This is a genomic window from Lachnospiraceae bacterium, assembly GCA_022794035.1.
GTDB lineage: Bacteria > Bacillota > Clostridia > Lachnospirales > Bianqueaceae > CALWPV01.
Genome location: JAAWDX010000013.1, coordinates 1 through 57,671, shown reverse-complemented (window position 1 = coordinate 57,671; position 57,671 = coordinate 1). Strand labels below are relative to the sequence as shown.

Genomic DNA, 57,671 nt, shown 5'->3' with positions numbered 1-57,671 from the left:
TTCTGCTAAGCTCAAGTGCCGTTTATCCGCAAAATGGCGTGCAGCCCTTTACAGAGGAAGCTCCGGTAGGCGAAAATCAATACTGGAAGGAATACGGCCTAGGGAAAATTGAAGCCGAGAAGGCGCTGCAGTTAAAGGATCCCCATGCTTATATTTTGCGTCCGCCGTATCTGTATGGTCCTTATAATAATCTGTACAGAGAAGCATTTGTTTTTGATTGCGCAATGGCAGATCGCCCATTCTTTTTACCCGCAGGCGGGAAAATGACGCTGCAATTCTTTTATATTGATGATTTATGCCGGTTTATGGATATCCTTATGGAAAGGAAGCCCTCGCAAAGAATTTTTAATGTTGGTAATCCGGAGGTAATCTCTGTGAAGGAATGGGTTGGGCAGTGCTATGAAGTGCTCGGTAAAACGGTGACATATCGTGAGGTGAGTACGAAAGAGGAACAAAGAAAGTATTTTAGTTTTTATGATTATGAGTATACGCTGGATGTCACTAAGCAGCTTGCATGGATGCCGGAGGTAAAGCCGCTTGCTGAGGGACTTCAGGAAGCATGGAGCTGGTATGCGGAGCACTCGGAGATGGTCAGGAAAAAAGAGTACTTAAAATATATTGATGAAAATTTGAGAGGAGAATGAAATGGCAGCTGAATTAGCAGGAGTAAAGAAAACGGCCTTGCCTAAGGCACGGTTTATTGGGATCTGTTATACGGAAAAGGATCGGGAAAACGGAACATTTGGCGCTAAATGGGGAGAGTGGTTTGCTACAAACCGTTTTCAAGCCTTAGAGGCACTGGGAGCGCTGGAGGAAAGCGAAGGAGCTTATGCAGCAGCGATGCGTATGACAGAGGGCGGCCGCGATATGGAATATTGGATCGGCATGCTGTTTCCGGCCGGCACAGAGGCGCCGGAGGGCTATGCTTATGTTGATATGGCGCCGCAGGAATATGCGCTCCTCTGGATCCGCGGCAATGAGCAGAGCGGTGAAATCTATGGAGAGACAGCATGGAACCTGTGCTTAGGGGCACTGCAAAAAAATGGGTGGACGATCAAAGAGGATGGATGGAGCTTTGAGATCTACAACTGCCCCAGATTTACAACGCCGGATCAGGATGGCAATGTCATCTTGGATTATTTGATACCGCTTAACTAATGGGTACCGTTTTTAAGGAGGCTGCCAAAGCAGAGATTTATCTGCTTGGCAGCCTTTTGTTTTATAATCCTTTATAATTTTAGCACAATGGGCTAATACTAAAAAAAGTACTGATCGATTAAAACGGGGGTTTTTATGACATTAAAAATCATACAGGGGATTCTAATTCCCTTTGTCGGCACATCGCTGGGCGCGGCCTGCGTGCTATGGATGAAAAACCAATGGAATCTTTTTCTGCAGCGGGCCCTCATCGGCTTCGCCGCAGGCGTGATGGTAGCCGCGTTGGTATGGAGTCTTTTGATTCCGGCCATTGAACAGGCAGATTTTATGGACGCTTGGTCTTTTTTTCCCGCAGTAGCGGGCTTTTGGATCGGGATTCTCTTTCTGCTGCTTTTAGACCGGCTCATTCCGCATCTGCATCACCACAGCAGCGAGCCGGAGGGGCCGAAAGCTTCGCTGAAAAAGACAACCATGCTGCTGCTTGCGGTTACGCTGCACAACATTCCCGAGGGAATGGCGATCGGCGTGGTATTTGCCGGGTGTCTGGACGGAACGATCGCGATCATGAGCGCACTGACGCTTTCGCTTGGCATTGCCATTCAGAATTTTCCGGAGGGCGCCATCATTTCTATGCCGCTTAGAGCGGCAGGAATGACCAAGGCTAAAGCTCTTGCATATGGCATTCTATCGGGGGTGGTGGAGCCAATAGCAGCGCTGGCTACCGTCCTGGCGGCCAGCATTGTGACGCCGGCCCTGCCGTATCTGCTCAGCTTTGCTGCCGGCGCTATGATCTATGTGGTCGTAGAGGAGCTCATACCAGAGATATCCGCCGGAGAGCATTCCAACTGGGGGACTCTCTTTTTTACGTTTGGCTTTACGGTGATGCTGACGCTGGATGTGGCGCTGGGATGAGGCATAACAAAATGGCTTCTGTATGGTTTTAACCTCATACAGAAGCCATTTTATTTTTTAAGTAAATCACTATTGACAAAACTGTTACTACTGTATATACTGTACATATACAGATGAAAAATCTGCAGATAGGAGGATGCATATGCATTTGTTTGTCGACAACAAAAGCGGTCAGCCCATTTATGAACAGATTTATTCTCAAATCAAAGGCTGCATTATCAGCGGCGAGCTGCAGGAGGACGCACCGCTTCCTTCCATTCGCGCGCTGGCCAAGGATCTGCGCATCAGCGTGATCACCACCAAGCGCGCCTATGACGAGCTAGAGCGCGAGGGCTTTATTTACACGGTAGCCGCCAAGGGCTGCTTTGTCGCTGCGCAAAGCGCCGAGCTGCTGCGCGAAGAGAACCTCAAAAAGATCGAGGATCATATGCGCAGTATTAGTGCCCTTGCAGCTGCCAGTCATCTCACGCAGGAAGAAATCCTCGAGATGTACCGGGTGATGATGCAATCAGAGAATTAGATAGTTTTTCAGCAAGGCCGCACAGCGGCAATGGAGGGAGAATATGAACGCTATAGAAGTGCAGAATGTCTGCAAGGAGTATAAAGGGTTTCGATTAGACAATGTGAGCCTGACGCTGCCGTCCGGATGTATTATGGGTCTCATCGGAGAGAATGGCGCTGGCAAGAGTACGCTGATTAAGGCAATCATGGGAGCTGTTTCCGCGGATAGCGGGCAGATTAAGGTGCTGGGGCAGGAGAATACAAAGAATTTCTCGCGGCTAAAAGAGGAAATCGGCATTGTACTTTCAGAGCCGGGCTTTCCTGAGGAGCTTTCTGCGCGGCAGATACAAAAGGTGATGCGGCACACCTACCGGAATTGGGATGATGACGCGTTTGAGCAGTATAGGGAGCAGCTGCGGCTGCCAAAGGATAAGATTTTTAAGACCTATTCGCGCGGGATGAAGATGAAGCTGGCGATTGCGGTAGCGCTTAGCCATCGGAGCCGGCTCCTCATCATCGACGAGGGGACGGCCGGGCTTGATCCGATTGTGAGGGATGAGATTCTGGATATTTTCTTTGATTTTACGCGGCAGGCTGATCATTCTATTTTAATCTCCTCGCATATTGTGAGCGATTTGGAGAAGCTGTGCGATTATATCTGTCTGATTCATCGCGGTCAGGTTTTATTTAGTATGGAAAAGGACCTGCTGAAGGAGCGTTACGGCATTTTTCATGGAACTGATGAAGAGCTGGCGGAGATGGATCAGCCTGCGGTAAAGGCAGCGCGGCGAAACAAGTACGGAGTAGAGGCGCTGGTTGATAAAAGCAAAGTACCAGAGGGAACGAGGCTGGAGGTGCCGACGCTGGAGGATGTGATTGTATATGCGGTCAAAGGAGGAGTTACGCTATGATCGGACTTTTGATTAAGGATTATTATTCGATTCGCAAATATGGTGTTTTTTTGCTGGCAATGGGCGTGTTGTATGCTGGCATCGGAAGTGTAAACAGTATGCACAGCCCAGTGCTTTTCTCTGTATTTTTATTCCTGTACATGGGCGTGCTTACAGGGTCGGTCATCAATCTGGAGGAAAAAAGTCATTGGGAAGAGTACGCGGTGATGCTGCCGTACAGCAGAAATAAGCTGGTAGCGGAAAAATATGTGCTGAGCCTGCTCAATATAGGAGTGGCCAGCCTGATTTATCTGGTACTGAATCTAATTCTTATGGCAATGGGAATGAACCGCATGATCTTAGAGGATGTCCTGTATATGATGCTTATTGGCGCAAGCGTTGGCCTGCTTCTTCCAGCTATCAGCCTGCCGTGGATGTTTTGGCTTGGCGGGGCGAAAGGACGTATCTGTATGATTGTGAGCGTTGGCATTATTGTCTGCGTTCTTGGCGGTTTTAGCATGATCGGGACAGAGAGTGGAGCACAAATGTGGATGAATCAGGGCTGGCAGTTTGGCATTGTTTTGGCAGCAGGTGCTTTGGCAGTACTAGGGCTTTCTATGCTCATATCGATGGCTGTTTATGCAAGACGTGAACTTTGAGCTTGCATTTTGAAGGGCTTCGTATTATAATCTGTATTTAAAGAAATGCGAAGTGGAGGCTGGTAGCAATGAGTAAAGAGATCGATTGGAGCAATTTAGGCTTTGGATACATTCCGACAGAATATCGATATGTGTCGCGCTATAAGGATGGAAAATGGGATGAGGGCCGTCTGGAGACGGAATCGACCATTACGCTGAGCGAATGCGCCTGTGTGTTTCAGTATGCGCAGACCTGCTTTGAAGGGCTGAAGGCTTATTATACAAAGGAAGGCGATATCGTTTGCTTTCGTCCGGACTTAAATGCAAAGAGAATGGCAGATACGGCTGCCCGGCTGGAGATGCCCCCTTTTCCGGAGGAGCGCTTTATTGAGGCTGTAAAGCAGGTAGTCGCTGCCAATAAGGACTATGTCCCGCCGTACGGCTCGGGAGCGACGCTGTATATCCGTCCGTTTATGATGGGGGTGGATAGTATCATCGGCGTAAAGCCGGCAAACGAATATGAATTTCGCATTTTTGTAACGCCGGTGGGGCCATATTTTAAGGGCGGCGCTAAGCCGATTGCCATCAAGGTCAGCGATTTTGACCGCGCTGCGCCGCATGGCACGGGCCACATCAAGGCCGGACTTAACTATGCGATGAGCTTGCATGCGATTGAGGTAGCGCATAGAGAGGGCTTTTCTGAAAACATGTATCTGGATTCTCAGACCAGAACCAAGGTAGAGGAGACCGGCGGTGCAAACTTCCTGTTTATCACGAAGGATGGCAAGTTTGTGACGCCAAAGTCGGATACCATCCTGCCGTCCATTACCAGACGCTCGCTCATGTATGTGGCAGAGCATTATCTGGGGATGGAGGTAGAGCACCGAGAGGTATATTTTGATGAGGTCAAGGATTTTGCAGAGTGCGGTCTTTGCGGCACAGCCGCCGTCATCTCGCCGGTAGGAAAAATCTATGACCATGGCGAAGAGATCTGCTTCCCCAGCGGTATGGAGGAGATGGGTCCATATACCAAAAAGCTGTATGAAACGCTGACGGGTATCCAGATGGGCCGTGTGGAAGCTCCCGAGGGCTGGATTGTAAAAATCAATTAAAAGCAAGGCCCCTGGCCGCATAACTACGGTGGTATGTTATGCAGCCAGGGGCCTTTTTAGTATGGGCGGGTTGTTTGCATGTTGGTGGGCGTAGAGCGTGGGCCTCACACCGACATGCAAACGAGGCAACTGCATGTTGGTGGGCATAGAGCATGGGCCTCACACCGACATGCAAACGAGGCATCTGCATGTTGGTGGGTATAGAGTATGAGCCTCACACCGACATGCAAACAACTAATCTGCATGTCCATTTATTTTTTCGCCTGAACCGGCAGCAGCAGATCTACCTGCTGCAGATAGCCAGCCGGGCTCTGATCTGATGAAAAGCCGAAAGCCTCCGGATCTGGCAAAAATCCAAATAAATTAAGATGTTCTTCCAACAGTCCATACATGGTTTCCCCGCTGGGGTTCATATTGTCCTTCCAAACAGGATGATCCTTAAGCCATCCGGTTAATAGGCGGTTCCATCCAATGCCATCGATTTCATCCATAAGGATTGCATAGGCCGCGTATAAGCCGCCCTTGATCTGCTTTTTGATTAAAGGAGCGGGCACTTCCAGATCCTCCGGAATGCTGACCTGAAATTCATAGCCGTAAAGGCCGTTTTCCAAAATGCCCGGATTCGGGTGGTTAAACCCAAAACAGCGGGCAGCGGGATAAATTTGGGCAAGCTTTGCTTTCTGTACAAAATCCTTGAGCATATTCCATGCATTGTTTTCAGGGTCCGGACCGATATAATGGGCAGTTGCCACCGTGCATGGCGGCAAATATATAATGCGCACATCCCGATCTGTCAATCGGTTGAGCTGCTTGACAGCAGATTGCAGGTCGGCAGCTTTCGGATCATTTAATTTTCGCTGCAGAGTTAGCGCATCCATTGCTTCAAGCAGGGCCGTATCATCTAGTAAATTTAACTTAATATCCTGATGGATATTTTCTTTAAGGCGCGTGATAAATGTGTCGATGATGCTGCGAATGGTGGAAAGAGCGGTAATTTCTTCATCTACCTCTGCAAGATTTTTCTGAAAGGTATCGATGATGGCGGCCGTATTTTCATTTTTCAAAATTAAGGCAATTTGTTTAAGAGGAATCCTTAACTTGCGCAGGATAAGGATTTGTTGCAGACGCAGAATCGTTTCCTCTTCATAGGTGCGATACGCATAATCCTCTTTTTTGATGCTTTGAATCAAGCCGATTTCTTCATAGTAACGAAGCGTTCTGGTAGAAATATTAAACTGTTTTGAAATTTCACTGATCGTGAGTAAATGCATGGCAATCCTCCTGAGTTAATAATCGTGAAGCTAGTATAAACCTTGACGCCGCGTTAAAGTCAAGAGTATATTGATCAATGGGTTAACGGATAGTTGATTGGGGTAAAATATGTATCCCTTGAATCTGACAGCAGAATTCGATATGATAATAGCTGTCAGATTTTTTTAATGCTTTGAAATGGAGATGCAAATGGAGAGTAAAATTGGCCATACAATAAAGAAATTAAGGCTGGATCGTGATGTGAGTCAGGAAACGCTGGCCAAAGCGCTTAGCGTGAGCACTCAGGCGATCAGCAAATGGGAAAATCAGAAGGCGCTTCCGGACATTATGCTTTTGCCTGCGCTGGCGGCGTTTTTTCATGTGAGTATAGACGCTTTATTCAGCGGTGTGACTTATGATGAAAACAAGTTAGAGGCCGGCGTGGATGAGCTGCTTCAGATCAATCAGCGCGGCTGGGACAATATTGCCAGAGGTGGCAGCTGGACCGGGACCAATCTGCCGCAGTGGGGCGTATGGATGCCCAATGAGGACGAGCTGCATATGCTGGATGTGGAAGGGAAAAAGGTGCTTGAGGTTGCCTGCGGGGCGGGTGTATCGCTGGCGTATGTCAGCCAGAGGGGCGCAAAAGAGCTGTGGGGGCTCGATCTTTCTAAGCGGCAGCTGGAAAAAGCGCAAAAGCTGCTGGATGAAAAGCAGCTCACGGCTCATTTATTCCATTCGTCAATGGAGCTAAACCCGGGGATCCCGGAGCATTATTTTGACTGCGTATATTCTGTTTACGGCATCGGATGGACACAGGATCTGGATAAAACCATATCGCTGATTGCCAGATATTTAAAAACTAACGGCGTTTTTGTTTTTTCGTGGGATAATCCGATGCTTCCTTGCATTGATACGATTAACGGGCAGTATGTGCTGAATGTTCCTTATCTGGATGAGCCTGTCAGATATAAAAAGAAGCGAGGAGAGGATGTTGTTTTAAGAAAATGGAAGCTGTCTTCTTATATCAATTCTTTGGCAAAGCATGGCTTCAAGATTGAGCAATTAGTAGAAAAATCGAGCAAAAACAGCGATTATGCAGTGTTTGATAATCAGTATTATTCGGAGCATAAAGCGCAGTATATGCATCACAGCTTTGTGCTGAAGGCAAGGAAAATGTGATCATATAGAGGAAAAGGAGTTTACGATACGATGGCTAAGTTAATTATTTTAAGAGGCAATTCAGGAAGCGGTAAAACAACGACAGCGAGAATGCTGCAGGAGAAATTCGGACCGAATACCATGCTCATTTCACATGATATGGTGCGGATGCAGATTTTGCATGTTTGGAGCACAGAGGGAGTCAGGCGATCAGGGCCGCTGATGATCGAGTTGCTAAAGTACGGAAAGCAAAATTCAGAAGTTACGATCATGGAAGGCATCCTGCCTACAGAAAATTATCAGTTTCTCTTTGAAACGGCCCTGAAAGAATTTGGGCAGGAGAATATAAGCGCTTATTATTATGAGCTGCCGTTTGAGGAGACGCTGGCTAGGCATAGCACCAAGCCAAACCGCGATGAATTTGGCGAGCCGGAGATGAGAAAATGGTGGAAAGAAAAAGATTATATCGGAATCATACCGGAGAAGCTGATTGATAAAAATGAAAGTCAGGAAGAGGTAGCTGAAAGGATTTATCAGGAAGTGATTCAACATAAAGGAAGATAATGCTTTGACCTAAACTTATATTTCTTGCAAACACGGCGCCTCTATGGTAAGCTGTAGAATAAATGCAGCAAAGAGAGGAGCGCATACGATGATCAGGCAAGATCAGTATCCGATATTGGAATTTGATGATGACAGGACGGCTAAGCTGAATCCTGCAGCCTTTGTAGACCGAAAATTTGAGACGGATAAGCTCATTATTACATTTTTTCCAGAGGTGATGGACCGTTTAATCGAGGAAGGGAAAATCCTGCCGGAGAGAACGATCGGCGGAGAAAATCCCGTTAAAATATATCGGTTTCTGGATACAGATATTCTGATTATGCTTGGCTCTATAGGATGTCCTGCCTGTGCAGGTAATCTGGATTTATTAAATGCCATGGGCGCTCAAAGGGTCATGTTCTGCGGAGGCGGAGGCGTTTTGGACAAAACGATTGAGGTGGGCCAGATCCTAGTAGTGGACGGCGCGATTAGGGACGAAGGCTTCTCCTATCATTATGTGGAGCCATCCCGGTACATTTATACGGATCCGGAGGTCACAGCCAAAATCGTGCAGCATCTGGAGGAGCATTCGGTTTCCTATATTCGCGGACTTACCTGGACGACGGACGCGCTGTTTAGAGAAACAAACGACCGGATCGCACGCAGAAAGGAAGAGGGCGCCCAAATTGTAGAGATGGAACAGGCAGGCTGCATTGCGGTGGCGCAGTGCCGGGGCTTTGCCTACGGAGCGCTGATCTATGGCGGAGACGATGTTTCTCAGGAAGAATGGGATCAGCGCAGCTGGCGCAGCAGAAAAGGCATTCGCTATGATCTGGTGATGCTTTGCAAAGATCTGGTGCAGGTCATCTGATGCAGGAGGATGGGACTAGTATGAAAAAGAAGGTCATTTTGAGCGCCGCTGCGCTCCTGAGTGTTTTGCTGATCCTTGTGATTGCCGGCGTTATCACAAATTATGCTGACAGCGCCAGAGTGGGGACGGGCCATGAGCCTAAGTACTGCATCAAGACGGTCAGTGACGACGGATCCAAGGTGACATACTGGGGGCTTGGCTATAAGGTGGTGCGCTATGTGGGCGTATCTCCGGATGAGCCCTATGCGAGCAATATTGGAGTGAAAATGGGCAGCTGGTTTATGGAATACGAGCTGCCGCAGCTGGAGAGTATTACGGTGGAGCTGGAGGGACGGACCTTAACGATTGATGCGTATGAGGATGTCAGCAGGCTGCAGCAGATTCTGAAGGATTCCCGCTATGATTCCGAGCTGTGCGATGGCATCATTACGCATACGATTACGGCTGGGGATGAGGTGTACTATCTTTTAGAAGGCTGCGCCGAGCTTCGCAAAGGGGATAAGCAGGCCAAGCTTTCACAGGAGGATCTGGCTACGATTTTGAGCATGCTTAGATAAAAGGAGAGCAGGTTATGATTGATTTGGAAAAGGAATTGCAGAACTATCACGCGGATTCTATCAGTATCGCGGTGATCAAGGACTATCAGGTGCAGGAGACGCTGACGGCAGGGCCGAACATTACGCCTCATACAAGGTTTCAGGCAGCGTCCATCAGCAAGATGGTATTTGCACTGGCTGTACTGCGTCTGGTATCAGAGGGCAAGCTGGCGCTGGAGGCGGATATCAACGATTATTTAGGGAATGAGCCGCTTACGCGGCAAGATGGAACGCCGGCTAAAGCAAGTGTGCAGCAAATTTTGGCGCATACGGCGGGGATCAATGTACATGGCTTTGAGGGGTATAAGGCAGGGGAAAGCCTGCCGACAACAGCGCAGATCATAGCGGGGGAGCCGCCGTGCAATTCGCCGAGGATATATCAGGAGCATATGCCGCAGGAGCACTGGATCTATTCGGGCGGCGGGTATACAGTGCTGCAACAATGCGTGGAAAAGGTTACACAAATGCCATTTGTGGATTTTATGGATGCCTGTATCCTGATGCCGCTGGAAATGCAGGAGAGCTCGTTTAGGCAGGATCTAACGGAAAACCTTGCCTATGGATGTGAAGAGGATGGCAGACCGATGAAAGGCGGACATAATCGAATGCCTGAGTATGCTGCGGCAGGACTCTGGACTACGCCCAGCGATATGGCCAGATTTGGAATGCATATCCAGAAGATTTTGCGCGGAGAAAAAGGCCTGATTTCACAGAGTCTGGCACAAAAAATGATTACGCCGCAGCACAGCGATGTACTGAATATGGAAGGAACGCAGTGCCATACAGGGCTTGGGTGCTATCTGAAGACGATTGGAAATGAGGCCTATTTTGGACATAGCGGCAGTAATGTGGGTTTTGAATCGCTGGTTAATTTTTCGGTTAACAGCGGAAACGGCTGCTGCACTTTTGTCAATGGAAACGGAGTCAGTCCGCTTATATGGAAGGTGCAGAGCATGCTATTAGAGAAGGGGAGCAGATATATTGACAGACTATAGCAGAAAGATATCGGAGCGTTTATGGAATATGCCCGATAAAGGAGAACTGGAAAGTCATCGGGAGGAAACCTTCATCGATGATATCATTCAAAAGAGTCATATTGAAAAAGAATTGCTGTCTCATTTGGAGGGAATCAAAACGGTATTTGACGGCGGAGCCGGCTGCGGCCGCTTTTCGATTCTTTTGGCCAAGCAGGGCTGCCAGGTCACGCATTTTGATATTTCGCAGCCGATGATCGATAAGGCCAAGGAGCTGGCGGCTAAGGAAGGCGTATGCGATAAAATTACGTTTGTAAAAGGGGCGCTGGAGGATCTGAAGGCGTTTGAAGATAAAGCCTTTGACATGGTTATTTCCTTTGATGCGCCGATTTCCTATACGTATCCCAAACAGGAGCAGGTAATCGGTGAGCTCATCCGCATTTGCCGCAAGCGGATTATGCTCAGTGTGTCGAGCCGGCTAGGATATCTTCCCTATCTGGCCAATCCAATCCAAAAAAATCAGTTTATACTGGATGAAACCTGCACTGACCCATTTGTTCAATGGTGTATCGAGAACAGGACCGCGGCCATCGACTCCTTTTGCTTCCGGAAAGAAGCCGTTATGAAGCTGCAGCAAGAAGGGCTTATGGGCGGAGAAGCAGAAATTGCGGAATATGAAGCCGGCGGTACGCCTTGGTGCATTACCTATACCTTTATGCCGGATGAGCTGGAGGGTATCTTAAAGAGGCACGGCGTTAGTCATATTAAGCTGGCAGGCCCCGGTGCGTATGCCAGAACAATGCCGAATGAGCTGCTGGTCAAGATCATGAAGGATCCGGCGCAGCGCCGTGATTTTCTGGAGTTTTGCCATCAGTATGATTCAAATCCATATGTATGCGGCATGGGCAAAGACAATCTGTTTGCCAGAGGAGAGCTGGAGGCATAAATTTTATTTAGCGCTCCAGAGCATGCCGATAGCCTCCAGCGCTGCGCTTTGTTCTGCCGGCAGTCTGCCTTTGGCATAGCTTACACGAAAGACATTGATCCATTTGCCCAGCCTCTGTCCATTTTCGGTATAGGACTGAGGAATTTGCAGGTGCCCGTGTTTTTGATAATAAGCAGTCAGGTAAGCCAGCTTGCGCTGGAACCTGGCTGCTTGATTGCTACTTGGCAAGCCGATCTGCGTGAGACATTTAATCCGGTCAGCAGAAAGCGTACCAGCGACCATTTGCTGCCGCATGCGCTGTGCCCATAGACCGAGCGGCTCATCGTCTTCTATGCCTTCATCGATCGGAACAATGCAGTGCCCGTTTTTTTCAGCAAAGCAGCGCAGCTTATCGCACATGGCGTTGAAATGGGCTTCTGTATAGTAGTCAAGGTTGATTCCGATTGCGCGAAGAAGAGCCAGCTTTTCTTGGGATAACCGCCCTTTGCGGCCGCGTTTGATCTGATCCTGAATCCAGTAGTAGCATCTGCGCTCCTCTTTAGAGCTGTCTTTGCGCAGATGAGCAGGGCCGTACGCCTGCAAATAGCTTCGCACCTCTTGATAGGCGCGTTTCCAGTCGTCTTCCTTGCAGTTCCATCGGATGCCCAGCGCTTCCAGCTTCTGTATACGTTCCTGAGGCAGCCTGCCGCGGCGATACAGCTTTCGCTGATCGCCGAGCCATTCGCCCAGATTATAGCCGTTTACCTGATAGCCATAGGGAACATTGCTATGGCCGTGCTGAGCACGAAAAGCTGCTACATCTGCGCATTTTTGATTCCAGATATCGTTTAAAATGCCTTCCGGTCTGCTGTCGGTGCATGCAGGACATCTGCGACCGGTGCTGGTAAAGTAAACCGGCGATACTAAATATTCTAAACCGCAGGTATTATGCCGCAGTCTGATGGGCGTAAAAGCCGTTTGATATTCATCCAGCACACTGTATTCATCTCCCACCAGTTCATATACCTGCCGTACAAACTCTTCCGGAGTCTTTTTGCGGCAAGGACTGATACAGATGTGCTGGCGCCCTTTTAAAATGCTATTAGCCGTGGTCCACCACAGCTGATTGCAGTGACGGCAGCGAAATGCGTTTGGCTTGCCAAATCCTTGAAACGGAAGTCCTGCATAGGGATAGCCTCTGCGCTCAAATTCGGGCAGCAGAGAGAAAAATTTCTCTTTACTCTGCTGCTGCCTGGAAATGCTTGGTTTTTTAGGTTTAGCGCGTTGCCGGCGGGCGCAGGCAGTGCATCCGCGCTTGAGCAGTTCATTTGAGGTTTTGTGAAAAACCTGTCCGCATAGCTTGTGCCGAATCTTTAGCGGCGTGCGGCAGTTGGAATAGAGACTGAGAATTTCGTATTCGTCTCCATATTTGTTTAAAAGCTTTTGCTGAAGAGCCTCCAGCTTTTGGCACCGGGGGCAGCGATCGTTTTCCGGCAGTGCACTTGTGAATGCTTGGCCGCAGGTTTTACATAATAAAGTAAAGCGAAGGTGAGCGGCCTTGGCGCGTTCCCTTTGCTCAGCCTGTTTTTGCTCTTTTGCTTTTTGCTGCGCTATGCGCAGCTGTTTTTGTTCCTCTCTGCGCAGCAGCTGCGGAGTTATGCCGTCATAAAGACCGTCTTTTTGTGCTTTGCGGAGCTTGGAGCACACAGTAGAGGGGTTCATATGGACGATTTCACCGATCTGTTTTTGGGTATAGCCCTGCTTGCTGAGCTGTATCATTTGCAGGATGACAGATTGATTGGCGCTTTGGCGCACTGCATGCCAATCGACTGTTTCGAGGGGATAAAGGCATAGCTTTTGAATAATTTCCCTGCGGATCCAATTGGGGTCGGAGCGGCGGCAGTCCAGCGCGATATACTGCAGCCCGAGTATTTGCACCGCGTAGCGTGCTTTTTCTGCATCGGTTTGCTGGATTTGCTCCAAGGTCTGACCGCCGAAGCGCTCAAAGGCGCCGGGCTCATAATGCTGCTGCCCATGGGTTTCGATGACTAGCCTATGCGCTGGGTCGTAAAAATCATATTTGTAATGGGTGCGGCGCTGATTTCTGGTAAATCTGACGGTGTATTGGTGCATGAAAGGGATCTGCAGCTGCTCGAAAAATGCGGTGACGTAGCGCTCCGGATAGCTGACTCCATTGGAACAATAGGGGCAAGGTACCTGCCGACGCTTGTAAACGTTGTTAATGCTTTTGCCGCGGACAATTTTGCCGCACTGCGGGCAGTAAAAATCTGCTTGATCGTGGCTTCCGTGCGGATGTGTGCGCGGAATCGTTTGATCGACGAACCAGGAGGCAAATGCAGGATCTGTTTCGATAATGACAGGGTGATTGCACTTTTTGCAGGTTTTGAGCCTGCCGGCTTTTAGGTAAGCTTCTTTAACTGTGTACTGATGTCCTTTTTTGCATTGGAGTGTATACTGCTTTCGGAATACGTGATTGGAATAGGTACGGCTTCTGTCTATGACGGTCATGGTGCCGTGCTGCGTTGCGAAGGTGTCGCCGATTTGGTATAGATAGGGGCGGTGCTTGGTGATGTCATTGTCTTGCATGGGGACCTCGGATGAAGTTGTTTTTGATCAGTATAACAGATGATAAGCGGAAAAGATAATGATTTATTCTGCTGCTTTAAAGTTATAGATTGGTTTCATATGGGCGATGATTTCTGCAGTGGGCTGAATGTTTGCGATGATCTCATCTATCTTTTTGTAAGCCATGGGAGACTCATCAAGAGTGGCCATATTGATGCAGGTAGAATAGATGCCTGCCATTTGCTTTGTATACTCTTCCATTGTGAGTTTCTCAAATGCGGCGGTGCGTGACATCAGGCGACCAGCGCCGTGAGGAGCTGAATAATTCCAGTCGGCATTCCCTTTGCCGATACATAAGAGGCTGCCATCACGCATATTGATGGGAATTAAAAGCTTTTGACCTGCATTTGCACACACAGAGCCCTTGCGGAGAATCATCTCATCGACATCAATATAATTGTGGATAGTGTGGAATGCTTCCAATGCCTCTATTCCGGTTTTTTGAAGTAATATTTCAGCCATTTTCTCGCGGCTGCGATTTGCAAACTGCTGGCAGATATTGATATCATGCAAGTAATCCTTCATAAACTCACCATAGAGATAGCAAAGCTCCGGAGGCATAGTGGGCTGTGTTTTCTTCCACTGCTTTGCCAGCTGCTTTAAGGCAGATTGGATTTCACTTTTATGGCCCTGCTCTTTATAGGTACGAATGATTTCATCGCGCATTCGGAAATACTCTTCTTTGCCAAGGTCCAGATCAATTGCAATGCCCTGATAAATAGAAGCAACCTGAGTGCCCAGATTGCGGCTGCCAGAATGGATGATTAAATATTTGTTTCCCTCTGGATCGATATCAATTTCGATAAAGTGATTGCCGCCGCCTAAGGTGCCAAGGCTTCGCTCTAGTCTTTTGCTATTTTTAAGGCTTCTATAGCATCTAAGCTGTGTTAAATCAAATCTCTCTTGCCTGCCTTCCCAAACATTTCTGCCGCAGGGGATAGAGTGGGCGGCCTTATCAAACTCGGCTAGATCTATATCGATCTTGCCTAAGCTAACGGTATACATCCCGCATCCGATATCCACGCCAACCATGTTGGGAACGACTTTGTCTACGATAGTCATGGTAGTGCCGATGGTACATCCTTTACCGGCATGGACATCGGGCATAATGCAAAGCTTAGAGTTTTTAAAAGCCTCTTCATTGCATATCAATTCTATCTGAGAGTAAGCCGCGGGCTCAATTTCGCTTGTATAGCATATGGCAGTATTAAACTTTCCTTTTATTTCTATCATAATAATCTCCATTTCAAGACGCTTTAACGCGGTATTTATGTAGTTCCCTTTAAAATGCCTGCAAGCTGTGCCAGCACATTTTCATTACCATTTAGATTAATGTTACCCACATTATCACAAATACGCTCAATGTATTCCAGCTCTTTAAGCTTATATAGGGTCTGATTTTCGTCCATCAGCTTGGCGGTATTCAGCAAAGATCTGGTGGAGGCAACTTCCTCGCGCCGCGTAATCACATTTGCTTGGGCGCGTTTCTCTGCGACAAGCACAGTATTCATGATCTCACGAATTTCACCGGGAAGAATAATATCCTTTACGCCGGCATCCGTAATCTCAACGAATAATTCTTTTTCTTTGACTTTCAATTTTTCAAAGACAAACGCTGACATTTGAGATTTGTTTTCCAAAATCTCATCAAGCTTATGCCTACCAACATACTCGCGGATTGCAAGCTGGGCGGCCACATGTATTTGCTCAGAAAAGTTATCGATTTCCGTCATGATTTTCACATAATCGGTTATGCGGTAATTGCAGATAAAGTTAATCCGCAAAGAAACCTTATCCTGCGTTAAGATCTCTTGCCCGGTGATATTCATCTGTGTGAGCCTCATATCCACAAAACCGACGTCAATCTTAATACCGTTTTTCCAAAAATAATAGGTGCCGGCATCCAGAATTTTGACAAGTCTCTGATTAAAATAGAGTCTTGCCTTCTGATATTCTAAAACTTCCACTTTGGTATAGTAAGCGGTAGGAATTTTGGAGAAGATATATTCTGGAATTTCTGCCGATACTTCTGGAGTAGAGATATCTACAATTTGATACTCATGCTGATCGAGCTGCGACCAAAATGCGTATTTGCCATGACGTAAAATAGAAGTAAACTTTCCATTTACGAAATGAAGAGCTAGCTCTTGGTCTGCTACTTCGAGGATGGATACAGCATTGGAAACATTGCTGTCATTTAAAAGGATATCTAATGTACAATAGTTTGAAGCAATGGGCTCATCTAAATTTAAGATTTCGATCTCTTTTCCGCCATGAACTAAGTATTTGCCAGGTGTAAGCAGCTTTACGTACTTTCCGTTTTTGAACAGCAATCCTCTTTGCTTTTCGTTAATGATTATTTTTTTCATATTATGTAAATCCTCCTAAAGGGTTAGAATGCGATGCAATTGCTCATGAGCTTCCTGCGGCCGAGAATTTAAGTGATCGCACATATAAACGGAAAGAAAACTTTTGGCCTATATGTTTAATAAACGGTATCCATTCTCGATCAAGGCAAGAAGTACATTGCTGATGTGACAAACGCATTCTGTCATTCAGCCGGGCAATTGCAGTTTTTTTGTGTGCTTCTGCACACGATCATCTGTGCCGTTTTCGGCAGTTACCAAACCGCTGGCGATATGCTAAAAGGCATACGGCGGGATTTGAACCCGCGATAAATGGACCAGACAGGTCCTGAGTTGCCTCTTGGGTCTTGAGGCTATTGTTAAGAAACAAGAGATTCTTCCGGCATACACATCGGCAGAGCCTTGTGCACCGCAGTGAAAGATATTTCAAACACACGCTTGAAGTAACCTTGTAAGCATATTTTACCAATATATAATTTAATTAACACGGAAAAAAAGCTGCGAGCTCATTCGAGTTCACAGCTTTTTTGACTTTTAAGGCGGTCAATGATTAAATTTCTAAAGCTTTGCGGCTCTATTACTTCAACCATAGGTCCAAAGCTCAGGATGCGAATTACCATTTCTGTCTCATCTGTTTTACTATATTTAATATGAACCAGATATCTTTTTTGGTCGATTCGTTCTACTTGTTTTTCAAAATGAGCAAAATGTAATAAGCTTCTCTCAAGTGCGTTACGCTCGTCGAGAACACGCAGCGTCAAAGATTCTTTTGATACTACCGAAAAACGATGCGGGGGAAACGTAGCCATGTTGCATTTTTCGCATGCTGTGATACGGGCCAGATTGACGGTGCCACCATAACGGCATCCGGTACTAATCAGGCGAAATTTATCATCTTTTTCGGAATACTCCAAGCGCTGTGGCATGACCGTCATGGAAAGGAAATTGCCTATGCGATTAACCATCTGTATTTTAAGAGGCCGCTTTTCATTTAATGCTGACAAAATGATGTGAAACCGGTTAATATAGCCCTCTTCTTCATAGGGATCTCCGTCGTTATATTGATCATAGATGCAATAATCTTCTGCAGTAAATAGCGGCTCAATATTTTCGAGTCCCTTAAATTCTATTCCAAACAGCTTTATGCGTGGATCAAGAGAAATTGCCTTTAGCCATTGCTTTTGCATGAGCGTTAAAGGCAGTGTAGGCTCATGACGTAACGGAGTGGTCATATCTGATTTTAAAAGCTGCCATTTTTCATTTTTGAGGGAGGGTAATACGGTAAGCATGCTTTCAGCAAAAGCCGTTTCGTTTACTATTTTGGTAATGTTTTTTTCGCTTAAATTGTTGTTAAGTATACTCGTGATAATTTTGGCGACGGCATTATAATAGGCCGAGTAGATTTCGTTGAATATCATATATCTGCCTCCTCAAGACCGTACATACGATACATTTCTTTAATATCGCTTTTAAATTGTTTCTCAAGGGTTTGGTTGGAAAAGGTTAACTGGGTTATTCTGCAAATAAAAGTACGTATCCACGGTATGATCTCACTTGTATCGTAGATATCAGCAGTAAAACGATATGTATTGCTATCGAGCTTTTCAACCTGTCCGATTCGTTTTTCACGTTCCAATCGATGAATAATATGGTTTTCATTGTCAGAGATCTTAACGGTAAATGTAACGTGTTGGGTATTTTCATGATGGTTCCAGTTTCTCTTTGCCGTAACGCCCCACATTTTAGATTGCATATTGTCAAGCTCCTTTCGGAGTTCATTAAACCGAGGCGTTGGCTCTATGATTTTTACATCTGACAAATAATCAATACGGAAGGATTTAATTGTATTAGAATCAGGCTCATAGGCAAGAAGGTGTTGTCTGCCGTTTTGAACACTGATAAAAATGCGCAGTGGAATCAGCCTCACTTGTCTGGTTTCGTTGATATGTCGGCTCATGTTGTTTACGGTGATGATACTTTTTTCTCGCATTGCTTTAAATAGCATGGCCAGCACATCGCTGTCCAGGGCAGATGTGATGTAATGATGTTTAAAGCCGAAAACATGATTTGTGTTCTTTTGCTTATCGAGCAAAAATGATCCGATAACACCGCAAGGGGCAATTTCAGAGTAAAAATTAAGAACATCCGTCATATCAGGCAGGGCAATATCTTCTGCTCGGCGGTACATCATTTTTCTTCCGACCTTTTCTCCGATGATCATATCTTGCTTGATATATTCTTTAAGTTTTTTTCTTATGGTAGATTCATCAAATACCATCGGATTTTCAAAATTGGATAAATACTCGTCGATTTGTTTGAGAATCTCTGGTAACGAAAGAATGATGGAGGGTGAGTATAGAATATCAAAAATAATAAAGTGCAGTGTAATATCTCCATCGGTAAAGCTTTTGGCTTTAAACGCTTTATAAAAAGGATTGTGGGTTGAAACCCGGCTGTCGATAGAAATGAATACGTTTTTTCCCTCTGGCGTATGCACAAAGCTCATGTGATCACCGAGCCAGCTTTCTATTCTGCGGCGTTCATCATCATAAGAACGGGAGCTTTTTTTATTGTATTCATCACGGCTTTTAAATCCGTATACATAAAATTCACGCATGTAACTTCGTATTTTCTCAAAATTTTTTATTAGCTCACTATATGAAGACATTTTGTTTCCTCTTATTTATATTTTCTTTTATGGAAGGTATCAACTAAAAAAAGGACTGATGCAGTTTTACATTGACAGTCCTGTTGATCCATGCTTGACATTGAGGTTACAATTCCTTAGCTCTATAGTATATTCTCTATATCTTTGATTTTAGGCTGAAATCCATCTACTATCCTATCAAAAATCTAAATAAAAGTCTAGTCTTTTTTTCCCTCTCTGCTACAATAAAGGAGAAGATTAATGAACAAGGAGGAAAATTCAATCATGAGAGCAGAAGAGAAAATCGGCTTAAAAAGAGGCACCGTAGCGCTGCTGCCGCATCAGGCGGTGTGGCAGCGGAATGCCGAAAATACCATTAAAATGCTGAAGGAGCTTTTAGGAGAGGGAGCTGTAGATATTCAGCATGTCGGGAGCACCGCCATCCTGGCAATCCATGCCAAACCGATTATTGATATTGCAGTGGGCATTCGGAAAATGGAAGATATTGTGCCTTATATTGATATGTTGGCGCAGCATGACATAATTGACCGAGGAGAGGATGTATCAGGGCAGCGGCTATTTGTCATGGGTGATTTTGAAAACGATACCCGTACGCATCATATCCATGTTGTTAGATACAGTAGTACAGAGTGGAGACATTATATCAATTTCAGAGATTATTTGAATGCATACCCGGAAAGGGCGATGCTGTATGATGCCTGCAAGCAGAACTTAGCGCAGCAGTTCGCAGATGACCGCGGACATTACACAGAGGGAAAACAAGAGCTCATCACCCAGCTTCTGCAAGAAGCAGATGTATGGCAAAGGCGGCAAGGCAGCTTAGAGTAATCAAGGTTTTGAGCCGCCTTACGAGTTTGCCGCTTTGCAGCAAACTCCGGCATCGTCATGATGTTGAAAAGGCGGCAAGAGAGTTTAGGGTAATCAAGGTCCTGAGCCGCCTTAGGAGTTTGCTGCCTTGCAGCAAACTCCGACATTACCATGATATAAAAGAGAGGGGTCTATCAGAGAACATACCACTGTAGTTCTCTGATAGACCCCTCTCTTAGTTAATACCACCGTAGTTCTATGATGCACACCTTTTTTAACTAATACTTACCACTTCGTATCCGGCATCTACAATAGCTTTGGTCAGTGTCTCCTTGGAAACATCCTTGGACAGGGTGACATATGCAGCCTTATCCTCTAAGCTTACTTGTGCCTCTACGCCGTCAATGGCATTTAAAGCCTTGCTGACAGCACCGGTGCAGTGATTGCACATCATACCTTCAATAGAAATTTTCATTGTAAAATCCTCCTTGTTTTGTGTTTGAGATGAAGTTATATGAACAGCCGCCGCGGGGACGGATGCCTTGCTGGGTTTGAAAAATTTGAGACGCAGTGCATTGGAGACTACGCATACGCTGCTGAGACTCATGGCAGCAGCGCCAAACATGGGGCTTAACTTAAGGCCGAAGGGAATAAACAGAAGGCCTGCTGCCAAAGGAATGCCGATGCTATTATAAAAGAAAGCCCAGAAAAGGTTTTCCTTAATGTTGCGCAGAACAGCTTTGCTCAGCTGTACAGCGGTAACAGCATCCATGAGGTCGCTCTTCATCAGTACGATATCGGCGCTTTCCATGGCTACATCTGTACCGGCTCCGATGGCGATGCCGACATCTGCCCGGGCAAGAGCCGGTGCATCGTTAATCCCGTCGCCGATCATGGCCGTGCAATGGCCCTGCTGCTGCAGGCGGGCAATTTCCTGCTCCTTATCCTGAGGCAGCACCTCCGCTATGACAGAAGGAATATCCAGCTGACGGCGAATGGCTTCTGCGGTGCGCTGATTATCGCCGGTGAGCATAACCACCTGAATGCCCATTTCCTTAAAGCGCCGGATGGCCTCTTGACTAGTGGGCTTTACCACATCGCTGACGGCGATGATGCCCAGATATTGACCGCTTCCGGCAAAGATGAGCGGGGTTTTGCCTTCATCCGCCAAACGGATCAGATCCTGCTCCGCTGAGGAAATATCGATTTGCTGTTCCTGCATGAGGGCCCGATTGCCGGCATAATAGAGAACGCCGTCAATTGTTCCGCGCACGCCGCGGCCGGAAATGGCTTCAAAATCCTGTACAGAGGGCAGAGTCAGCGCCTCAGCCTGCTTTAGAATAGCCTCGGCAAGAGGGTGTTCGCTCTGCTTCTCTAATGCGGCGGCAATGGTGAGCAGCTCCTCGGAGGGCAAGGTAGATACAATATCTGTAACCTGCGGACGGCCTTCGGTGATCGTCCCGGTCTTATCCATAACAACGGTATCGATGCTGTGCGCTGTTTCCAGTGCTTCACCGGATTTGATGAGAATCCCGTTTTCGGCGCCCTTTCCGGTGCCGACCATGATTGCTACAGGGGTAGCCAAGCCAAGCGCGCAGGGACAAGAGACGACGAGCACGGCGATGCCGATAGACATAGCGAATTCAAAGGAATATCCCATCAGCAGCCAAATGATCGTCGCAATAAGGGCAATTGCCATCACAATGGGGACGAAGATGCCGGCGATTTTGTCGGCAATTTTGGCGATGGGCGCCTTGCTGGAGCTCGCTTCCTCTACCAGACGGATGATCTGGGCGAGAGTCGTGTCATCGCCTACCTTAGTGGCACGGAATTTGAAAAATCCGGTTTTATTGATGGTAGCGGATACTACTGTGTCGCCGGGCCCCTTTTCCACCGGAATGCTTTCGCCGGTGATGGCAGCCTCATCCAGACTGGAAGAGCCTTCTAAGATTACACCGTCCACAGGGATTCGGCTTCCCGGTTTGACAAGTACGATATCGCCGGAGACGACCTCTGCGGAAGGAATCTCAATCTGAACGCCGTCGCGCTCGACCAAAGCAGTTTCGGGAGCCAGGTCCATCAGTTTGGAAATGGCCTCGCCGGTTTTGCCCTTGGAACGTGCTTCCAGGGTCTTGCCGAGGGTGATCAGTGCCAGAATCATGGCTGCGGATTCAAAGTAAAGATCCATATGGTACTGATGCACAAGCTCCATATTCTGCGTACCAAGCCCATAGCCGATGCGGTAGATGGCAAACACACCATAGATCAGGGCAGCAGAGCTGCCAATAGCGATCAGGGTGTCCATATTGGGGGCGCCATGCAGCAGGGTTTTAAAGCCGACCTGATAATATTTACGGTTTACGTAAATGATAGGAAGGCAGAGTAAAAACTGGGTGAGGCCAAAGGCTACGGCATTCTCCATTCCGCTGAGAAAGCCGGGAAGCGGCAGGCCCATCATGGAGCCCATGGAAACATACATGAGTGGGATCAAAAAAGCGAAGGAGATGATGAGCCGGTGTTTCATGTTTTTGGCCTGATCGGCGAGCACATCAGGTTTTTGCGCCTTTGGCGCACTGCCTGTGGCAGAGGGCTTTTCAGGGAAAGCGCCATAGCCGGCTTCGGTGACGGCTGATATGATGGCGGAATCCTGCAGCATGGTTTCATCATAAACGACGCTCATACTGTTGGTCAGGAGATTGACGTTTACATCTTTCACGCCATCCAGCTTGCGTACGCATTTGTCAACGCGAGCTGAACAGGCTGAACAGGTCATGCCGGTGATGGTATACTTTTCTTTCATAGAAGAAAGCTCCTTTATTTAAGATAGACACCCCTGGGGGGTATAGGGGCATTATAGCTTTTCTGGGAATGTTTGTCAAGGGGGAGAGTTTTGAATAAGGCTTGTCAAATAAAAAAGAAAAAGGTAAAATTCAACTATCCGCTACTAGTATGGAAGAAATTAGAAAATCTATGCGCATGATAAAGGGAATGCAGGCGGATTGTAAGTGGGTTATAGATGGATTGTAGGTGGGAGGTCCGTCCCCTTAAGCATAGAGGGTACGTTGCCGGTTGAGTTTAAATTGGAAAATAACAGATCAATTTCCAGAACGAATACGTTAGATGTTGATGATATGGAGAAAAATAACGTATCTTAAGAGGATTTTTGCAAGTTGAAAAGGCTACGCAGGAAGAGCATTAACGGTGAAGGCAGCGTTTTTAGTAGTTAAAATGAAAGAAGTAAAGCTGGCTCAACGTGCTAACGGGTTAGAAGATGCGTCCCCATGGTGGCTAAAAAGATGATTAAGGAGGATAAGATCATGAAACACTGCGGAACAAAACCATTAGAAACGGATAGATTAATATTAAGAAGATATGTAGCTAAAGATGCTCTGGCAATGTATAAAAATTGGGCATCGGACGGGGAAGTCACTAAATTTCTAATGTGGCCAACGCATTTAAGTCAAAAGGTGAGTCAAAGTGTAACGGAAGATTGGGTCAAACAGTATTCTAATGAAAGTTATTATCATTGGGCTATTGTTTTGAAAGACAATGGGGATGAACCGATTGGCGATATTGCTGTGGTAGATATGAACGAGAAAATTTCAATGGTGCATATCGGTTATTGTCTTGGAAGAGCATGGTGGCATAAAGGAATTACATCAGAAGCCCTCCAGGCGGTTATGGACTTTTTGTTTGATGTAGTCAAGGTAAATCGAATTGAATCAAGACATGATCCAAGAAATCCCAACTCCGGGAAGGTAATGAAAAAATGCGGAATGAAATATGAAGGAACATTACGTAGTTCTGATTGGAATAATCAAGGAATCTGTGATGCTTGCTACTATGCATTGCTAAAATCAGAACGCTAATTTTTATTGACAATAAGGAAGGCATAGTAGTATATTGAAGTATAATATCGTTGGTAAATATAGATAGTATCTGACAATTTAAACTCGGAGGAAGAGCAATCTATGAGGACAAAGAAAAAGCAGATCTCCGTACTGTTTATGGCCTTGCTGCTAGTGATGAGCGCCATATGGAGCGGTCTAACATCCTTTAAAGTGCAGGATGCCTCGGCAGCGGCAGCCTCGGCTGATCCAAGCGTGTGGCAAACGCATGTGGATGCATTCAAATGGAAAACGGATCTGGATGCGTCGGTAGTTATTCCGTGGGATGGAACCAGAGAAGCGCCGACAGAGACGGTAACGCTGCAAAATAATGCAGGACAGGACGTAACAGCATATAAGATATATAATGCAAAGCAGCTTGATTATGCTTTGGCACAGCAGTGGAACGTGCAGCTGCAGCAGGACATTGATCTAAATGGACAGGCCCAAAACTGGGCAACCAAAGTCATTGGCGCGGCAGGCGTGGTCATTGATGGTAATGGTCATACTGTTTATAATATGCATAATGTGGGCGGCTATGGATTTTTACAATCAGGAACTGATATTCGAGTAGAAAATTTGAGTCTTAAAAACGCCCGGGTAGATAATGCTGCCGCCTATGCCGGCATTATGATCGGACAGTTTGCAACCGGCCGGATTGAGAGATGCTCTGTAGAGGACTCTATCATATCCGCTGCCGGCAGTGTTATAGGCGGGTTTGCATGCGGACGCGACAGTGAAGGGGTGCTGGCTCATAATAAATTTGTAGATCACTGCTTTACCAGAAATGTAAATATGACAAGCGCTGCTTGCTCCAGCATGTTTGCTGAATGCTTCTGGAACGGAGATATTACGAATTGCTATGCGGTTGACGGCAGTATCATTGTGAGCGGAGGACATTCCGGCGGCTTTACCTCATGCTCCCGCAACTGTTATTACGAGAATTGCTATACCAATATAGAGGTATATGGAAACACACAAACCGGTGTTTTTTGCGGTATTGCCCATCAGGGAACGCATACCTTTAAGAATTGTTATGCGGCCGGTAAAATAGAAGGCACCAACACAATCGGCGGATTTATCGCGGCAACCGATACAGGAGCTGTTATAATTGAAAACTGCTATTCTACTTCCATGGTAGGAATGATGAGCGGCGGCAGCAATATGGGCGGCTTTGCCGGGCTTGGAAACAACATAACTTTTACCAATTGCTATGCGGCCGGTGAGGTCGGAACCTTGAAGTCAGCTGCAGATGGTACACCGCTGGATGATGCAGGCAATCGGTTGACAGCCAATCAGGTGAGCGGTTTTTGCGGCAACAATGCTGGCTCCTATCACAATTGTTATTATGATAAGCAGACTACAGCTATGTGTGATTGGGGAGAGCGAGAGGGTGTAAAGGGATTGCTTACCAAGGAGCTGATCGCCCAGAACCTAGGTGACCAGTGGACTATGTCCTCTGGCGGCTACCCAGAGCTGATCGTATTTGCAGAGTCAGGGAATATGGTGGATCGGGCCTGTTCAGAGGCCTCTGTAGGAACGGTACATTTATATGTCAGTGAAGATGGGAGCGAATATGATACGGTAAGACGGATTCGCTATGTATTTCCTTTAACTAGTAACGCCAATAGCGGAAAAGCGGATTTTTATATTGACTGGGAGAATTATGAGGGTGGCGGCAGATACCCCAATAAAAGTCCCCTTTTAGAGGGAGACGTCCCCATTATTCAGCTGGCCGACCAGGGCAGTGCTGATAATGTTTCAGCAGTAGCGCCGGGAGTAGGCTGGCTGCAGATTAACGCAGCAACGGGGGATGCCACCGGTACGCGGCGCCTGCGCCTTGTGCCGACAACCGCGATTGCTATGTCATCGTCAGGAAATGCTGTTGTAGGAGCAGATGCTGTCATCTATACCGTGCCCCAAAATCCGGAAAATGGATACCGGCCCCTGCCGGATGCCGACACACAGTATGATCATCGGGAAGGCATTAGCTTTGTTACCACCGATGCATTTAAGCTAAATGGATTTATTATGGATAATTCCGGTATCTCCTTGGAGGAAAAGCTGGAAAAATATCAGATCAAGGCACAGCCCTTCCCAGAGAATGCTACGGAAGAAATCGTAGAAGACGGCGTGGTACTCCAGTATGAACTGGGAAGCGCATATAGTGACGATGTGATTGATATCAGGCTGGAGCGTCAGAAAGAGGATGGAAGCTACACCTCGGCCTTATGGACGCCTTCACTGGTAAAGCTTGTGCTTAAGCAGAGAACAGCTGTGCCAGGTTCGGAGGATCTGGGAGTATACAGGTTAACCTATGAATGGATAGACGGCGCTGCTAAAACTATAAAAGCACAGGGAAGCAAGCTGCTTTCTGTTTTAGAGCCGGCTTCTGTTATCTATCACTGGAATGACGGAACGGAGAATCTTTATCATACGGATCCTGGCGCCTATCGCGTGGGTGAATCCGTACAGGATAATATGCCGGAAGATCCTTCTCGCACGGGCTATGACTTCTCAGGATGGGTGCTGAAAAGTCCGGAAGAAATGCAAAGAGGACAGACCTCCTTTACGAAAGATACTCCCTTACAATCTGGAAAAAACCATGCATATGCTATGTGGACAGCGCATCAGCATACTGTGACAGTCAAAGACAGAGATCCGCAGGATCCGGATCAGCCGCCATTGGGAGAGACAGATATAGCATATGGAACTCCCTTATTGGATGAGCTTAAAAAGCTGCCCATCAATTCGGACGGACATGAGGGAGAGGATGGACCGATCGGCTGGACAACCGATCCGGATAGCTGGATTCCTGATATAGACCAAACGACAACGCTGCCAGATCACGATCTGAGCGTATATCCGGTATGGAGCGCTTCGCCGGCCGTTAAGAAAACCGTGCAGAACGAGACGCATGCATCCGGAGAAAATAATGTGGGAGATGTGTTATTTTATACGATAGAAGCAAGCAATCAGGCAAAGGATTCTGCATGGCGTGAGGTCATCCTATGTGACAGACTGCCGCAGGGCTTGACGTTCATTAAGGGATCAGCTCAGCTTATCAGACCCGATGGCAGCCGTATGCCATTGAGCGACGAGACAGTATACGATGCAGAGGAACATAAAATTGAATATAAGCTGGCAGCCGTTTATGGAGAAGAGACCTATATATTAGCTTTTGAGGCTGCTATCAATGAAAAAGCCATTGATCCAGCTCAAACAGAAGAAGGAGGAGCCAATCGAGACATTAGCAACCGCGTGCAGGTCATCAGTAAAAACTCAGACGGCAAAGAGCTCCCGGATATGGAGACGGAGCCCGTTACGCCCAACCCAGATGAAGAAAATCAGCTGCCGGGGCAGGTAACGCCTTATGATCCGCAGCCGGTGATTGAAAAACGCGTAGCCAACGAGACGCATCCGGACGGACCTTTGTGGACAAAGGATACGCTAGTGTATACCATCATCGTAGAAAACCAAAGAGATAATTCAGCGTGGATGAGTGTAGTAGTCAAGGATGAACTGCCGCAGGGCATTGAATTAGTTCCGGGAAGCATTTTCCTGAAAACGCCCAACGGAGAAGAAATATCTCTGTTAGATACCGAGGCTTATGACGCTCAAAATCACGCGATTGTATATCCGATAGGCAATATATACGGAAAAGAAACGTATACGCTTATATTTAGAGCGCAAGTTAAAGAAGAGATGGCAGCTCTTTCACCACAGCAAAATCCGGGAATTGGAAACGTGGCATCAGCAGAAGGAGCTAACCCGCATGGCGGGAAAGAAAGGGTAGAGACTCCCGATCCGGTATATCCTCCGGGAGGCGGAAGAGGAGAAACGATTCATAAGGGCAGTGCAGCTCCAACAGGGGATGATGCGCAGATTACTTTATATGTTGGCATCCTGAGCGCCGCCATTATCCTCCTATGCATACTTCTTATTTGTTGGAAAAAGCGGCACAAGCAATAAGCATAAAAATGGTGGACGTAAAAAGGTTCCTGATAATGAGTGGAAAAATCGCTTAAACCTCATGGTCTAAGCGGTTTTTCTTTGTATGACGGGCCTTTTTTACAGTCCCTTTGTAAGCAATCTAAAAATACGAGTTGAATACAAAGACTCAAAAATAAATTGCTATGTAGTTCTGTTTGTTATATAATTAAACAAAATTTTAGGTAAGGCCGGCTGCCGTGCAAGCGATAAAAACTTTGGTGAATGTGTATGAAAAGAAAAAATCATAAAAGCGGTGCGAACAAAGGGGTTTCGTTGCTTTTTTCGACGTTGTTTATTTTTTGTATTCTTGGAGTTTCCGTATTTTCTGTTTCGCAAAAAATATCAAAAGAGATGTCTGAATCAGCAGTCCAGAATCTGAATGAGAGTCTGGACCTAATTCAGTGTACCATAGAGTCAGTTTTGAAGCAGGAGGCAGAGTTTCAGAGGCTGATGGCGCAGGAGATCGCCCTGCAGGAAGAGCCGGAGGCATATATCGCTTCTTATCAGAAAAATCAAACGATGGTAAAAATTTCATACATCAAAAAAGGCAAAACAGAAGGAATTTCCAGTACAGGCGAAGCTTTTTTTGAAGAGGGGCTGGATTTTTCAGGAGGCATGATAGAAGGGCTGGCAGTCTCTCATTCTTATATCAATTATATGGGAACATGGGCCTATACTCTCAAATGTCCTGTGGTGAAGAATGAACAGGAAATCGGAATGCTGTATGTAGAGTATACGTATGATACTCTCGATAAATTGCTTCCTCAGGGATTCTACGGCAAGCAGGCTATGCTTTATGTTATGGATTCGACGACAGAAAGATTTGTACTAAAGCCAAAAGGAATGGGAGAGCGCAATGCAGGTCATCTGAATCTGGAAGATTTTTACAGGGCAAATGGCATTCAGGATGAGGCGCTTCTTGTGAAAGTAGAGGAATGCTTGCGAAATAAAGAAAACATTATGTTCTATCATGATATACAAGGAAAAAATGCACTGAGTTACATGTGGAGCGTCAATGGCGGTACGATTTATTTAGTTGGGTATGTACCGATTGAAGCCATTCAGCGGGAAGGCAAGAGCGTAAATCAAAATATTCTAATTGTCGTAGTTGTCATGCTGACTGCATTTTTCCTTTGCTGCGCTCTGTATTATTTTAATCAGAGGCAGCAAAGAAAAATTGGGCAGGAGCGAGAGGCAGAACGGGAACTACATAACAAACAGCTGGCAGAGGCGCTGCATGCGGCGCAGCTGGCGAGTAACTCTAAAACTATGTTTCTTTCTAATATGTCGCATGATATCCGCACGCCGATGAACGCAGTTCTCGGTTTTACCACTTTACTTGCAAAGGATGCTGAAAATCCAGATAAGGTGCGCGAGTATACGAAAAAAATTATGGCATCGGGACAGCATCTGCTCAACTTGATTAACGATATTTTGGATGTTTCCAAGATTGAGAGCGGAAAAGTGGTTCTCACAGTAGAGGAATTTACGCTCAATGACTTGGTATCCTCTGTCGATGCAATCATTCGTCCGATGGCGAGCGCGAAAGCGCAGGAATTTCATGTGGAAGTGAAGGATATTAAGCATGAGTGTTTGTTAGGGGATGAAACAAGAATCAATCAAATTTTGATCAACCTTCTTTCTAATGCTGTTAAATATACGCCGGAGGGAGGACATATCTGGTTTAGGATCATCGGCCTGAAGCAGCGCTCCAGTCAGTTTGAACATATCCGGATTGAGGTGGAGGATGACGGATATGGGATGACAGAGGAATATCTGAAAACAATTTTTGATGCGTTCACAAGAGCAGAGAACAGTACAACTAATAAGGTTCAGGGAACAGGCCTCGGTATGGCGATCACTAAAAATATCGTTGAGCTTATGGGAGGCACCATTGATGTTTTCAGCGAAGTTAATAAGGGAAGTCTGTTTAGGGTAGAGCTGGAATTTCGTATACCGGAAGAGCAGGCAGATAAGCTATTTTGGAAGAGTAGCGGGATATCGCGGATTCTTTTTGTGGGCGATGATTGGCAGGAAGGTAAAAATGTTCGCATGCTTATGGCGGATATGGGCATTGAGGTGGATATCGCGCCGGACGAGAAGAATGCCCTATGTCTGTTGCAGGAATCTCAGAATGCATCAAAAATGTATCAGCTGGTGCTGGTGGATGCAAACGTGCCTGCTATGAATGAGGTTCAGACAATAGAGCAAATGAGAAATTTTTTGCCTTCCCATGTGCCCGTTCTTTTTATGGCGGAGCATGAGGCAGAAAAGATGAACCATATAGAAGAAGCGCTTTTGTTCAGGCATGCAGGGGTTCTTGCAAAACCATTTTTCATATCTGCCTTAAAGGAAAAGGTGGTAAAAATGCAGGCAAAAGAATCAGGGGAAAACAGAACGCCGGAAGCAGAAGAAGCGAGCCTGAAAGGACTGCATTTTCTAGCGGCGGAAGATAATGAAATCAATGCGGAGATATTGCTGGAGATTCTGGAAATAGAAGGTGCAAGCTGCGAAATTGTCGAAAACGGCAGATTGGCGGCGGAACGCTTTGCAAGCAGTGAAGAGGGAGAGTTCGATGCCATTCTTATGGATGTTCAAATGCCAGTGATGAATGGGCATGACGCAACGAGGACAATCAGAGCGATGACGCGGAAGGATGCAGGGGCAATACCGATTATCGCTATGACGGCAAACGCTTTTGCGGAAGATGAGAGAGAAGCCCTGAATGCCGGAATGAATGCCCATCTTGCAAAGCCAATCGATATAACCCTGCTAAAGCAAGTAATTAAAAGATGTATACATGGAAAAGCAAATCAAGAGATTCAATAAGGAGCCATCGAAAAGTGATAATAAAAAAAGAGAGAAGGAATGATTTTAGAAAAGCAGCAACGATATTTTTAGCAGCGATGCTTTTGATAGTAACAGCCTGTGGAAATCAGGAAGGGTTCAATCAAGCGACATCGAAGGAGACTGAAAAGCGGGTCGTAACTCTGTACAGTCCTATGGAAAAAACAAATCCGGGTACGGAAAATGTGGCGAGAAGCGCTTCAGATAAAACAATCGTCATGGCAGAGGAACGGCTTGGCGTATCCGTTGACTATATCACATATACGGCAGAAAATTACCAGGATAAAACCTACGATGATGTAGCACTGGATCGGGCCCGCAATAATATGGATGATCTCTATCTGCTGAATCCGGATGTAATTAAGATTCTGGGAGACGAAGGAAGACTGATGGATCTATCAGGTCTTGCATGTGCAGAGAATCTGCGCGATGTTGTAAAAACGGCCAATACAATCAACGGAAAGCTGGTGGCCATTCCGCAGGAGGTGGTGGCCTACGGTCTGTTTATCAACAAAGACATGTTTGATCAGTATCATCTGGAGCTCCCGGAAACCCCGGAGGAGTTTTTGGAATGCTGCCGAGTATTCAAAAAGAATGGAATCGAAACACCGGTGGGGGCAAACCGCTGGTGGCTGGAGACCTTTGTTTTAGCGCAGGCCTATGCCGATTTGTATAATGGGGGCAACACGGAAGCGGAGATTGCAGCGCTCAATAATGGAACGAGCAAATACAGCGACTATATGCGCCCCGGATTTGAATTTCTTCAGAAGATGATCGACTGCGGCTATATCGATGCAGAAAAGGCTCTAGTCAGCGAAGCCATCGAAGGGGAAGGAGCGGATTTCCTTGCAGGAAAAACCCCTATTGTCATGGCATACTGGGGCGCTGCCAATACGAATACCGCATATGGAGATCCAGATTTTCACATGCTCGTTATCGGTTTTCCAAGCAGCAGGGGGCAGATGCCCGTAATGCCAATGACGGGCTTTGGCGTTGGTGCGAATGCAGAGCATGCCGAGGACGCCATGCAGGTTATGGATGTGATTCTTTCAGACGAGGCCCTGCAGGTCTATGCGGAGACAAATAAAGTCATCTCACCGTCTAAAAATGTAGAAGTGGAATGTATTCCTGCATTAAAGCCATTGAACGACAGGATAGACGAGAACGTCTATGTTCTTGGAGCGAATGCTAATATGCAGCTGGAGCAGTGGGGCAATACCTGCCTCATCGTACGGGAGCTGCTAGGCGGCGCTACAGTGGATGAGTGCATGGCAGAATTTGACAGGCTTCAGGAAGAAACACTGACGAAGTAAGGGGATACCCGCCGCACAGCGGCAAAAAAGGGAAGCGATTCATCCATCCAATAGATTTTGTAAATTTATATATAGAAAAAGAGTGCGTTACCCAAACTGTAGGTGACGCACTCTTACTATGTTTGAATATTACCGATTTAAAAAGCGGTTCAGTTGGTTAGCAAATTCCTCAGGAATCTGGCGCGGGAACGGCATTACAGGGATCTGTGCCAAGCGGTCTGCAATGTAGCCCAGCAGCTGAGCGCTTCTCTGCAGCGACCAAGGAGAGATCAGATCAATGGTATCATGACGGGTATGCATACCGTAGCCGTCGCGGTTTAAGGTCATGGCGGGCACGCCCTTCCAGGCGAAGGAATTGGAGTCGCTACCCCAGATCTGGTTTTTGGTGCTCATGCCCATGCCAATCTCATGCGCCATATATTCGATCATGTGGCAGATGGCAGCATCGCCAGTTACGCCGACAACGGTACCGCCGATCAGCTGACCGGCCAGATCTACATTCATGTTAAACATATGGTGGGTAAGCTCGTTTTCATGAGTGATTACATAATTGCGGCTGCCGACAAGTCCCTTCTCTTCGGCGCCAAACCAGACGAATTCCAGCGTGCGGCGCGGCTGATGCGCTTTGAAGTAGCGGCAGAGCTCCATGATGATAGCGCAGCCGGCCATATTGTCATAAGCGCCCTTGCCGGCGGGCACGGAATCATAATGAGCCGTGAGCGTCAGGATTTCATCGGCAAGATCTGTGCCGGGAATACGGGCAATTACATTGCGGGAGGTCGCCTTGCCGCTCTGCTGTTTCAGCGTCAGGCGGGCCTTAGAGGCTCCGCGGGTCACGATTTTGGCGGCGTCAATATGGTGAAGAGCAGCACCCTGAATCGGTGTTTCCGCCATGGGCGGGAGCGCTCTGGCAGTCGGAACGCGGTCGACACCCTCATCGATCGGATCGCCGGTTACGGTAAGGAAGGCGACTGCGCCGGCTTTGACAAGCTTTTGATACATGTCCGGGCGCATGGGATTGTTGACCATTACGATCTTGCCGCGGGCATAGGAAAGGCTGATGTCGTCGCCGTTTTCTGCATAGAGGAAAGGCGCCTCGATGCCGCCGTCCGGCGTATCGCCGCAGCGGCCGTAGCCTGCAATGGTATAAGTCTTTTCATAGGGCTCGGTTACAGTGAAGGCAGCCTCCAGAATCTGGTAGGTATCGATTTCAAATTCCTCGGTATGGCTGTCTACGCCAAAGCCGGCCAGCTCCTGCTGGATGGTCTGTGCGGCCTGCAGCTCAGCCGGCGTGCCTGCTTCGCGGATGTAGTCGAACTGCTGCATGAAGGTCAGCTGGCGCTGCCCGCAAATTTCATTAAAATTCATAAGATGCTTCCTTTCTTTTATTGATCGGTCAGTGACTGAATTTATCAAGAATGTCCATGAGCTCGTCAATTTTTTCATCGCCGTTTTCGCTGGCGAGCGCATCGGCGATGCAGCCCTTCATGTGGGCGCGGATAATTTCTTTGTTGGCTCTTCTCAGGATTGCCTCGGTCGCCATGACCTGATGGGAGATATCCATGCAGTAGCGATCCTCCTCGATCATCTTCAGGATGCCGTCGATCTGGCCGCGGGCCGTTTTGAGAAGCCGGCTCACCTGAGCCTTGTCTGCCATCATGTGCATTCCTCCTTTATTCATAAGTTCGGCTGGAGCCGAACTTGTAGCGAAGCATAAGTATTTGAATAGCCGAAATATATCTAGCTGCGCTTATTATACTGAATTTTCCTTGAAAAAGCAAGATGAGCTGCTTGGGCATAGCGTATCCAGAAACTCTTGATACGTCTCGATTTGATAGTCGGCCAAGGAATCAATTTTAGCTTGATCGGGCTTGGCGTATGCGTCGTACACGTTCACAACCTCGATGCCCGCATTTTTGGCCGCCAGCACGCCCAGATAGGAATCCTCAAAAACCAGACACTCCTGCGGCGCGGCGTCAAAATGCGCCATCACCTTCTGATAGATTTCCGGATGCGGCTTTTTATGCACAATATCCTCTTTAGAAATGATCAGATCAAACATCTCGCCGAGCCTTGCCTTGCGGCGCAGATTGACATTCTCCTGCTCATAAATCTGCAATTGCACGCGCGTAGTCACAGTAGCAAGCGCCAGTCGCTTGCCGGCCTTCTTCAGCGCCTGCAGCACAAGCTCCGCCTGCGGCTTATAATCCACTTGCGTGCGCAGATACTGCCCGGAAATCTCCCAGCGCCGCGCCAGCATATCCGCCGGGTCTGCGGCCAGCGCATACTTTTCCTTTAGATAGGCACAGTAAGCCAGATAAATATCGGTATCTGCATGATGAGCCAAAAACGCATCACGCTCTTGCTGAATCTGCATAAGCGAAGGCGCGCAGGCGCCAAAATGACGCAGAAGCTGCTCATCGGTATGATTCCAGATGCCGATCGAATCGATCAAGGTGCCATCCATATCAAAGATGACGACAGATTTCGTGTTTAAGCAAAGCTTTTGCAGGGAATTCATAAAAATTCTCCTTGAAAAATGAAAGGGAGCTATATAAAATAAAAGAACCAACTACGATAATTACATAGGATAAGGAGAAGGCATGAGCGATTTAAAAATATCCGATATGCTAAACTATCAACGGGCGCTTTTGGAAAAGCATCCAGAGTGGAGCGCGCACACGCCGGAGCATGGCAGAAGCAGTCTTTTGTGGACGGTGGATGAGATTGGCGAGGTGATCGCCATCATTAAGAAAAAGGGCGAAAAGGATATCATGGAAAATGCGCATGTGCGCGCCCATTTTGTGGAAGAATGCAGTGACGTCATGATGTACTGGATCGATATGATGGACTGCTTTGGCATTACGCCGGAGGAGTTCAGCGAAGCCTATGAGAAAAAGGCTAAAAGCAATCTTAGCCGCACATGGGATGAGATCAAAGACATGTATGAAGATTAGTGCAAAGGTTCTTCATTTTCGATCTGGATCTGACAGGCCTTCATAGCTTGCAGAGCCGTCTGATGGCTTTGCGGCGTAACGCCGGCGCAGCAGGCGGCATCTACGATGATCTCTGCTTCCGGCAGAAAAGCCTTGAGGAGCAGAGCATTGGAAATTACACAGATATCTGTGCAGAGGCCAATCAAAGTAATGCTTTGAATGGTCTCTGTTTCGTTTAGTGCCTGTAGGCGAAGTGCCAGCTCAGAGGAGCCGAAGGTGATTTTGTTAATAGGCTCTTCTGTACACAGGGCGCTGAGCGCCGGATGAAGCTGCCAGCCGGCGGTGCCTTCCAGACAGTGCGGAACCGGCAGCTTCTTTCCTTCCTGGGTAGTAAGATAGTCCGCGTGGTGCGTATCTCTTGTGAAGAAGACCCTGCCGGAGAAGGAACGAATTTTGGACGCTGCGGCCGGGAGAATGGCCATGGCCTCTTTTGTGCCTAGGGCACCCTGGATAAAATCATTTTGCATGTCGACTACGATGAGAATGTTTTGCATGGGCTTATCTCCTTAAAGTGCATGAATAAATTCGATGGCCAGCTCCATCCACTTGGCAGCGTGGGGCTGGATCTGACGGTTATGGGCGGCGGTGAAGGCACTGCAGAGCGCAAGGCCGTGCTCGCCGTCGGGGAATAGGTGAAATTCGGTGCGAATGCCGGCTTTTTGCAGCGCGCTTAGAAAGAGCAGTGCATTTTCGACGGGCACTACGGGATCGGCCTGTGTGTGCCAGATGAAGGTGGGCGGCGTGTTTTCGGTGACGAAATTTTCGAGCGACTGCGAATCCTTTTCCGCTTCGTAGCGCTCGCCGAGTAGATTTTGCATGGATCCCTGATGCGCATACGGGCCGGAGGTGATAACGGGATAGCAAAGTATTTGACCGTTTGGTTTTAGAATGTCGCGCTTACAGCCTAGCGCCTCGCTGATTAGCGCACGATGCCAGAAGTTGCCGTAGCTGGCTGCCAGATGCCCGCCGGCGGAAAAGCCTGCCACGAGGATTTTGTTAGGATCACAGCCGTGCTCGGCAGCGGTTTCCCGTACGTAACGGACGGCAGCGGCAACCTCCAGCAAAGCGGTGGGAAAACGTGCCGGGGCGACGGAATAGCGCACGATGATGGCGTTGATGCCGGCAGCGTTAAACTGCAGGGCAATGGGCTCGGCCTCGCGGTCGCTGGTCATCTGATAGCCGCCGCCGGGACAGATGATGACGACGGGACGACCAGCTGAGGGGAGCTCCGGCGACTGGTCGATAAAATAAGTATAAAAAGCGGCATAGTCGGCAGAGCCGGGAGCCGATAATGGAACTTTTTTGTGAATCATGGGGATAACTCCTTTGATAGATTTATTATATATCTTTTTGATAGCTATAAAATCGGTACAGTAGCGCTGCTTCGTCATTTATATCCTGATATAATCGCTGCGCTGTTAGTAAGAATCCTGCTTTTTCTATAGCTTTCCATGAAGGGGTATTGTCTTCTCTAATGGTGGCAATCAATTCATCCTGCGCATATTGCGTTAGAAAATTCTGTGCATATGCTTGGATTGCTTCCGCGGCATAGCCGTGATTTCTGTATTGTGCTCCGATAAAATACGTAATGCCAACTTTTTCAAGATCTTTATAATAGGAGCATCCAACGGAACCGATTACCTCATGAGTTTCTTTGAGCTCTATGGCATAGGCTAGATAATCGGCAGTTGGATTGTTATCGTCTGCAAGATGCCGCGCTTCGATAATCCATTCGTTTATCCAGCTGCCGCATTCTGCATCAAAGCCAATATCTTCGTGGAGGCTGCCATCTGACGCCATGTTAGAAAAGGGAGCTGCATCTGTTATTTCTATATCTCTGATGATCAATCTATCTGTTTGTATAAACATAAATCGTAAATTCTCTTTCTTGAATTTTGTATAGGCCTATCATAGCTTTGCTAATACATCCAGGGGATGCTCTGCTGTGAGGAAGCCCGGTATGCTGTCACGCTTGTGAGGAAGCTGGTTTGTGTACCATTTCGCCTGCAGTGCGGTCATTCCGGCGGCTTTAGCGCCCTGCAGCTCGTGGCTGCCTCCGTCTCCTACAAATAGGCATTCATTAGTAGAGACTTTGAGCAGTTTGGCCGCTTCCATATAGATGTGGATATCCGGCTTTTGCATTTTGATTTCACAGGAGAGAAGTATCGGATCAAAATAGGGAGCAAGCCTGCTTTGTCGAATCCTGTTTACTTCCTCGGCAGAGCAGTTGCTGACAATCGCTAAGGGAAGCCTGGCGGCCTTTAGATGCTCTAAGAGCTGATAGACGGCTGGATGAACATAATCAAAGCATGCCGATTTGGTTACTACTCTTTTTTCGGTCATGGCAGCGAGGAGGGAGTCTTCAATTGGTTTTTCGCATTTTTCGCATACAAATCGGAGCGAATCAGTAAAGCTTATGGCTCCTAAATAGCGGTCCTCTTCCTTTTCATCCCAGTACCTGTTGAACTTGTCCGATTCAATGCCCAGATCGGAGCTCATTTCGCTTTTAGTGTATTTTTTGTGGCCCCACTCGGTAATCAAGGTTTCAAATAAGTCGAAGATAACGGCTTTATAGATCATTACTTTTCTCCTTGTTATATATGGTAGTCATATGTATATTCTAATATAAAAAAGGCGGCTGTTCAAGCTTTTTGATAGGCGGATGATAGAGGATTTGCATGTTTGCATGTCGGTCGTGCTGTTGTTATGGCCGCGACCAGCCCAAGACCCATCCGCATCCAGCCAAAGCAACAAAGCAGAGGCAGCCCAAGTCCCCTTGAGCTGCCTCATTTTCATCCCTCACTATTTAGTTCATAATACTGTGCCTGCGCGTTCCACATGCTGGCATACAGGCTGCCATCCTGCGCCAGCAGGGCGCTGTGGCTGCCTCTTTCAGCCAGTTGGCCCTTTTCAAAGACCAGAATATCCTCGCAGAAGCGGCAACTGCTCATGCGATGCGAGCAGCGGTCTTCATCAGAGCCGTCAAAAGCACAGTTATGATTAAAAACAGGATAATATTTGCGCTCATAATTGTGCCGGCCTTCTGAGGATGAGCCTCGTCAAGTTTCCTGCCCAGTAGGATAGTAGTGCTCATTACAAAACAGATGACAAGCTGTATCTGTAGAGACAGTCGCTACGTCGGACGCGGTAACATAGCGTCCTACCACCAGCATATTGACAGCGTCATACATGTTTTGCAGCAGAGCAACTAAAATGGGCAGAGAGAATTGGAGCAGAGGGGAAAGATCTTGCCATGGGTAAAGTTTTGAGTTTTCGATATGATCCAGCCTTCTGCTTGAAAAGTCATAACCTCCGGCTAAGCCGGAGGCTTGAGTAAGCCCTAGAAGGGCATCTTACAGGCCACACCTCTAAAGGGGTGTTTTATTTAGCCTACTTTGTCTTGCTACCTGTAAACGGGTCTATATATTCTTGTATACTCATCTGATCTGCCATTTGATCTTCTTGCAATTGGTTTCTTATGTATTCCGCTATTTGTTTTTTATTGCGTCCTACAGTGTCCACATAGTGTCCTCTTGCCCCAAAATGGCGATTTCCATATTTATATTTCAAATTTGCGTGTCTGTCGAAAATCATAAGACTACTCTTACCTTTTAGAAATCCCATTATTTGTGCTACACTATATTTAGGTGGTATTTCTATGAGCATATGTATATGATCGGGACACGCTTCTGCTTCTATTATATTTACATCTTTTTGCTCACATAATTTCCTCAAGATTTTTCCTATGTCTGTTTATATCTCTTTGTATATTGCTTGTCTACGATATTTGGGGGCAAATACAATATGGTATTGACATCTCCACTTAGTATGTTCTAAACTATTTATGTCCTTCTCTTTCATGGTTAGGACCTCCTTGATATATTTTGTTGGGTTGGCGAACCTCAACTTCAATATATCAAGGAGTTTTTATTCTGCCCATAGCTAAAGCTTTTTATCCACTGGCAGAGCCAGTGGATTTACTACCATTAAAAACCGGATAAGAGGCAGACATTTCAGTCAGCATCTTATCCGGTTATCCTTTATCTGGCAAGAATCATCCTAGATAGAAAATTTCTTTATAATTCTTAACAGAATAATAGATTATTGTCCAAAAGACAGTGTTCTATAAGACATGAATTTATTATATAACCATTCATCAATTCGTATACAATCAGCGTAATCAACTCCTTTACCCCTGTTAATACCAATAACTGTATACCCTGTGTCAGAATAATATTTTTGTAAAGGACCGCCACTTACGCCGCCAGAAGAAGCCCAGTTTCCAACTAAAGTGCGTGGCAATGACTCGCTAATAATACCGATACTATAAAACATTCTATCGCTACCGTTGGCGGGGTAGCCAACAGAAGTAGCAGTTTCTCCGTTATACGAATCAGTTTGCCAGCGTAGCCCTAACCAGCCAGTTTTGTTACCAAAATTACTTCTAACTCTGATAATTCCCCAGTCATCCTGATTATTATAGGATTCTTTCCATTCTCCGCCACATACTAGCTGATATGAATTATCAGATCCAAATGGTTGAAGTGTTTTACCGTTCATTGCAGGAATTGCTGTTACTATATGTGCCCAACCGCCTAAATCATCATTATAAATACAGTGTCCAGAGATGGCTATACTATTTGGCCCAATCATAAAACCAGTACCTACATAGACTTGTTCACTTTTATTTCCGACGATAAGGAGTTTTACGGTACTACTGTACCTTGGAACAAGTGTATCTGTTATTGCAACACGATCTCCCATTGTATAATCATTGATTGAAAAAGAAATTTTTTCAACAGTAGAAGAAGGATGGCATTCGTAGGCGGAGATTTCATTTGCATTTTCAATGGATTTTTCTATTTCGAAATTTTCGAAACTTTCTTCACCTGTTTCGACATCATATACATAACAACCATTATGATTAAAATTGGACTGTACAGATAAATCTGTCTTTTCTGGTGCAGAAATAGGAAGTGCATTTTCTAAAAGCTTTTGTAATTCCTCATCTGTATATACATAACTGCATTCATCTGTTTCAGTCGTTTCTTCATTTGAAGCAGAAACAGAATAGGAATAAAAACAAAATAAACATAAAAGGATTAAAGGTAGTAATCTCTTTTTCATAATATAGTCTCCTTTCAAAAAGCATTTATTTAAATCTTATCATATAATTGTTAAAATTTCAATATATTTATAATAGAAAATTTTATAATTTAACTTATTTATAATATCGGATTCTTTTATATGCTGCTATTGATAATCTGTAATACGTCTAGGGGATGCTCTGCTGTGAGAAAGCTAGGTATGTTGTCATGCTTATGAGGAAGCTGGTTTGTATACCACTTCACCTGCAGCAAGACCCATCCGCATCCAGCTAAAGTAACAAAGCAGAGGCAGCCCAAGTCCCCTTGAGCTGCCTCATTTTCATTCCTCGCTATTTAATTCATAATACTGTGCCTGCGCGTTCCACATGCTGGCATACAGGCTGCCATCCTGCGCCAGCAGAGCGCTGTGGCTGCCTCTTTCAGCCAGCCGGCCATCTTCAAAGACCAGAATGTCCTCACAGAAGCGGCAGCTGCTCATGCGATGTGAAATAAAGATGCTGGTTTTATCCTGCACGAGCGTATCAAAGTGAGAATAGATCTCATATTCACTGATCGGGTCCAGCGCCGCTGTGGGCTCATCCAGAATTACCAAAGGCGCATCCTTGTAAAGTGCGCGCGCAATGGCAAGCTTTTGCAGCTCGCCGCCGCTGAAATTAACGCCCTCCTTGCTGCTGTGTGAAAATAAGGGCGTATCCAGCCCCTGCGGTAGGCGGCGCACGCGGTCCTCCATTTCCACCAGGCGCAGCGCCTGCCAGATGCGCGCTTCATCCGGCGTCTGGCTGGAGGCGATGTTCTCGGCGATTGAATAAGGAAAAAGAGCAAAATCCTGAAATACAATGCCAAACAGATCCAGATACTGGCGGTAATCATACTTGCGGATATCGATCCCATTGAGCGTAATACAGCCCGAGGTGGGCTCATACAGTCGGCACAGGAGCTTGATAAAAGTAGTTTTGCCCGCGCCATTAGGCCCTACCACAGCCATCTTCTGTTTTAAATTCAGCTTGCAGCTGACATGCTTTAAAATCTGCTTTTCCGTACCGGGATAGGCAAAGGATACATCATGAAATTCCAGCTCATATACATGATCGGTACGCTTCTCAACAGGAATATGACCGGTTTCAAACTGATTTTCCAGCTCATAGAAATCAAGCACATAGCTGATGCTGGAAAGGTAAATCATCAGATCCTGATAGGTAGCGGTCAGCTGCAGAAAGCCGGTGCTGAACTGGGAGACTGCGCCGGTATATTGAAGCAGACCGCCGACAGAAATCGCGCCAGAAAGGATTTTCAGGACTGTCAGGCCATAGGCCAAAAGCATTACCAGGGCAGAAAACAGGCTGTCCAAACGGTTCATCTTTTTATCCTGCGGAAAGGTAAGCAGGAAGGTCTCGCAGGCCTCGGTCTGATCCTGACAGAAGCGCTGATACAGCATCGGCGCCATACGCCCCAGCTCAATGGTTTTAAAAGCCTGCGGATTGGCCACCACCGCCCGGTTCAAATAATGAAAAATAATATCGGAGCGGAAGGAGGCTTCCAGATGCTGAGTACGAATCTGCTGATCTTTTTTACGAAAATAGAAATTAGAGAGGATTAGTCCCGTCAGGACCGTTAAAGCAAGCAGCAAGGAAACCGGCCCGGAGGAGAGGATCGCAAACGGGCCGTGCGCCGGCGGCTGCAGGCACAAGTACAGCACCAGTCCAAAAGAAGTCACAATGGTAAACAGATGGGAGATCAGTCTAGTCAGCATGTCCAGCACATTCCCCAGTCCGCCGCGCTGCCGCAGAGCCTCCTGCGCCATCCGCAGAGATTCCAGCGTTTTATAGGTAGAGATGGAAGCATAATCCAGCGTGAGCGCATGCTCATGCATCCAAAGATCCGATAGATAATAGAATTCATTTATATAGCACGAAACCTTCATCTGCAGAAAATCCTGCAAAAGCCCGCCGAAAAATAAAAGCAGCAGCATGGCAGCCGTCAGATAAACAGCCGGCATAAAATTTTGCAGCAGCAGCTCATCGAGAATCCGTGCAGAAAACAGCAGCGAAACAAACGGCATAAGGCCCTGCAGCAGCGCTGCCAGCAGGCAAACCGGCAGAATAGAAGGGTCATGACGGTGAATGATAGAAAAAATTTGCTTTAGTCGTTTCATAAGGCAGGCACCTCCTCCTGATAATAGCTGGCCTGCGTGCGGAACAGATCGGCATATAAGCCGCCTGCACGCAGCAGCTGCTCGTGCGATCCTTCTTCGGCAATGCGTCCGTTTTCCAAGAAAATGATACGGTCACAAAACTGAGTAGAGCTCAGCCGGTGCGAAATAAAGAGAGTCGTTTTGCCCTGCGTCATCTGATGATATTTGGCATACATATCCGCCTCTGCCAGCGGATCCAGCGCCGCAGTAGGCTCATCCAATATCAGTGTGTCCGCAGCCTTATAGAGCGCCCGCGCCAGCATCAGCCGCTGCATTTCTCCGCCGGAAAGCAAAATACCGTTAGGATCAATATCCTGATACAAACGCGTGTGGATATGATTTGGATACGATTTGATTTTATCGGCAAGGCCGGCAGAGCTAAGCGCCTCCCACAGCCTTTCCTCATCCTCCTCGCCGTCAGGCAGGCCGGTCACATTCTCGCTAAGCGGAAAAGCGGCGGAAAAATCATCCTGAAAAACGACCCCCATAGCGCGGTAATAGGCATCAGCCTCGAACTCCTGAATATCAATGCCATCCATCAAAATGCGGCCGGAGGTTGGCTTATAAAGGCCGCAGAGCAGCTTGATCAGCGTGGTTTTGCCCGCGCCGTTAAGGCCTACGAGCGCCAGATTCTCACCCTGCCGGATTGTCAGATTAAAATGCTCAAGCGTAGGCGTATCGCTTTCTGCATAGCAGAAGCTCACATCCTCGAAGGTGAAGCTGTGCGAACCGACCGGTACAGAGCGGCTCCCTGTCAGCACGGCATGGCTGGGCTCCTCCAAATAATTGCGGAAGGAGGTAATAAATTCATTAGTGTCTGAGAGGTCCCAATACCTTTGTACGATGGTCTCAAAATAACCGGTGAATCCGGCGAAAATAGAAAGATACAGTGTAAAGGCAGCCAAATCCAGCCCCTGCGTCACCTGATAAATCAAATACCCATAGCAGGTTAAATCGCGCAGCAGCACAGCCAGACGGCCGATAGACTGAATACCGAAATGCCGCAGATGAGCACGGCTCCGCAGAGAGGACAGTGTCTTAGTATAGCTGTATAATTTGTCACGGAACCAGGCGTCGGTATGATACAGGCGGATATCTTTCGCCGTCTTCGCCTGAATGCATTGGCTTGCCGTAAGCGTATACTGCTGCTCGGTATCATTGCTTTCTTCGATGATGCGGCGCTGAAAGGGCACGTTTTTAGAAATGAAGACCGCCTGAATGCAGGAGCAGGCAAGCAGCACAATAACAAGCAGCGGATGCAGGGAAGCGGTCACTAAAGCGTACAGAATGATGCTCAGCAGCGCGCCTGCAATATCAACAGGACATTGCACTGTTTTTTCAATGCCTTGCTGACTGCCGGAATAGTGCGCCCTACCGGCGGCAACCTTATCCTGATTCGCTTGTTTGGTTTCCAGGTACGAATAGGAAAAGCTCATCAGCTTTTCATACAGAGCGGTATCATGAAGGCGAAAGCTTAAAATAGCGCGGTCGCGGTACGTCCGGGCGAGTGAGGCGATCAGCGTAAGAGAGCCGAGCAGCAGCACAAACCCAAGAATGGTGACAAAAGCGGTTTGGGCGCTGGCGCCCTGTGTTAAAATGCGAATCAATGTACTCGGAAAGAACGCGGCGGCAAAGGGGAGCAGCGCGGTGGCCAGCATGACCAAAACGGCAGGCAGATAATAGCGGCAGCCGGTCTGATGAATGACGCGCCTTGCGCAGTACCAGACGTTTTGCCAGATCGAATACGAGTGGTTATATGTCATGGCGTTAAAACCTCCTTGAATAAGATGAGGCGAGTATAACAAAAAGAGCGCCCGCGCAGCAGTTTTTTGCATGAACTGCATGTGGGGCGCATGAATCGCAGGTTAGGGATTGGGCAGCGTGACCTCAGCGGCGAAAATGCCGGGCTCGTTCTGCAGGTTCAGATACCCTTCGTACTTATCAACCAAGAGCTTTACGCGCAGCATGCCCAGTCCGTGATGGCCGCGCTTGGAGGTGATGTAGTGGCGCTCGTTGAAATTGAGGATTTCCTTGGCTGCATTTTGCACCGAAAGATAGAGCTGCTTTTTATGCACCGTCATATAGACGCGCAAAAAGCGCGCGTCCGGCTCGATCTGCTCGCAGGCCTCGATGGCGTTATCCAGCAGATTGCCCAGCAGTACGCAAAGATCCACATCGGAGAGCGCCAGCTGCTCCGGCAGCTGCGCCGTGCAGTCCACGCGGATCAGCGCCTTTTCCGCCAGGCTCAGCTTGCTGTTCAAAATCGCATCCACCATCAGGTGGCCGCTGCGGATATACTGCTCCACATGGGAAAGATCGGCGTCCAGCTCCTCCAGATAGGCCTGCGCCTGCGGCAGCTGCCCCAGCGCCAGATAGGCCTTGATGCTCTGAATGTGGCTGTGATAATCATGCCGCCAGCCGCGCATATTGAGGTACATCTGCTTGATCTCATCATATTGCTGCGTCAGCACCCGCTGCTGAAACGCCCGCGTGCTGCGTTCAAAATTGGCCTGATAGCCATGGCGCGTCAGCTCCAGCGCGGTCAGCAGCAGAAGCAGCAGAGCGCCCCGCAGGGGCAAGGAAAGGGGCAGCAGCGCCAAAACAGTTAAAAGCAGCAGCTTGATATAGGAAACCGGCTGCTTCAGCTCGCGCCGGTAGACGGCGAGTACGAGGCAGAGCAGCGCCGGCAGCAAAAGCACGGTGCCGGTCAGGAGCAGAAGCAGGCTGCCGAGCCAAAGGACCGTCAGATAGGGCCATTGATGCAAAAGGCCCTCTTCATCATAAAAAAGATCAAAGCCAAACAAAAGAAGGCCAAGGATGCACCAGCCGATATAGGGGGCAGCTGAATATAGCACAGAAAGCAGGCCGCCGGAAGCGGCCGCCAAGAAAAGCAATAAAAAGAAAATGGCATTTTTAAGCTTTCCCGGATGAACCGAGCCGATGGCAAAAAGAAGATAGACGGCAAGAGCCGTAATAAAAAACAGAGAAAATATCATGATTGCATGTTTCGGTAATAGGCCATATAGGCGAGACTTAGCGGCTCAAAGCGGCCGCGGGCAACAGGGATATGATAATCGGGCTCGAGGATCACTTCTTTTTTGTGCAGCGAGGCGGCATGCGCCAGATGGATCAGATAGCAGCGGTGGCAGCGGTGGAAGCGGCCGGGAAACTGCTCTGCCAGCTGCGCTTCAAAATAGCTGAGCACATGCGGACTTTCGATGCTCTGCTGCGTGCAGACGATACGGGTATTATGCCCGGCACTTTCAAGATATATAATATCAGAAAGAGGAACGCGCTCCGTGATGCCGTCATGATCGATGAGCACCGAGGGCGGAACGCGCTGCGCTTTGACCCGGTCTAGCAGCGCAAAAAGCGCTTCATCAGAAACCGGCTTGAGCAGATAGGCCAGCGCGCTTACCTCGTAGCCCTGCAGGACAAAATCGGGAGTAGCAGTGATGAGCGCCAGCGTAAGAGAGTCCCGGCTCTGCCGCAGCTTCTGCGCCAGCTGCATGCCGGAGAGGCCGGGCATCTGGATGTCGAGCAGCAGCAGATCAATCTGCTTATCGGTCTCATAGGCAAAGAGAAAGCTTTCGGCACTGGCAAAGCTCAAAAGCTCCACTGCCTCGCCGCAGCCTTGCCCCCAGCGCCGGCACTGCGCCTGCAGCAGGCTTAGCTGCAGAGGCTGATCGTCACAGATAGCGATACGCATGCGGATTCCTCCTTTTTAATTTCATTAAACGCATTATAGCAGATTCTGCCTGCGGATGCCAGCCGTAGGATAAAAACAATGGTTTTACTTTTGCTTGCGGTAATACCGAAATAAGCAAAGCCACTGAACATAAAGCGTGATGCCGCTTTCATGAGCGAAAGGAAGACCTGCCAGATGAAGAGCTGTGCGCACCTGCCTCGGAGTGAGCAGCCCTTTTTTTGAGCAAAGTCCATAGCGCATAGAATGCGCAATAAAACGCTGATAAGCAGCATATTCGCTGGCCGACAGGTCGGGCTTTTCTTTGCGAGAAAAATGCAGCAAAACGGAGTCCACGGCAGGTGAGGGATGAAAGTCCTCTCTGCGAAAATGATATAAAATTTTCATCTGCCACTGTGGCTTTAATAAAAGGGATTTCTGCGTCTCTTTAGATAGACCGGCAAAACGCTTGGCCGCTCCTTTTTCCATGATCAGCCATATTTCCGCAGGGGGATTCGGTGCGCCGGTCAGCTTATCGATGATCTGGGTCGTGAGATTATAGGGGATATTAGCAAAAACCTTGTAGGCACCGCGGGTCGGCAGGCGGTAGGTTAAAAAATCGCCTTGAATGAGCTTGATATTATGATGAGAAGCTAATTTTTTCTGTGAATAGCAAAATAGCCTTTGATCAAGCTCTATGGAATAAACAGTGCCGGCCTTTTGGGCCAGGATTTCAGTTAAATGTCCTTTGCCTGTGCCGATTTCAAGTACAGTATCGTCTTTATTGATGGTACTGAGAGATACAATGCGGTTAAGAAGATAGCGGCTGGTAATAAAATTCTGTGAATGATGAATACAGCTAGATGTTTTTTGCATGCTTTGCCTCCTGATTTATTTTATAGAATTCAAAATAAAGGCAAAAAAAGCAGGCCATACCCATGGGTTGAGTATGCCTGCACATGCAACAAAATAAGACAAAATAAGACGATGGTCTTAGCATAGACGCATGTCTTTAGAGGTTGTCAGCTCTGTGTATTCGCACGCAAAAAAGACCTCAAGCATCATGAGATGGTTTATCTGCTTTTATTGCCCCTGGATGCGAATGCGAATTACACAAATACCCACTTACAAATCCTCCTTCGATATTTTAATTAAGTATAGCATAAGGAAGGGCGGTTGGCAAGAGAGTAACAAGGGTAAAAGATAGACAAAACAAATAAAAATATATTGATATTATATAAATATATGGTATAATTAAACAAAAACAAGTTGTGGGGAAAAGTGTGATGAAGAGAAAAAATATAATTATTAGCATGATTTTAATTCTCTCGTTTTTGTTAATGGGATGTGGGAGAGAAAAAGAAGAAGAGATAAATATAGAAGCAAGTAATGAAAATGAAAATGCTCTAGTTGTCTATGTTGTGGGCAATGAAGTGATGACAAATTATGGTGAAAGCTATTATCAGACGCGGTATTCGATCGGGGAATTTTTGTCACATGCCCTGCTCTGGGGAGAGGAAGGGTATATGTATTATGATGCCATAGAGGAATTTAAAAAGACGAGTTCGCTGCCTGTTGAAATCACCTTTTTTTCTACGACAGCTGCTCTTCTGCAGCAGGTACAGGAGGAAAAGGAGAGCGGAAAGAGAGGGCCGGATGTAGTCATTGGTTCGTATACGTCGGAGGATTACTGCCTGTATCCTTATATGGAGCAGGGGATGTTTGCAGACTTAATGCCCTATTTTGAACAGGATGAAATTTATACAGGAGAGGAGTATTTTTCCGCTGTACTGCGGAGCGGTCTTGTGCAGGGCAAACAGTACATCTTTCCGCTAACCTTTAATATGAACATACTGATGTCCTCCAAGGAGTCTTTGCAGCAGCATGACCTGCCGCTAACGGGAGAAGAAACCTATCATGAAATGGTCACTAAGTTTACTGATCTGTGGAATGAGCAGCGGGATGAAAGTGAGATGCTGATGCTGCAGTTTTCTAATATGTGGAATGATTATGCATATGTGCTGTTTGATGCCGCCAGCGGGGTTTCTTTGCTTGACTATGAGACCGGAGAGGCAAAGCTGGAATTTGATTATTTTAGCCGGCTGGCCGAGCTGTATAAGGCCTATCTCATCAATGATTACGGAATGTCACAGGATGAACTAAAGCAAATGGCAAGCGAGAATCAGGGCTTTTTAAATGAAAGGTTTTCCCGGTACGGGAAAATTAATAATTTAGCAGTTTCAGAGATGTTGGATGCTTTTGAAGAGTTTCATGATCAGACGGGGTGTTTTGCGGAGGGAGGCAATTCCAGTTATTTCATGCATTCTTTTGCCGCGCAGAGCGGATATTATGAATCGCGCTATTCAGATCGAAATGAAGAATTTGTTTTAGTTGGGATCCCGGCAAGGGAAAATGCCCAGGGGTACACGGCCCAGGTAACAAGCTGGGGGGCTGTTGTCAAGGACGCCCCCAATGAAGAGGCTGGATATCAGCTGATTAAATGCTTGGCGGATACCAAGAGGTTTATGCATTTTGATATAAGCGTTAACCGCAGTACTACGAATGAAATGCTGGATGATCTGTGTGAAACGCAGTATGAATTCTATCCGATGATGGGCAATTTCCCGCCGGATCGCGTGCCGGAGGGAGAGAATTGGCTTGGCGATGCTTATACGATTAAACCAATGACAAGTGAGACGAGAGGGAAGCTGGAAGACATACTGTCACATATCGACAAGGCGCTGCTTCCGGAGTGGCAGCTGCACTGCTGCATGACAAGGGAGATAGAGGAATATATTTTTGGACAGACAGACTCGCTTGAAACGGCGTACCAGCAGGCGCTTGAGGAAATCGGCAGGTGTCTTGACGCAGGCGGTGCGGAGGAAAATGAGAACGAGAGTCATAGCGAAGGACAAAGCAGTGAGGTAGAAAGAGCGATTCCGATAAATATGCCCAGAGATCTATCAGCAAAAGAAATGATTGCCCGCTGCATGGAGGTTGAATTCCCGGAGGTGAATATTGAAGACTGGGAGATCACCGACTGGGGCTATGAGCTGCTGGAGCAGCTGCCGGAGATAAAACCGTATGTAAAAGAATGCTATGCAATTGGAAAGCAGAATGGAGAGGGGCCGGATATTCTGATACTCTGCTTTGTATATAATGAAGAGGATGATTCGCAAGGACACCCGTTAGGCAATCAGATGAGCAGTGTGCTGAAAAAGGAAATAACGACTATAGCAGAAGGCAAAGAAATAACACAGGCCCATGCGATGAATCCGGATAAGATATTCTATTTTGTAGCAACAGAAGGGTATCGGTTTAGAACATGGGTTGGAGGAGGCTTTTCAGGCGGCGGCGATCTCAAAAGGATGCCGATGCCAGATTAAGGAGAGTTGCTATGAGAAAAAGTATTTTAATCAGTCTATTATGTATCAGTATGCTTTGCAGCTTGCCGGGATGCCAGCAAGAGCCGCCGGCAGATGCTCAGAGCGGCAGGGACACGGAGAGCAGCGCACTGTGGGACCGGGAAATTATTCCGGTTGATCTTTCTGTTAAAGAAAGGGTAGTAGAGGTCCTGCGCTGGGAGTTTCCTAAGGTGGATCCGGAAGCATATGATGTGACGGAATGGGCGCAGGAATTTCTGAATGAGATTTCGGAGGTGGCGCCATATATGACGGACTGCTATGCCGTGGGCAAAACCGATGGCGATATGAGGCCACTTTTAGTAGGATGTTTTGATTATGAATATAAGGATGATGCCACAAGTAGGAAAATGGAGAAAGCAATCTTAGAAAAATTGAAGGCCTTGGCAGAAGGGTCACACCTTAACCCTATGCTGAGCGATGATGGAGAAAGTATGTTTTTTGCGGTTGCATCCGGCGGGCATCATTCAAACCTTTTTATCTATCAGGCATGGGTTCAAAACGGCTGGTTTGCGGATTCTGAGGAATCTAAATAAAAGATATACTTTATTTTCTCTGTATTGTTTAGTATAATAAAACAGAACAAAGTAAACGATACATAGGTGAGAAAATGCGAATAAAAAAATGGATGACCCTCCTGTGCACAGCACTTTTGCTCCTGACAGGATGCGGCGGCTATTCGGATGCCAGCGTGGATGTTCCGGGTAACTGGGCGAGCTATCAGGTGGGGGATTTGGAGTTTCGGTTTGCTGCCGGATGGAAGAGCAGCAGCTGGGATCCGCTGCAGACGGATATGGATTCACAGGTGCAGGTCGTGGGCAGCAGCAACAATCTGGCAATTTTTGGCCGGCTGACCTCTCCGGCGGCTGATAAAGGCACGGTGAATTATGTTGATTTTGGCTATTGGGACACCGGGCGCGAATTTGCCAATGAAGAGCTGGAAAACATCATGAAGGAGCTGGATGAGCTGGTAGTTCCAATCAAGAAGTTGGGGCTGAGCTCAGACGATGTACAGAGCAGCCGCATTCGGATTTATGGCGATGAGGTGACGGCGCTCACGCTGGCCTATCAGGTGGAAAAGGAGCAGGTAAGCTGCGTCGTGCAGGCAGCGCTGGTGCCGCATGGCAGCAGAGTATATTTGATTAGCTATGCAGATTTTTCTACAGGGAAAGATGACAGTACGCTGGAGCGATTGCTGTCGTCTTTGAGGTTTGTGAATTAGAGTAAAATAGAGAGCAAAAAAATTTTTTAGCGGTGGTCAAGGCATTGGCCGCCGCTTATTTTGCCGCTTAGCGGCGGGTTGTGAGGGCCGCGGGGGATAAAAATCAACCAAGAAGATAGTTGACAAGAAATGCCATATCTGCTATAGTCTATAACTAGCGAACACAATATATAGTGGTCTGCATGAGAGAGAGGCAAAGGAGAAGGCAAATGAAGATTTTAAAAAGAAACGGTTCTGAGGTTGACTTTAATATCGATAAAATTATCAAGGCGATCAGCAAGGCGAATGCGGCGGTAGAGGCTTCGGCGCAGATGACGCCGGTGCAGATCGAGCGGATCGCGGAGAGTGTGGTGCTGTCCTGTGAGCGGCTGGGGCGTTCGCCGAGTGTGGAGGAAGTACAGGATATGGTGGAGCACCAGATCATGGCGCAGGGGGCCTTTGAGGTGGCTAAGGCATATATTACCTATCGCTACACGAGAGCGTTGGTGCGCCAGTCTAATACGACGGATGACAAGATTCTCAGCCTGATTGAGTGCAACAATGAAGAGGCGAAGCAGGAGAATTCAAATAAAAACCCGGTGGTTAATTCCACGCAGCGCGATTATATGGCGGGCGAGGTGTCCCGGGATATTACGAACCGTATTTTGTTGCCGCAGGATATCGTGGAGGCGCATAATGAGGGTATTATTCATTTTCATGATACCGATTATTATGCACAGCATATGCATAACTGCGATCTGGTGAATCTGGAGGATATGCTGCAGAACGGCACGGTGATCACGGGTACGCTGATCGAGCGGCCGCATAGTTTTTCTACGGCGTGCAACATTGCTACGCAGATCATTGCGCAGGTGGCTTCCAATCAATACGGCGGCCAGTCGATTTCGCTGGCGCATTTGGCGCCCTTTGTGCAGGTGAGCCGCGAGAAGATTCACCGCGATCTGGAGCGTGAGACCAAAAATATCGGGCTGACGCTTTCGGAGGAGGAGCTGGAGAAGCTTACCGAGACGCGTTTGCGCGAGGAGGTGCGCCGCGGCGTGCAGACGATCCAGTATCAGGTGGTGACGCTGCTGACGACGAATGGGCAGGCTCCGTTTGTGACGGTGTTTATGTATCTGAACGAGGCCAAAAGCGAGCAGGAGAAGAAGGATCTGGCCATGATCATCGAGGAGGTCCTGGAGCAGCGCCATCAGGGCGTAAAGAATGAGCAGGGCGTGTGGGTGACGCCGGCCTTTCCGAAGCTGATTTATGTGCTGGAGGAGGATAATGTGCATGAGAATGCGCCGTATTATTATCTGACGAAGCTGGCGGCCAAATGCACGGCTAAGCGCCTGGTGCCGGATTACATATCCGAAAAGAAGATGAAGGAGCTCAAGGAGGGCAATTGCTTCCCGGTAATGGGCTGCCGCAGTGCGCTTTCTCCGTGGAAGAATGAAAAGGGAGAGTATCAGTTCTATGGCCGCTTTAATCAGGGGGTTGTCACGCTGAATCTGGTGGATGTGGCGCTTTCCTCCGGCGGCAATATGGATAAATTCTGGCAGATCTTTGATGAGCGTCTGGATCTTTGCTACCGGGCACTGATGTGCCGTCACGAGCGTTTAAAGGGTACGCTTTCTGATGCAGCGCCCATTCTGTGGCAGTACGGCGCCTGCGCCCGCCTGCAGAAGGGTGAGCCGATCGATAAGCTGCTGTATGGCGGCTATTCCACGATTTCGCTTGGCTATGCCGGACTGTGCGAGTGCGTGCGCTATATGACCGGCAAGTCGCATACCGATCCATCTGCCACGCCGTTTGCGCTGGATGTGATGAAGCATATGAACGAGGCCTGCGACAGATGGAAGGAAGAGACCACGATTGGCTTTGGCATCTACGGCACGCCGCTCGAGTCCACGACCTACAAATTTGCTAAGTGCCTGCAGCGCCGCTTCGGGATCATTCCGGGCGTGACGGACAAGGGCTATATCACCAATAGCTATCATGTGCATGTGACCGAGGATATTGACGCCTTTGAAAAGCTGCGTTTTGAGTCGCAGTTCCAGGCGCTTTCCACCGGCGGAGCCATCAGCTATGTCGAGGTGCCCAACATGCAGAATAATCTGGAAGCTGTGCTGCAGCTGATCAAGTTTATTTATGATAATATCATGTATGCAGAGCTTAACACCAAGAGCGATTATTGTCAGGAATGCGGCTGGGACGGCGAAATTGAAATCCGCGAGCAGGATGGTAAGCTCGTCTGGACTTGCCCGCGCTGCGGGAACCAGGACCAGGACAAGATGAATGTGGCCCGGCGTACCTGCGGCTATATTGGCACGCAGTTCTGGAATCAGGGTCGTACGCAGGAGATTAAGGAACGTGTGATGCACCTGTAAGGGGGATCTGCGATGTATTATGGGAATATTAAAAACTGCGATATTGCGAATGGCATTGGCGTGCGCGTGACGCTGTTTGTGTCGGGTTGTACCAATCGCTGCAAGAACTGCTTTCAGCCGGAGACATGGGATTTTTGCTATGGTCAGCCGTTCACGGAGGAGACGGAGCAGCAGCTGATTTCGATGCTTTCAGCGGAGTATATTAACGGGCTGACGCTGCTGGGGGGCGAGCCGATGGAGCCGCAGAACCAGCGCGGTCTCTTGCCGTTTCTAAAGCGGGTGCGGCGTGAGCTGCCGGATAAGACGATTTGGGCGTATTCGGGCTTTACGCTGGAGGAGCTCCGGCGCGAGGGGGCGCATGCGCACTGCGAAGTCACAGAGGAGCTGCTGGGGCTGCTGGATGTACTGGTGGACGGCCGGTTTGTGGAGGAGCTGAAGGATATTTCGCTGCGCTTTAGGGGCTCGTCCAATCAGCGGCTGATCGATATGAAAAAGACGCTGGCGGCTGCGCCGGGCGAAGTTGTGCTCTGGAGTGAATAAAAGGGTGGAGACCCTGAGAGGTCCGTCCCTTTGGCACAGGTTTGTAAGTTGGCAAGTTTGAATTTGACGAATTCAACGTATCAAAGCATGGTTTTGTACGTAATTTATCACATATAGCAAATGGATAACGTATCTTCCAAGTAAAGGAAAGCAATTTAAAACAGCAGCAGGGAAAGCACTGCCCGGTATGCAGGATGAGCTGCGGCGTCCCATGATGCTGCTTGTCAGGGCAAAAAAATAAAAGCTTGACAAAGCGCATTCCCTGCGCTATGATAAAACACAACTTAAAACACAAGACTGTGATGAAGAGGAGTACATCCGGACAGGCAGCAGAGAAGGAAATTCACCGGCTGAAAGATTTCCCGGCCAAACGCAGGATGGAAGGTAGCTTCGGAGTCATCAAGGCGAAAGACTCGGTCATTTTTCCCGCCGCGCGCGGGCGCGAAAATAGACGGGGCGACTAGCTTTGGTCGGGTCATTCCGTTACGGATGAAGAGAACAAATTAAGGTGGTACCGCGGTTTTCGCCCTTAGCAGGCGAAGACCGCTTTTTTATTTGACGGCATACAGGAGGAGATTATGAAAAATTTACCGACAACCTATGATCCGCATCAGATCGAGGGGCGGCTCTACGAGAAATGGGAGAGCAAGAAGTATTTTCATGCAGAGGTGGATGAGACGCGTAAGCCTTTTACGATTGTGATTCCGCCGCCAAACATCACGGGGCAGCTGCACATGGGGCATGCGCTGGATAATACGCTGCAGGATATTTTGATTCGCTGGAAAAGAATGCAGGGCTATAATGTGCTGTGGCAGCCGGGGACGGATCATGCCAGCATTGCTACCGAGGTTAAGGTCATTCAGAAGCTGGCGGAACAGGGCATCAATAAGGCAGATTTGGGGCGCGAGGGCTTTTTGAAGGAGGCCTGGGCCTGGAAGGAGACTTATAATGACCGTATTATCAGCCAGCTGAAAAAGATGGGTGCGTCCTGTGACTGGGACCGTGCGCGGTTTACGATGGATGAAGGGCTGTCCAAGGCGGTGCTGGATGTATTTATTCGTTTGTATGAGCAGGGGCTGATCTATAAGGGCAAGCGCATTATCAACTGGTGCCCGCAGTGCCAGACCTCGATTTCAGATGCCGAGACACTGCACGAGGAGCAGGCGGGACACTTCTGGCATCTGCGCTATCCGTATGCGGATGGCAGCGGCTATATTGAGGTGGCCACGACCCGTCCGGAGACGATGCTGGGCGATACGGCGGTGGCTGTGCATCCGAGCGATCCGCGCTACACCGACAAGGTGGGTAAAATGGTCATTCTGCCGCTGGTGAATAAAGAGATTCCGGTGATTGCGGATGCCTATGTGGATAAGGAATTTGGAACCGGTGCGGTTAAGATTACGCCGGCGCATGACCCGAACGACTTTGAGGTAGGACAGCGCCATAATCTGGAGCAGATTAACGTGCTTACCGATGATGGGCATATGAATGAGCTGTGCGGCAAATATGCCGGCATGGATCGCTATGAGGCGCGTAAGGCGATGGTGAAGGATCTGGAGGAGCAGGGCTATCTGGTGCGCATTGAGGATCATACGCATAATGTAGGCACGCATGACCGCTGTGGCTGCACGATTGAGCCCATGATCAAGCCGCAGTGGTTCGTGGCCATGGATAAATTGAGAAAGCCGGCCATCGAAGCGCTGAAAAAGGGCGATTTCCGCTTTGTGCCGGAGCGCTTCGACAAGATGTACCTGAACTGGATGGAGAACCTGCATGACTGGTGCATCAGCCGTCAGCTGTGGTGGGGACACCGGATCCCGGCCTATTATTGTGAGGAGTGCGGGCATATGGTGGTGCAGAAGACGGCGCCCACAGGGGCCTGTGAGAAATGCGGCTGCACGCATTGGCAGCAGGATGAGGACACGCTGGACACGTGGTTCAGCTCAGCTCTGTGGCCGTTTTCCACGCTTGGCTGGCCGGATGAGACGCCGGAGCTCAAATATTTCTACCCGACCGACGTGCTGGTAACCGGCTATGATATCATCACCTTCTGGGTATCGCGTATGGTCTTTTCCGCTTTGGAGTACACCGGCGAGGTGCCGTTTAAGGATGTGCTCATTCACGGTCTGGTGCGTGATGAAAACGGCGTAAAGATGAGCAAGAGCCTGGGCAACGGCATCGATCCGCTCGAGGTCATCGATCAGTACGGTGCAGACGCGCTGCGGCTGATGCTGGTGACGGGCAATGCCGCCGGAAATGATATGCGTTTCTATTGGTCGAAAGTGGAGGCCTCCCGCAATTTTGCCAACAAGATCTGGAATGCCTCCCGCTTCATCCTGATGAATATGGATGAGGAGCTTCCGCAGGCCATGGCGCCAGAAGAGCTTTTGGCAGCTGATCGCTGGATTCTGTCTAAGGTCAACAATCTGGCCAAGGAAGTGACCGACAATATGAACCGGTACGAGCTGGGTATTGTGAGCGATAAGCTGACGACGTTCCTGTGGGAGGAATTCTGCGACTGGTATATTGAAATGGTGAAATCCCGCCTTTACGCAGAGCATGATCAGAGCCGCACGGCGGCATTATGGACGCTGAAAACCGTTCTGGTCACGGGTCTCAAGATGCTGCATCCGTTTATGCCGTTTATCACGGAGGAGATCTATTCGTACTTGTGCCCGGAAGAGGAGACGATCATGTTCAGCGAGTGGCCCGCCTATGATGAGGCTATGCATTTTCCGGAAGAGGAGGATGAGGTGGAGCGCATGAAGGAAGCCATTCGCGGCATCCGTAACGTGCGGTCTCAGATGAACGTGCCTCCCAAGCAGAAGGCACAGGTGATTGTAGTATCGGAGCAGGAGAGGGTGCTGGACATTTTCCGCCGTGGCGGCAGCTTTTTGGCGCCGCTGGCCTTTGCTACCGAGGTAAGCGTGCAGGCAGACCGTACAGGCATACCGGAGAGCGCTGTGACGATTCCGATCCGCGAGGCGGTGATCTGCATTCCGCTGGATCAGCTGGTGGACCTTGAGAAGGAGCGCGAGCGCTTAACCAAGGAGCGGCAGCGCCTTGAGGGCGAGATTGCGCGCGTGGAGAAGAAGCTGAGCAATCAGGGCTTTATCAGCAAGGCGCCGGCCAGCGTGGTGGAAGAGGAAAAGGCGAAGGGCAATAAGTACCGTTCGCTACTGGAGCAGGTGGAAACCAGCCTGAAGAATTTGGGATAAGGCGGTGATAAGGTATGGGGTATCTTGATCAGAGGGACTTGGAACGATACCTTGAAAATCTGGAACGATGCGATGGCAGGGTTCATGTGTTGATGTTCAGGCTTCGTTCGGAAGATAGAGATGAAGGCTGTGATGTGGAATATACAAGAAATGTGAATGAAGTGCTGCTTCAGATGCAAAAGCGGCGATATGAGATATTGGATATTAAGTTTCATTCAACAATGCGGCCAGATGAGCGTAAGGATCAAATTTATACGTTGATAACGTATCGTTCACCAATGGCCGATGTGGATGTAGAGCCTAATCTGGATATGAATAATGGTAAAGCGACCTTGTTTGAAAAAAGTACTTCTTCTTCTGTTTCGACAAGCGGACAATGGAAGTGTAGTGCGTGTGGAGCCATGAATTCATCTTCAAGGAAATCGTGCTTGAAATGTGGTGCGATGAAGTAAAAGGATATATTCTCTTCTTATTGATAAGGAAGGAATGGTCTTAAAATAATACCCACTGAAAAACGGAGTTGTTTTCAGTGGGTATTTTAAAATGGGCAAGTACTTCGGCTGATGTTGCTTTTGTTGTGTATCCCGCGCCGGATCGGTATAGCTATATGTGGTGTTTTGGCTTAGCTTTTTTATAAAAGATAGCGGAAGTTGAAATTAAATATTGGATAGTCTATGAGAGCCCTTTTATGTATTATACTGACGTACATGGAGGACGGAATAAACACTGGAAAAACAAAAAACCGCCTATACAAGCGGTTTTCATGAAAAATCGGAATGACAGGATTCGAACCTGTCTAAAAAGCTCTGTATGCCGCTAAATAAGCGGATTTGATTTTGATTTGGTCACTGTTTGGTCACT

Annotated in this window: 48 protein-coding genes and 1 pseudogene (1 of these 49 running past the window's edge); 27 read left to right on the top strand and 22 right to left on the bottom strand. The window is 47.8% G+C overall.

Annotated elements, in window-relative coordinates:
* The 7 genes from HFE64_10420 to HFE64_10390 all read left to right on the top strand — a co-directional run.
* Positions 1–644, top strand: the 3' portion of a protein-coding gene (locus HFE64_10420; protein ID MCI8633877.1) for an NAD-dependent epimerase/dehydratase family protein. The gene continues 265 nt to the left of window position 1, outside the view; the window shows 644 of its 909 coding nt (coding positions 266–909); its start codon lies beyond the left edge, outside the window; its stop codon occupies positions 642–644.
* A gap of 1 nt (position 645) precedes the next feature.
* Positions 646–1,158, top strand: coding sequence for a GyrI-like domain-containing protein (locus HFE64_10415; protein MCI8633876.1), 513 nt, complete (start codon positions 646–648; stop codon positions 1,156–1,158).
* Between the two features lie 135 nt (positions 1,159–1,293).
* Positions 1,294–2,070, top strand: coding sequence for a ZIP family metal transporter (locus tag HFE64_10410; GenBank protein ID MCI8633875.1), 777 nt, complete (start codon positions 1,294–1,296; stop codon positions 2,068–2,070).
* Between the two features lie 142 nt (positions 2,071–2,212).
* The gene (locus HFE64_10405; protein MCI8633874.1) at positions 2,213–2,590 is read left to right on the top strand and encodes a GntR family transcriptional regulator; all 378 of its coding nucleotides are present in this window, start codon (positions 2,213–2,215) and stop codon (positions 2,588–2,590) included.
* Positions 2,591–2,633: 43 nt separating this feature from the next.
* The gene (locus tag HFE64_10400) at positions 2,634–3,482 is read left to right on the top strand and encodes an ABC transporter ATP-binding protein (protein ID MCI8633873.1); all 849 of its coding nucleotides are present in this window, start codon (positions 2,634–2,636) and stop codon (positions 3,480–3,482) included.
* On the top strand, positions 3,479–4,120 hold the full coding sequence (locus HFE64_10395; GenBank protein MCI8633872.1) for an ABC-2 transporter permease: 642 nt from the start codon (positions 3,479–3,481) through the stop codon (positions 4,118–4,120). The genes HFE64_10400 and HFE64_10395 overlap by 4 nt, the downstream gene beginning before the upstream one ends.
* Before the next feature lie 68 nt (positions 4,121–4,188).
* Positions 4,189–5,211: a branched-chain amino acid aminotransferase gene (locus HFE64_10390; protein MCI8633871.1), complete on the top strand. Its 1,023-nt coding sequence runs from the start codon at positions 4,189–4,191 to the stop codon at positions 5,209–5,211.
* 251 nt (positions 5,212–5,462) lie between these two features.
* Here the strand turns inward: HFE64_10390 and HFE64_10385 are convergent, their stop codons facing one another.
* A complete protein-coding gene (locus HFE64_10385; protein MCI8633870.1) occupies positions 5,463–6,482 on the bottom strand; it encodes a MerR family transcriptional regulator in 1,020 nt (339 codons plus the stop codon).
* A gap of 328 nt (positions 6,483–6,810) precedes the next feature.
* On the opposite strand from HFE64_10385, the gene HFE64_10380 reads away from it, so the two are divergent.
* The 6 genes from HFE64_10380 to HFE64_10355 all read left to right on the top strand — a co-directional run bounded on the left by HFE64_10380 (position 6,811) and on the right by HFE64_10355 (position 11,553).
* Positions 6,811–7,644: a class I SAM-dependent methyltransferase gene (locus tag HFE64_10380; GenBank protein ID MCI8633869.1), complete on the top strand. Its 834-nt coding sequence runs from the start codon at positions 6,811–6,813 to the stop codon at positions 7,642–7,644.
* Between the two features lie 30 nt (positions 7,645–7,674).
* Complete coding sequence (locus tag HFE64_10375) at positions 7,675–8,187, top strand: kinase (GenBank protein ID MCI8633868.1); 513 nt, start codon at positions 7,675–7,677, stop codon at positions 8,185–8,187.
* 88 nt (positions 8,188–8,275) lie between these two features.
* Positions 8,276–9,037, top strand: a complete 762-nt coding sequence (locus tag HFE64_10370) for a nucleoside phosphorylase (protein MCI8633867.1) — start codon at positions 8,276–8,278, stop codon at positions 9,035–9,037.
* Between the two features lie 20 nt (positions 9,038–9,057).
* The gene (locus HFE64_10365) at positions 9,058–9,594 is read left to right on the top strand and encodes a hypothetical protein (protein MCI8633866.1); all 537 of its coding nucleotides are present in this window, start codon (positions 9,058–9,060) and stop codon (positions 9,592–9,594) included.
* 14 nt (positions 9,595–9,608) lie between these two features.
* Positions 9,609–10,628, top strand: a complete 1,020-nt coding sequence (locus HFE64_10360; GenBank protein ID MCI8633865.1) for a beta-lactamase family protein — start codon at positions 9,609–9,611, stop codon at positions 10,626–10,628.
* A gap of 28 nt (positions 10,629–10,656) precedes the next feature.
* On the top strand, positions 10,657–11,553 hold the full coding sequence (locus HFE64_10355) for a methyltransferase domain-containing protein (protein MCI8633864.1): 897 nt from the start codon (positions 10,657–10,659) through the stop codon (positions 11,551–11,553).
* A gap of 3 nt (positions 11,554–11,556) precedes the next feature.
* Here HFE64_10355 and HFE64_10350 read toward each other — a convergent pair whose 3' ends face one another.
* From HFE64_10350 to HFE64_10330, 5 genes are all read right to left on the bottom strand, one after another.
* Positions 11,557–14,139, bottom strand: coding sequence for a hypothetical protein (locus tag HFE64_10350; protein MCI8633863.1), 2,583 nt, complete (start codon positions 14,137–14,139; stop codon positions 11,557–11,559).
* A gap of 63 nt (positions 14,140–14,202) precedes the next feature.
* Positions 14,203–15,417 (bottom strand): RtcB family protein, encoded by a 1,215-nt coding sequence (locus tag HFE64_10345; GenBank protein MCI8633862.1) that lies wholly within the window; start codon positions 15,415–15,417, stop codon positions 14,203–14,205.
* Positions 15,418–15,446: 29 nt separating this feature from the next.
* Positions 15,447–16,547 (bottom strand): slipin family protein, encoded by a 1,101-nt coding sequence (locus HFE64_10340; GenBank protein ID MCI8633861.1) that lies wholly within the window; start codon positions 16,545–16,547, stop codon positions 15,447–15,449.
* 503 nt (positions 16,548–17,050) lie between these two features.
* Positions 17,051–17,962, bottom strand: coding sequence for a WYL domain-containing protein (locus HFE64_10335; GenBank protein ID MCI8633860.1), 912 nt, complete (start codon positions 17,960–17,962; stop codon positions 17,051–17,053).
* On the bottom strand, positions 17,959–19,161 hold the full coding sequence (locus HFE64_10330; GenBank protein ID MCI8633859.1) for a WYL domain-containing protein: 1,203 nt from the start codon (positions 19,159–19,161) through the stop codon (positions 17,959–17,961). The genes HFE64_10335 and HFE64_10330 overlap by 4 nt, the downstream gene beginning before the upstream one ends.
* Positions 19,162–19,476: 315 nt before the next feature.
* Here HFE64_10330 and HFE64_10325 point away from each other — a divergent pair, with 315 nt between their 5' ends.
* Positions 19,477–20,040, top strand: coding sequence for a GrpB family protein (locus tag HFE64_10325; GenBank protein MCI8633858.1), 564 nt, complete (start codon positions 19,477–19,479; stop codon positions 20,038–20,040).
* A gap of 253 nt (positions 20,041–20,293) precedes the next feature.
* Here the strand turns inward: HFE64_10325 and HFE64_10320 are convergent, their stop codons facing one another.
* Positions 20,294–22,819, bottom strand: a complete 2,526-nt coding sequence (locus HFE64_10320; GenBank protein ID MCI8633857.1) for a heavy metal translocating P-type ATPase — start codon at positions 22,817–22,819, stop codon at positions 20,294–20,296.
* A 517-nt stretch (positions 22,820–23,336) separates the two neighbouring features.
* Here HFE64_10320 and HFE64_10315 point away from each other — a divergent pair.
* The 4 genes from HFE64_10315 (at position 23,337) to HFE64_10300 (ending at position 32,059) form a co-directional block, all read left to right on the top strand.
* Entirely contained in the window at positions 23,337–23,888 is a 552-nt protein-coding gene (locus HFE64_10315) for a GNAT family N-acetyltransferase (protein ID MCI8633856.1), read from the top strand.
* A 102-nt stretch (positions 23,889–23,990) separates the two neighbouring features.
* Complete coding sequence (locus HFE64_10310; protein MCI8633855.1) at positions 23,991–27,878, top strand: isopeptide-forming domain-containing fimbrial protein; 3,888 nt, start codon at positions 23,991–23,993, stop codon at positions 27,876–27,878.
* A gap of 249 nt (positions 27,879–28,127) precedes the next feature.
* Positions 28,128–30,728 (top strand): response regulator, encoded by a 2,601-nt coding sequence (locus HFE64_10305; protein MCI8633854.1) that lies wholly within the window; start codon positions 28,128–28,130, stop codon positions 30,726–30,728.
* Positions 30,729–30,805: 77 nt separating this feature from the next.
* Positions 30,806–32,059, top strand: a complete 1,254-nt coding sequence (locus tag HFE64_10300; protein ID MCI8633853.1) for an extracellular solute-binding protein — start codon at positions 30,806–30,808, stop codon at positions 32,057–32,059.
* A 129-nt stretch (positions 32,060–32,188) separates the two neighbouring features.
* Here HFE64_10300 and HFE64_10295 read toward each other — a convergent pair whose 3' ends face one another.
* From HFE64_10295 to HFE64_10285, 3 genes are all read right to left on the bottom strand, one after another.
* Positions 32,189–33,427, bottom strand: coding sequence for a M20/M25/M40 family metallo-hydrolase (locus HFE64_10295; protein MCI8633852.1), 1,239 nt, complete (start codon positions 33,425–33,427; stop codon positions 32,189–32,191).
* Positions 33,428–33,455: 28 nt separating this feature from the next.
* Positions 33,456–33,719, bottom strand: a complete 264-nt coding sequence (locus HFE64_10290; GenBank protein MCI8633851.1) for a metal-sensing transcriptional repressor — start codon at positions 33,717–33,719, stop codon at positions 33,456–33,458.
* Between the two features lie 93 nt (positions 33,720–33,812).
* Complete coding sequence (locus HFE64_10285) at positions 33,813–34,580, bottom strand: HAD family phosphatase (GenBank protein ID MCI8633850.1); 768 nt, start codon at positions 34,578–34,580, stop codon at positions 33,813–33,815.
* Positions 34,581–34,662: 82 nt separating this feature from the next.
* On the opposite strand from HFE64_10285, the gene HFE64_10280 reads away from it, so the two are divergent.
* Entirely contained in the window at positions 34,663–35,016 is a 354-nt protein-coding gene (locus tag HFE64_10280; GenBank protein MCI8633849.1) for a DUF550 domain-containing protein, read from the top strand.
* Here the strand turns inward: HFE64_10280 and HFE64_10275 are convergent.
* The 12 genes and pseudogenes from HFE64_10275 to erm form a co-directional block, all read right to left on the bottom strand.
* The gene (locus HFE64_10275; protein MCI8633848.1) at positions 35,013–35,549 is read right to left on the bottom strand and encodes a cysteine hydrolase; all 537 of its coding nucleotides are present in this window, start codon (positions 35,547–35,549) and stop codon (positions 35,013–35,015) included. The genes HFE64_10280 and HFE64_10275 overlap by 4 nt on opposite strands.
* Before the next feature lie 12 nt (positions 35,550–35,561).
* Positions 35,562–36,368, bottom strand: coding sequence for an alpha/beta hydrolase (locus HFE64_10270; GenBank protein MCI8633847.1), 807 nt, complete (start codon positions 36,366–36,368; stop codon positions 35,562–35,564).
* Positions 36,369–36,393: 25 nt separating this feature from the next.
* Positions 36,394–36,924: a GNAT family N-acetyltransferase gene (locus HFE64_10265; GenBank protein ID MCI8633846.1), complete on the bottom strand. Its 531-nt coding sequence runs from the start codon at positions 36,922–36,924 to the stop codon at positions 36,394–36,396.
* 39 nt (positions 36,925–36,963) lie between these two features.
* Positions 36,964–37,635 (bottom strand): HAD family hydrolase, encoded by a 672-nt coding sequence (locus tag HFE64_10260; GenBank protein MCI8633845.1) that lies wholly within the window; start codon positions 37,633–37,635, stop codon positions 36,964–36,966.
* 212 nt (positions 37,636–37,847) lie between these two features.
* A complete protein-coding gene (locus HFE64_10255) occupies positions 37,848–38,006 on the bottom strand; it encodes a hypothetical protein (protein MCI8633844.1) in 159 nt (52 codons plus the stop codon).
* Between the two features lie 439 nt (positions 38,007–38,445).
* Positions 38,446–38,916, bottom strand: a pseudogene (tnpA, locus tag HFE64_10250) (IS200/IS605 family transposase).
* Between the two features lie 240 nt (positions 38,917–39,156).
* Positions 39,157–40,182, bottom strand: coding sequence for a hypothetical protein (locus HFE64_10245; protein ID MCI8633843.1), 1,026 nt, complete (start codon positions 40,180–40,182; stop codon positions 39,157–39,159).
* A gap of 300 nt (positions 40,183–40,482) precedes the next feature.
* A complete protein-coding gene (locus HFE64_10240) occupies positions 40,483–42,315 on the bottom strand; it encodes an ABC transporter ATP-binding protein (GenBank protein MCI8633842.1) in 1,833 nt (610 codons plus the stop codon).
* Positions 42,312–44,117 (bottom strand): ABC transporter ATP-binding protein, encoded by a 1,806-nt coding sequence (locus tag HFE64_10235; GenBank protein ID MCI8633841.1) that lies wholly within the window; start codon positions 44,115–44,117, stop codon positions 42,312–42,314. Before HFE64_10235 ends, HFE64_10240 begins: the two co-directional genes overlap by 4 nt.
* 102 nt (positions 44,118–44,219) lie before the next feature.
* The gene (locus HFE64_10230) at positions 44,220–45,350 is read right to left on the bottom strand and encodes a GHKL domain-containing protein (GenBank protein MCI8633840.1); all 1,131 of its coding nucleotides are present in this window, start codon (positions 45,348–45,350) and stop codon (positions 44,220–44,222) included.
* Positions 45,347–46,063, bottom strand: a complete 717-nt coding sequence (locus HFE64_10225; GenBank protein MCI8633839.1) for a response regulator transcription factor — start codon at positions 46,061–46,063, stop codon at positions 45,347–45,349. Before HFE64_10225 ends, HFE64_10230 begins: the two co-directional genes overlap by 4 nt.
* 84 nt (positions 46,064–46,147) lie before the next feature.
* Positions 46,148–46,915 carry a 23S ribosomal RNA methyltransferase Erm gene (erm, locus tag HFE64_10220; GenBank protein ID MCI8633838.1) on the bottom strand — a complete coding sequence of 256 codons (768 nt, stop codon included), beginning with the start codon at positions 46,913–46,915 and terminating at the stop codon, positions 46,148–46,150.
* 437 nt (positions 46,916–47,352) lie between these two features.
* Between erm and HFE64_10215 the strand changes: the two genes are divergently transcribed.
* From HFE64_10215 to HFE64_10180, 8 genes are all read left to right on the top strand, one after another.
* The gene (locus HFE64_10215; protein ID MCI8633837.1) at positions 47,353–49,425 is read left to right on the top strand and encodes an extracellular solute-binding protein; all 2,073 of its coding nucleotides are present in this window, start codon (positions 47,353–47,355) and stop codon (positions 49,423–49,425) included.
* An 11-nt stretch (positions 49,426–49,436) separates the two neighbouring features.
* Entirely contained in the window at positions 49,437–49,997 is a 561-nt protein-coding gene (locus tag HFE64_10210) for a hypothetical protein (protein MCI8633836.1), read from the top strand.
* Positions 49,998–50,071: 74 nt separating this feature from the next.
* Positions 50,072–50,683 carry a hypothetical protein gene (locus tag HFE64_10205; protein ID MCI8633835.1) on the top strand — a complete coding sequence of 204 codons (612 nt, stop codon included), beginning with the start codon at positions 50,072–50,074 and terminating at the stop codon, positions 50,681–50,683.
* Positions 50,684–50,892: 209 nt separating this feature from the next.
* Complete coding sequence (nrdD, locus tag HFE64_10200) at positions 50,893–53,052, top strand: anaerobic ribonucleoside-triphosphate reductase (protein MCI8633834.1); 2,160 nt, start codon at positions 50,893–50,895, stop codon at positions 53,050–53,052.
* A gap of 12 nt (positions 53,053–53,064) precedes the next feature.
* Positions 53,065–53,592 carry an anaerobic ribonucleoside-triphosphate reductase activating protein gene (gene nrdG / locus HFE64_10195; GenBank protein MCI8633833.1) on the top strand — a complete coding sequence of 176 codons (528 nt, stop codon included), beginning with the start codon at positions 53,065–53,067 and terminating at the stop codon, positions 53,590–53,592.
* Between the two features lie 302 nt (positions 53,593–53,894).
* A complete protein-coding gene (locus HFE64_10190; protein ID MCI8633832.1) occupies positions 53,895–54,056 on the top strand; it encodes a hypothetical protein in 162 nt (53 codons plus the stop codon).
* A 114-nt stretch (positions 54,057–54,170) separates the two neighbouring features.
* On the top strand, positions 54,171–56,810 hold the full coding sequence (locus HFE64_10185; protein ID MCI8633831.1) for a valine--tRNA ligase: 2,640 nt from the start codon (positions 54,171–54,173) through the stop codon (positions 56,808–56,810).
* A gap of 14 nt (positions 56,811–56,824) precedes the next feature.
* Positions 56,825–57,262 carry a hypothetical protein gene (locus HFE64_10180; protein ID MCI8633830.1) on the top strand — a complete coding sequence of 146 codons (438 nt, stop codon included), beginning with the start codon at positions 56,825–56,827 and terminating at the stop codon, positions 57,260–57,262.
* Positions 57,263–57,671: the final 409 nt, after the last annotated feature.

What these genes read in the sequence shown, in the direction of transcription:
- HFE64_10340 (MCI8633861.1), bottom strand. Translation starts at nt 16,547, where the DNA reads ATGAAAAAAATAATCATTAACGAAAAGCAAAGAGGATTGCTGTTCAAA.
- HFE64_10410 (MCI8633875.1), top strand. Translation starts at nt 1,294, where the DNA reads ATGACATTAAAAATCATACAGGGGATTCTAATTCCCTTTGTCGGCACA.
- nrdG (MCI8633833.1), top strand. Translation starts at nt 53,065, where the DNA reads ATGTATTATGGGAATATTAAAAACTGCGATATTGCGAATGGCATTGGC.
- HFE64_10370 (MCI8633867.1), top strand. Translation starts at nt 8,276, where the DNA reads ATGATCAGGCAAGATCAGTATCCGATATTGGAATTTGATGATGACAGG.
- HFE64_10280 (MCI8633849.1), top strand. Translation starts at nt 34,663, where the DNA reads ATGAGCGATTTAAAAATATCCGATATGCTAAACTATCAACGGGCGCTT.
- HFE64_10390 (MCI8633871.1), top strand. Translation starts at nt 4,189, where the DNA reads ATGAGTAAAGAGATCGATTGGAGCAATTTAGGCTTTGGATACATTCCG.
- HFE64_10310 (MCI8633855.1), top strand. Translation starts at nt 23,991, where the DNA reads ATGAGGACAAAGAAAAAGCAGATCTCCGTACTGTTTATGGCCTTGCTG.
- HFE64_10190 (MCI8633832.1), top strand. Translation starts at nt 53,895, where the DNA reads ATGAAGAGGAGTACATCCGGACAGGCAGCAGAGAAGGAAATTCACCGG.
- nrdD (MCI8633834.1), top strand. Translation starts at nt 50,893, where the DNA reads ATGAAGATTTTAAAAAGAAACGGTTCTGAGGTTGACTTTAATATCGAT.
- HFE64_10415 (MCI8633876.1), top strand. Translation starts at nt 646, where the DNA reads ATGGCAGCTGAATTAGCAGGAGTAAAGAAAACGGCCTTGCCTAAGGCA.
- HFE64_10235 (MCI8633841.1), bottom strand. Translation starts at nt 44,117, where the DNA reads ATGACATATAACCACTCGTATTCGATCTGGCAAAACGTCTGGTACTGC.
- HFE64_10325 (MCI8633858.1), top strand. Translation starts at nt 19,477, where the DNA reads ATGAGAGCAGAAGAGAAAATCGGCTTAAAAAGAGGCACCGTAGCGCTG.
- HFE64_10255 (MCI8633844.1), bottom strand. Translation starts at nt 38,006, where the DNA reads ATGAGCAGTTGCCGCTTCTGCGAGGATATTCTGGTCTTTGAAAAGGGC.
- HFE64_10315 (MCI8633856.1), top strand. Translation starts at nt 23,337, where the DNA reads ATGAAACACTGCGGAACAAAACCATTAGAAACGGATAGATTAATATTA.
- erm (MCI8633838.1), bottom strand. Translation starts at nt 46,915, where the DNA reads ATGCAAAAAACATCTAGCTGTATTCATCATTCACAGAATTTTATTACC.
- HFE64_10205 (MCI8633835.1), top strand. Translation starts at nt 50,072, where the DNA reads ATGCGAATAAAAAAATGGATGACCCTCCTGTGCACAGCACTTTTGCTC.
- HFE64_10380 (MCI8633869.1), top strand. Translation starts at nt 6,811, where the DNA reads ATGCTTTTGCCTGCGCTGGCGGCGTTTTTTCATGTGAGTATAGACGCT.
- HFE64_10185 (MCI8633831.1), top strand. Translation starts at nt 54,171, where the DNA reads ATGAAAAATTTACCGACAACCTATGATCCGCATCAGATCGAGGGGCGG.
- HFE64_10300 (MCI8633853.1), top strand. Translation starts at nt 30,806, where the DNA reads ATGCTTTTGATAGTAACAGCCTGTGGAAATCAGGAAGGGTTCAATCAA.
- HFE64_10275 (MCI8633848.1), bottom strand. Translation starts at nt 35,549, where the DNA reads ATGCAAAACATTCTCATCGTAGTCGACATGCAAAATGATTTTATCCAG.
- HFE64_10305 (MCI8633854.1), top strand. Translation starts at nt 28,128, where the DNA reads ATGAAAAGAAAAAATCATAAAAGCGGTGCGAACAAAGGGGTTTCGTTG.
- HFE64_10360 (MCI8633865.1), top strand. Translation starts at nt 9,609, where the DNA reads ATGATTGATTTGGAAAAGGAATTGCAGAACTATCACGCGGATTCTATC.
- HFE64_10320 (MCI8633857.1), bottom strand. Translation starts at nt 22,819, where the DNA reads ATGAAAGAAAAGTATACCATCACCGGCATGACCTGTTCAGCCTGTTCA.
- HFE64_10260 (MCI8633845.1), bottom strand. Translation starts at nt 37,635, where the DNA reads ATGATCTATAAAGCCGTTATCTTCGACTTATTTGAAACCTTGATTACC.
- HFE64_10385 (MCI8633870.1), bottom strand. Translation starts at nt 6,482, where the DNA reads ATGCATTTACTCACGATCAGTGAAATTTCAAAACAGTTTAATATTTCT.
- HFE64_10215 (MCI8633837.1), top strand. Translation starts at nt 47,353, where the DNA reads ATGATTTTAATTCTCTCGTTTTTGTTAATGGGATGTGGGAGAGAAAAA.
- HFE64_10400 (MCI8633873.1), top strand. Translation starts at nt 2,634, where the DNA reads ATGAACGCTATAGAAGTGCAGAATGTCTGCAAGGAGTATAAAGGGTTT.
- HFE64_10365 (MCI8633866.1), top strand. Translation starts at nt 9,058, where the DNA reads ATGAAAAAGAAGGTCATTTTGAGCGCCGCTGCGCTCCTGAGTGTTTTG.
- HFE64_10265 (MCI8633846.1), bottom strand. Translation starts at nt 36,924, where the DNA reads ATGTTTATACAAACAGATAGATTGATCATCAGAGATATAGAAATAACA.
- HFE64_10375 (MCI8633868.1), top strand. Translation starts at nt 7,675, where the DNA reads ATGGCTAAGTTAATTATTTTAAGAGGCAATTCAGGAAGCGGTAAAACA.
- HFE64_10210 (MCI8633836.1), top strand. Translation starts at nt 49,437, where the DNA reads ATGAGAAAAAGTATTTTAATCAGTCTATTATGTATCAGTATGCTTTGC.
- HFE64_10335 (MCI8633860.1), bottom strand. Translation starts at nt 17,962, where the DNA reads ATGATATTCAACGAAATCTACTCGGCCTATTATAATGCCGTCGCCAAA.
- HFE64_10355 (MCI8633864.1), top strand. Translation starts at nt 10,657, where the DNA reads ATGCCCGATAAAGGAGAACTGGAAAGTCATCGGGAGGAAACCTTCATC.
- HFE64_10240 (MCI8633842.1), bottom strand. Translation starts at nt 42,315, where the DNA reads ATGAAACGACTAAAGCAAATTTTTTCTATCATTCACCGTCATGACCCT.
- HFE64_10270 (MCI8633847.1), bottom strand. Translation starts at nt 36,368, where the DNA reads ATGATTCACAAAAAAGTTCCATTATCGGCTCCCGGCTCTGCCGACTAT.
- HFE64_10295 (MCI8633852.1), bottom strand. Translation starts at nt 33,427, where the DNA reads ATGAATTTTAATGAAATTTGCGGGCAGCGCCAGCTGACCTTCATGCAG.
- HFE64_10350 (MCI8633863.1), bottom strand. Translation starts at nt 14,139, where the DNA reads ATGCAAGACAATGACATCACCAAGCACCGCCCCTATCTATACCAAATC.
- HFE64_10330 (MCI8633859.1), bottom strand. Translation starts at nt 19,161, where the DNA reads ATGCGTGAATTTTATGTATACGGATTTAAAAGCCGTGATGAATACAAT.
- HFE64_10285 (MCI8633850.1), bottom strand. Translation starts at nt 34,580, where the DNA reads ATGAATTCCCTGCAAAAGCTTTGCTTAAACACGAAATCTGTCGTCATC.
- HFE64_10230 (MCI8633840.1), bottom strand. Translation starts at nt 45,350, where the DNA reads ATGATATTTTCTCTGTTTTTTATTACGGCTCTTGCCGTCTATCTTCTT.
- HFE64_10180 (MCI8633830.1), top strand. Translation starts at nt 56,825, where the DNA reads ATGGGGTATCTTGATCAGAGGGACTTGGAACGATACCTTGAAAATCTG.
- HFE64_10395 (MCI8633872.1), top strand. Translation starts at nt 3,479, where the DNA reads ATGATCGGACTTTTGATTAAGGATTATTATTCGATTCGCAAATATGGT.
- HFE64_10245 (MCI8633843.1), bottom strand. Translation starts at nt 40,182, where the DNA reads ATGAAAAAGAGATTACTACCTTTAATCCTTTTATGTTTATTTTGTTTT.
- HFE64_10290 (MCI8633851.1), bottom strand. Translation starts at nt 33,719, where the DNA reads ATGATGGCAGACAAGGCTCAGGTGAGCCGGCTTCTCAAAACGGCCCGC.
- HFE64_10225 (MCI8633839.1), bottom strand. Translation starts at nt 46,063, where the DNA reads ATGCGTATCGCTATCTGTGACGATCAGCCTCTGCAGCTAAGCCTGCTG.
- HFE64_10405 (MCI8633874.1), top strand. Translation starts at nt 2,213, where the DNA reads ATGCATTTGTTTGTCGACAACAAAAGCGGTCAGCCCATTTATGAACAG.